Origin of the sequence: uncultured Nisaea sp. (genome assembly GCF_963974195.1) — a bacterium.
Classification (GTDB): Bacteria; Pseudomonadota; Alphaproteobacteria; order Thalassobaculales; family Thalassobaculaceae; genus Nisaea.
This window is the reverse complement of sequence record NZ_CAXBDC010000016.1, coordinates 1-54,248: the sequence shown is the minus strand read 5'-3', so window position 1 is coordinate 54,248 and position 54,248 is coordinate 1. Positions and strand designations below refer to the sequence as shown.

49 protein-coding genes and 1 riboswitch are annotated in these 54,248 nt (G+C 60.5%); of the genes, 31 read left to right on the top strand and 18 right to left on the bottom strand.

Translation table 11 applies throughout. From position 1 onward, the window contains the following. Nucleotides 1-170 precede the first annotated feature (170 nt). Nucleotides 171-1,808: a GMC family oxidoreductase N-terminal domain-containing protein gene (locus tag AAC126_RS05785; protein WP_339850940.1), complete on the bottom strand. Its 1,638-nt coding sequence runs from the start codon at nt 1,806-1,808 to the stop codon at nt 171-173. Nucleotides 1,809-1,988: 180 nt separating this feature from the next. Between AAC126_RS05785 and AAC126_RS05780 the strand changes: the two genes are divergently transcribed. Genes AAC126_RS05780 through AAC126_RS05770 form a run of 3 tightly spaced genes read left to right on the top strand, consistent with a single transcriptional unit; the run spans nt 1,989 to nt 4,625 of the window. Next, nucleotides 1,989-3,011, top strand: a complete 1,023-nt coding sequence (locus AAC126_RS05780; protein WP_339850937.1) for an ABC transporter substrate-binding protein — start codon at nt 1,989-1,991, stop codon at nt 3,009-3,011. Nucleotides 3,012-3,064: 53 nt separating this feature from the next. Continuing rightward, the gene (locus AAC126_RS05775; RefSeq protein ID WP_339850935.1) at nt 3,065-3,832 is read left to right on the top strand and encodes an ABC transporter ATP-binding protein; all 768 of its coding nucleotides are present in this window, start codon (nt 3,065-3,067) and stop codon (nt 3,830-3,832) included. After that, on the top strand, nt 3,825-4,625 hold the full coding sequence (locus AAC126_RS05770) for an ABC transporter permease (RefSeq protein ID WP_339850932.1): 801 nt from the start codon (nt 3,825-3,827) through the stop codon (nt 4,623-4,625). The genes AAC126_RS05775 and AAC126_RS05770 overlap by 8 nt, the downstream gene beginning before the upstream one ends. Nucleotides 4,626-4,629: 4 nt before the next feature. Here AAC126_RS05770 and AAC126_RS05765 read toward each other — a convergent pair whose 3' ends face one another. After that, nucleotides 4,630-5,463, bottom strand: coding sequence for a DUF547 domain-containing protein (locus AAC126_RS05765; RefSeq protein WP_339850930.1), 834 nt, complete (start codon nt 5,461-5,463; stop codon nt 4,630-4,632). A gap of 166 nt (nt 5,464-5,629) precedes the next feature. On the opposite strand from AAC126_RS05765, the gene AAC126_RS05760 reads away from it, so the two are divergent. The 4 genes from AAC126_RS05760 to chrA all read left to right on the top strand — a co-directional run bounded on the left by AAC126_RS05760 (nt 5,630) and on the right by chrA (nt 9,727). Next, a complete protein-coding gene (locus AAC126_RS05760; RefSeq protein WP_339850928.1) occupies nt 5,630-6,646 on the top strand; it encodes a C45 family peptidase in 1,017 nt (338 codons plus the stop codon). A gap of 35 nt (nt 6,647-6,681) precedes the next feature. Next, nucleotides 6,682-7,884 carry an MFS transporter gene (locus AAC126_RS05755; RefSeq protein WP_339850926.1) on the top strand — a complete coding sequence of 401 codons (1,203 nt, stop codon included), beginning with the start codon at nt 6,682-6,684 and terminating at the stop codon, nt 7,882-7,884. 126 nt (nt 7,885-8,010) lie between these two features. Then, nucleotides 8,011-8,502 (top strand): disulfide bond formation protein B, encoded by a 492-nt coding sequence (locus AAC126_RS05750; protein ID WP_339850924.1) that lies wholly within the window; start codon nt 8,011-8,013, stop codon nt 8,500-8,502. Between the two features lie 4 nt (nt 8,503-8,506). Then, nucleotides 8,507-9,727: a chromate efflux transporter gene (gene chrA, locus AAC126_RS05745; RefSeq protein WP_339850922.1), complete on the top strand. Its 1,221-nt coding sequence runs from the start codon at nt 8,507-8,509 to the stop codon at nt 9,725-9,727. An 86-nt stretch (nt 9,728-9,813) separates the two neighbouring features. Here the strand turns inward: chrA and AAC126_RS05740 are convergent, their stop codons facing one another. From AAC126_RS05740 to AAC126_RS05730, 3 genes are all read right to left on the bottom strand, one after another. Beyond that, entirely contained in the window at nt 9,814-11,424 is a 1,611-nt protein-coding gene (locus tag AAC126_RS05740) for a methyl-accepting chemotaxis protein (protein WP_339850920.1), read from the bottom strand. 204 nt (nt 11,425-11,628) lie between these two features. Then, entirely contained in the window at nt 11,629-12,222 is a 594-nt protein-coding gene (locus AAC126_RS05735) for an HNH endonuclease (RefSeq protein ID WP_339850918.1), read from the bottom strand. 239 nt (nt 12,223-12,461) lie between these two features. Continuing rightward, nucleotides 12,462-13,115: an alpha/beta fold hydrolase gene (locus tag AAC126_RS05730; protein WP_339850917.1), complete on the bottom strand. Its 654-nt coding sequence runs from the start codon at nt 13,113-13,115 to the stop codon at nt 12,462-12,464. A gap of 88 nt (nt 13,116-13,203) precedes the next feature. Here AAC126_RS05730 and gluQRS point away from each other — a divergent pair, with 88 nt between their 5' ends. From gluQRS to AAC126_RS05710, 4 genes are all read left to right on the top strand, one after another. Continuing rightward, entirely contained in the window at nt 13,204-14,082 is an 879-nt protein-coding gene (gene gluQRS / locus AAC126_RS05725) for a tRNA glutamyl-Q(34) synthetase GluQRS (RefSeq protein ID WP_339850915.1), read from the top strand. 103 nt (nt 14,083-14,185) lie between these two features. Continuing rightward, nucleotides 14,186-15,043, top strand: a complete 858-nt coding sequence (locus AAC126_RS05720; RefSeq protein WP_339850912.1) for a TauD/TfdA family dioxygenase — start codon at nt 14,186-14,188, stop codon at nt 15,041-15,043. Nucleotides 15,044-15,270: 227 nt separating this feature from the next. Continuing rightward, nucleotides 15,271-16,440: a PAS domain-containing sensor histidine kinase gene (locus AAC126_RS05715; protein ID WP_339850911.1), complete on the top strand. Its 1,170-nt coding sequence runs from the start codon at nt 15,271-15,273 to the stop codon at nt 16,438-16,440. A 7-nt stretch (nt 16,441-16,447) separates the two neighbouring features. Continuing rightward, the gene (locus tag AAC126_RS05710; RefSeq protein WP_339850910.1) at nt 16,448-17,575 is read left to right on the top strand and encodes a PrpF domain-containing protein; all 1,128 of its coding nucleotides are present in this window, start codon (nt 16,448-16,450) and stop codon (nt 17,573-17,575) included. A 9-nt stretch (nt 17,576-17,584) separates the two neighbouring features. Here the strand turns inward: AAC126_RS05710 and AAC126_RS05705 are convergent, their stop codons facing one another. From AAC126_RS05705 to AAC126_RS05685, 5 genes are all read right to left on the bottom strand, one after another. After that, nucleotides 17,585-18,457 carry an EamA family transporter gene (locus tag AAC126_RS05705; protein ID WP_339850908.1) on the bottom strand — a complete coding sequence of 291 codons (873 nt, stop codon included), beginning with the start codon at nt 18,455-18,457 and terminating at the stop codon, nt 17,585-17,587. A gap of 106 nt (nt 18,458-18,563) precedes the next feature. Next, nucleotides 18,564-19,493, bottom strand: coding sequence for a helix-turn-helix domain-containing GNAT family N-acetyltransferase (locus AAC126_RS05700; protein WP_339850907.1), 930 nt, complete (start codon nt 19,491-19,493; stop codon nt 18,564-18,566). Nucleotides 19,494-19,568: 75 nt separating this feature from the next. Beyond that, entirely contained in the window at nt 19,569-20,726 is a 1,158-nt protein-coding gene (locus tag AAC126_RS05695) for an acyl-CoA dehydrogenase (protein WP_339850904.1), read from the bottom strand. Between the two features lie 22 nt (nt 20,727-20,748). Continuing rightward, nucleotides 20,749-22,125 carry an MmgE/PrpD family protein gene (locus AAC126_RS05690; RefSeq protein WP_339850901.1) on the bottom strand — a complete coding sequence of 459 codons (1,377 nt, stop codon included), beginning with the start codon at nt 22,123-22,125 and terminating at the stop codon, nt 20,749-20,751. Between the two features lie 24 nt (nt 22,126-22,149). After that, the gene (locus AAC126_RS05685; protein WP_339850900.1) at nt 22,150-22,857 is read right to left on the bottom strand and encodes a haloacid dehalogenase type II; all 708 of its coding nucleotides are present in this window, start codon (nt 22,855-22,857) and stop codon (nt 22,150-22,152) included. Between the two features lie 302 nt (nt 22,858-23,159). Between AAC126_RS05685 and AAC126_RS05680 the strand changes: the two genes are divergently transcribed. The 3 genes from AAC126_RS05680 (at nt 23,160) to AAC126_RS05670 (ending at nt 26,758) form a co-directional block, all read left to right on the top strand. Continuing rightward, entirely contained in the window at nt 23,160-24,803 is a 1,644-nt protein-coding gene (locus tag AAC126_RS05680; protein WP_339850898.1) for an ABC transporter substrate-binding protein, read from the top strand. Between the two features lie 75 nt (nt 24,804-24,878). Then, on the top strand, nt 24,879-25,850 hold the full coding sequence (locus tag AAC126_RS05675) for an ABC transporter permease (protein ID WP_339850896.1): 972 nt from the start codon (nt 24,879-24,881) through the stop codon (nt 25,848-25,850). Between the two features lie 14 nt (nt 25,851-25,864). Then, nucleotides 25,865-26,758: an ABC transporter permease gene (locus tag AAC126_RS05670; RefSeq protein ID WP_339850894.1), complete on the top strand. Its 894-nt coding sequence runs from the start codon at nt 25,865-25,867 to the stop codon at nt 26,756-26,758. A gap of 158 nt (nt 26,759-26,916) precedes the next feature. Here AAC126_RS05670 and AAC126_RS05665 read toward each other — a convergent pair whose 3' ends face one another. Continuing rightward, nucleotides 26,917-28,773: a dipeptide ABC transporter ATP-binding protein gene (locus AAC126_RS05665; protein WP_339850892.1), complete on the bottom strand. Its 1,857-nt coding sequence runs from the start codon at nt 28,771-28,773 to the stop codon at nt 26,917-26,919. A gap of 159 nt (nt 28,774-28,932) precedes the next feature. Here AAC126_RS05665 and AAC126_RS05660 point away from each other — a divergent pair, with 159 nt between their 5' ends. Both AAC126_RS05660 and AAC126_RS05655 read left to right on the top strand, forming a co-directional pair. Then, nucleotides 28,933-29,658, top strand: a complete 726-nt coding sequence (locus tag AAC126_RS05660) for an AzlC family ABC transporter permease (protein WP_339850889.1) — start codon at nt 28,933-28,935, stop codon at nt 29,656-29,658. Next, nucleotides 29,655-29,993, top strand: a complete 339-nt coding sequence (locus tag AAC126_RS05655; RefSeq protein WP_339850886.1) for an AzlD domain-containing protein — start codon at nt 29,655-29,657, stop codon at nt 29,991-29,993. Before AAC126_RS05660 ends, AAC126_RS05655 begins: the two co-directional genes overlap by 4 nt. A gap of 17 nt (nt 29,994-30,010) precedes the next feature. On the opposite strand, the gene AAC126_RS05650 is transcribed toward AAC126_RS05655, so the two are convergent. Further along, nucleotides 30,011-31,948 (bottom strand): tetratricopeptide repeat protein, encoded by a 1,938-nt coding sequence (locus AAC126_RS05650; protein WP_339850884.1) that lies wholly within the window; start codon nt 31,946-31,948, stop codon nt 30,011-30,013. 358 nt (nt 31,949-32,306) lie between these two features. Between AAC126_RS05650 and AAC126_RS05645 the strand changes: the two genes are divergently transcribed. From AAC126_RS05645 to AAC126_RS05620, 6 genes are all read left to right on the top strand, one after another. Further along, on the top strand, nt 32,307-32,813 hold the full coding sequence (locus tag AAC126_RS05645; protein ID WP_339850882.1) for a hypothetical protein: 507 nt from the start codon (nt 32,307-32,309) through the stop codon (nt 32,811-32,813). Nucleotides 32,814-33,024: 211 nt separating this feature from the next. Further along, complete coding sequence (locus AAC126_RS05640; protein ID WP_339850880.1) at nt 33,025-34,683, top strand: methyl-accepting chemotaxis protein; 1,659 nt, start codon at nt 33,025-33,027, stop codon at nt 34,681-34,683. A gap of 102 nt (nt 34,684-34,785) precedes the next feature. Continuing rightward, the gene (locus tag AAC126_RS05635; RefSeq protein WP_339850877.1) at nt 34,786-35,007 is read left to right on the top strand and encodes a hypothetical protein; all 222 of its coding nucleotides are present in this window, start codon (nt 34,786-34,788) and stop codon (nt 35,005-35,007) included. A 59-nt stretch (nt 35,008-35,066) separates the two neighbouring features. Next, complete coding sequence (locus AAC126_RS05630) at nt 35,067-35,378, top strand: hypothetical protein (RefSeq protein ID WP_339850875.1); 312 nt, start codon at nt 35,067-35,069, stop codon at nt 35,376-35,378. Nucleotides 35,379-35,525: 147 nt separating this feature from the next. After that, entirely contained in the window at nt 35,526-38,015 is a 2,490-nt protein-coding gene (locus AAC126_RS05625) for a response regulator (protein WP_339850872.1), read from the top strand. Nucleotides 38,016-38,083: 68 nt separating this feature from the next. Next, nucleotides 38,084-38,743: a 5-formyltetrahydrofolate cyclo-ligase gene (locus tag AAC126_RS05620; protein ID WP_339850870.1), complete on the top strand. Its 660-nt coding sequence runs from the start codon at nt 38,084-38,086 to the stop codon at nt 38,741-38,743. Between the two features lies 1 nt (nt 38,744). Here the strand turns inward: AAC126_RS05620 and AAC126_RS05615 are convergent, their stop codons facing one another. Continuing rightward, nucleotides 38,745-39,626, bottom strand: a complete 882-nt coding sequence (locus AAC126_RS05615) for an AraC family transcriptional regulator (RefSeq protein WP_339850867.1) — start codon at nt 39,624-39,626, stop codon at nt 38,745-38,747. 141 nt (nt 39,627-39,767) lie between these two features. On the opposite strand from AAC126_RS05615, the gene AAC126_RS05610 reads away from it, so the two are divergent. Together AAC126_RS05610 and AAC126_RS05605 are read left to right on the top strand one after the other, a co-directional pair. Continuing rightward, nucleotides 39,768-41,843 (top strand): TonB-dependent receptor, encoded by a 2,076-nt coding sequence (locus AAC126_RS05610; RefSeq protein WP_339850865.1) that lies wholly within the window; start codon nt 39,768-39,770, stop codon nt 41,841-41,843. Nucleotides 41,844-41,864: 21 nt separating this feature from the next. Then, entirely contained in the window at nt 41,865-42,308 is a 444-nt protein-coding gene (locus tag AAC126_RS05605) for a hypothetical protein (protein WP_339850863.1), read from the top strand. Nucleotides 42,309-42,349: 41 nt separating this feature from the next. On the opposite strand, the gene AAC126_RS05600 is transcribed toward AAC126_RS05605, so the two are convergent. The 3 genes from AAC126_RS05600 to AAC126_RS05590 all read right to left on the bottom strand — a co-directional run bounded on the left by AAC126_RS05600 (nt 42,350) and on the right by AAC126_RS05590 (nt 45,655). Next, on the bottom strand, nt 42,350-44,095 hold the full coding sequence (locus tag AAC126_RS05600; protein ID WP_339850860.1) for an alpha/beta fold hydrolase: 1,746 nt from the start codon (nt 44,093-44,095) through the stop codon (nt 42,350-42,352). A 642-nt stretch (nt 44,096-44,737) separates the two neighbouring features. Further along, nucleotides 44,738-45,034, bottom strand: a complete 297-nt coding sequence (locus tag AAC126_RS05595; RefSeq protein ID WP_339850857.1) for a hypothetical protein — start codon at nt 45,032-45,034, stop codon at nt 44,738-44,740. 207 nt (nt 45,035-45,241) lie between these two features. After that, nucleotides 45,242-45,655, bottom strand: coding sequence for a MarR family winged helix-turn-helix transcriptional regulator (locus AAC126_RS05590; protein WP_339850853.1), 414 nt, complete (start codon nt 45,653-45,655; stop codon nt 45,242-45,244). Nucleotides 45,656-45,826: 171 nt separating this feature from the next. On the opposite strand from AAC126_RS05590, the gene AAC126_RS05585 reads away from it, so the two are divergent. After that, on the top strand, nt 45,827-46,342 hold the full coding sequence (locus AAC126_RS05585) for a DUF4405 domain-containing protein (RefSeq protein ID WP_339850850.1): 516 nt from the start codon (nt 45,827-45,829) through the stop codon (nt 46,340-46,342). Between the two features lie 77 nt (nt 46,343-46,419). On the opposite strand, the gene AAC126_RS05580 is transcribed toward AAC126_RS05585, so the two are convergent. Further along, complete coding sequence (locus AAC126_RS05580; RefSeq protein WP_339850942.1) at nt 46,420-47,772, bottom strand: AarF/ABC1/UbiB kinase family protein; 1,353 nt, start codon at nt 47,770-47,772, stop codon at nt 46,420-46,422. Nucleotides 47,773-47,889: 117 nt separating this feature from the next. After that, nucleotides 47,890-48,050: riboswitch (FMN riboswitch) on the top strand. A gap of 88 nt (nt 48,051-48,138) precedes the next feature. On the opposite strand from AAC126_RS05580, the gene AAC126_RS05575 reads away from it, so the two are divergent. From AAC126_RS05575 to AAC126_RS05565, 3 genes are all read left to right on the top strand, one after another. Next, nucleotides 48,139-48,618: a 6,7-dimethyl-8-ribityllumazine synthase gene (locus tag AAC126_RS05575; protein WP_339850847.1), complete on the top strand. Its 480-nt coding sequence runs from the start codon at nt 48,139-48,141 to the stop codon at nt 48,616-48,618. A gap of 118 nt (nt 48,619-48,736) precedes the next feature. After that, nucleotides 48,737-49,753, top strand: a complete 1,017-nt coding sequence (msrP, locus tag AAC126_RS05570; RefSeq protein WP_339850845.1) for a protein-methionine-sulfoxide reductase catalytic subunit MsrP — start codon at nt 48,737-48,739, stop codon at nt 49,751-49,753. Nucleotides 49,754-49,924: 171 nt separating this feature from the next. Then, nucleotides 49,925-50,494 (top strand): PAS domain-containing protein, encoded by a 570-nt coding sequence (locus AAC126_RS05565; RefSeq protein WP_339850843.1) that lies wholly within the window; start codon nt 49,925-49,927, stop codon nt 50,492-50,494. Here AAC126_RS05565 and AAC126_RS05560 read toward each other — a convergent pair. Continuing rightward, complete coding sequence (locus tag AAC126_RS05560; RefSeq protein ID WP_339850840.1) at nt 50,491-51,303, bottom strand: class I SAM-dependent methyltransferase; 813 nt, start codon at nt 51,301-51,303, stop codon at nt 50,491-50,493. The genes AAC126_RS05565 and AAC126_RS05560 overlap by 4 nt on opposite strands. Before the next feature lie 119 nt (nt 51,304-51,422). Here AAC126_RS05560 and AAC126_RS05555 point away from each other — a divergent pair, with 119 nt between their 5' ends. From AAC126_RS05555 to AAC126_RS05545, 3 genes are all read left to right on the top strand, one after another. Continuing rightward, complete coding sequence (locus AAC126_RS05555; protein ID WP_339850837.1) at nt 51,423-51,836, top strand: GFA family protein; 414 nt, start codon at nt 51,423-51,425, stop codon at nt 51,834-51,836. A 99-nt stretch (nt 51,837-51,935) separates the two neighbouring features. Beyond that, nucleotides 51,936-52,904 (top strand): thioredoxin-disulfide reductase, encoded by a 969-nt coding sequence (trxB, locus tag AAC126_RS05550; RefSeq protein WP_339850835.1) that lies wholly within the window; start codon nt 51,936-51,938, stop codon nt 52,902-52,904. A 142-nt stretch (nt 52,905-53,046) separates the two neighbouring features. Continuing rightward, entirely contained in the window at nt 53,047-53,940 is an 894-nt protein-coding gene (locus AAC126_RS05545) for a LysR family transcriptional regulator (RefSeq protein ID WP_339850833.1), read from the top strand. The last annotated feature ends 308 nt before the right edge of the window (nt 53,941-54,248 follow it).

Here is a 54,248-nt window from a genome sequence, read left to right as displayed (position 1 = left end):
CGCCATGGTTAATTCCCGTGAATACTAAGACAAGTTGTATGCGTTCAACAATCCGAATGATTATCGAACCCAGAAAAACACGGAACTTGTTAATTCTTGTTTAACGACCAATGCTCCGAAAACGTTTAAAACCCGCAAATGCAACTAACCGCATGAAATTTCTGTTTATTTCAATCCTGAAGGGCAATCGGTTCTGCGGATGGCTTGCCAAGGATCATATCCGCGGCCTTCTCACCGATCATCATGGTCGATGCGTTCAGGTTAGCCGAGGGCATGGTGGGCATGATCGAGGCGTCGACAACCCTGAGGCCTTCCAGTCCCCTAACCTTTAGCTGATCGTCAACCACCGCTGTCTTATCGCTGTCCGGCCCCATCCGGCACGTGCCCATAAGATGGAACGTCGTGGTGCCGCGCTCACGGGCCGCTGCCAGCAGCTCGTCATCGCTCTGCACGCCCGGGCCGGGATAAAGCTCGCCGTCGAAATAAGGCTTCAGCGGTTCGGTCTGCAACAGGCGCCGGGCGAGTTTCATGCCCGAAAGCAACACCTGCCGATCCGTCTCGTCCGCCAGGTAATTCGGCTGGATCGCCGGTGCCTCGAATGGGTCGGCATTGCGGGCGCGGATATAGCCGATACTCTCCGGCCGTTGCTGCCAGGAAGCGATGGTCATGCCCGGCAGGTCGTCCAGCTTGGACTGTACGCCCTGCTTGTAGCTGGCCGGCGTGAAGGTGAATTGCAGATCACTGTTCCGGGCCGTCTCGTTGGAGTGCCAGAAGCAATAGACCAGTGTCGGGCTGAGGCCGAGGATGCTTTTCTGTCCGGTGAAATATTTGAAAATTTCGCCCCAGAGCCGCGGCCCGCGCGCCAGCTCGTTGATGCTGTTCGAGTTCTTGACCCGGGCGGTGAAACGCGGCGCGTAATGGTCCCGCAAATTCTCTCCGACCCCCGGCAGTGCATGCTGGACATCGATGCCCAGTCCGCGCAGCAGCTCCGGATCGCCAACACCGGAGAGCTGCAGCAGCTGCGGCGAGTTCACCGCGCCGCCGCAAAGGATCACCTCCCGCCGGGCGAAGACATCCGTCACGATCCCGTGCCGGCCGCCTTCGGAATAGCGGATGCCTGTGGCTTTCTTGCCCTCGAACAGGATTTTCGTCGCATGCGCATGGGTCCGCACGGTCAGGTTCTTGCGTTTCATCGCCGGACGCAGATAGCCGCGTGCCGTGCTCATCCGGCGGCGGCCGTAGATCGTCCGCTGGGCGTAGGAAACACCTTCCTGAATCTTGCCGTTGTAATCCTTGTTGTGCGGAATGCCGAGGCTTTCGGCTCCCTTGATGAAGGCATCGCAGAGCGGATGCTGCCAGTCGATATCGGTGACTGCCATGTTCCCCTCGCGGCCCCGGAACGTATCCTCGCCCTCGCCGATGCGATGTTCGGTCCGCTTGAAATAGGGCAGCACGTCGGCATAGCCCCATCCCCGGTTGCCGCGCTGGGCCCAACCGTCGAAATCGAGGCGCTGGCCGCGATTGTAGATATGTCCGTTGATGGAGCTGGAGCCGCCCAGGGTCTTGCCGCGCGGCGCTGCGATGGAGCGGCCGCCGGTCCAGTAGCTTGGTTCGCTCTCGTACAGCCAGTTCACGGACGGGTCGACCAGTGTCTTCATGAAGCCGGCCGGGATATGGATCATCGGATGATAGTCCGGCGGGCCCGCCTCAAGCAGGCACACGGTCACGGACGGGTCCGCACTGAGCCGGTTCGCGAGGATACAACCGGCCGAGCCGGCGCCGACGATCACATAATCAAAGCTGGTCATTGAAGGCGTTTCCAAGGGTGGGGATAGCGTTTCTGAGATTTTGTTTATTAACCCCATCATTGCGCAAGCATGGCCGGTTGCGCAATTTGGTTTCCTCATGGAGCCGAACCGATTAAGAGAAGGCCCGTGTCATCTGGCGGTTTTATGCTGCTCTTCATAAGAAACTCTGGAGGATCAGAGATGAAGCATCTCTTCACGCGCCGCGCCGTGATGGCGGGCCTTACGGCACTCGGCGTCATCGCCGGGACCATCGGAACGGCCGCTGCTGCTGACAAGATCACCGTCGGCGCGCTCCGTTTCACCTCGCATGCAGGCGGCTTCGTCGCCTTCGAGAAGGGGTATTTCGCCGAGCAGGGTCTTGAGGTCGAGTTCAAGTTCTTCCAGGCCGCCCAGCCCATGGCCGTGGCGATCGCCTCCGGCGACGTCGATTTCGGCGTCACCTCGATCACCGGCGGTCTCGTCAACCTCGCCGACAAGGGCGCGGTCAAGGTGATCGGCGGCGTGCTGCAGGAAGAAAAGGGCATCGATGGTTCCGCCATCCTGGTCAGCACCGCTGCTTACGAGGCCGGCCTGACCAGCCCGGACAAGCTCGCGGGCCACAGCCTCGGCATCACCCAGACCGGCTCCTCCTTCCACTACATGGCCTCCCAGGTCGCGGCGAAGGAAGGCTTCGACATCTCGAAGATTTCCCTGAAGCCGCTGCAGAAGGTCGGTGCCATCATCGGCGCCCTGAAATCCAGCCAGATCGATGCCATGATCATCGTCCCGCACATCGCCAAACCGCTGTCGAAAAGCGGCGCCGCGAAGATCATCGGCTGGATCGGCGACTATGACGACTATCAGGTGACCACCGCCTTCACCTCCGCCAAAAACGCCGCCGCGCGTCCGGAGCTGGTGAAGAAATTCGTCGCCGCCTACGCCAGGGGCGCGGCCGATTTCAACGCCGTCATGGTCGACAAGGCCAAGGGCGATCCGGCCATCGAAGAGATGACCAGGCTGATCCACAAATATGTCTATACCAGCCGTCCTTTCGAGAAGGCCGCGCCGTCGATCAAGAATGGCGCCATGCGGCTGCAGCCGGGCCTCAAGCTGAACCTGACCAACGTGAAGAAGCAGCTTGCCTGGTTCCAGAGCGAAGGACTGGTCGGCAAGGACATCTCGATCGACACGCTGGTCGACACGCAATTCGTCGAAACCTACTGATCCGACGCGCCCGGCTCTCCGGAGCCGGGCGCGAACGGGCGCCGCGAGCAGCCATGCAACTGACACTGAACGGCATCAGCCACCGCTATGGCGGCATGCCGGTTCTGAGCGATATCACCCTCGACATCCCCGCCGGCGAGATCGTCTGTATCGTCGGCCCGTCAGGCTGCGGGAAATCGACCCTGCTGCGCCTGATCGGCGGGCTGGAACGCCCGGATGAAGGTGCCGTTCTCGAGCATGGCGCCCCACCGGACGACAGCCTCAATCCACTGACCTATATCTTTCAGGATTTCGCCCTGCTGCCCTGGCGCAGCGTTGCCGGGAACGTCTCTCTGGTGCTGGAAGATCACGGACTCGGCAAGGCGGAGACCGATGCCATCATCGATGATGTGCTGGCCCGCACCAAACTTTCCGATTTCAAGACTGCTCTGCCGCGCCAGCTTTCCGGCGGCATGAAGCAGCGGGTGGCCATCGCCCGCGCCCTCGCCGTCCGCCCCGCCGTCCTGCTGATGGACGAGCCGCTCTCGGCACTGGACAGCCAGACCCGCGAGCTGCTGATGGACGATCTTGTCGGCCTCTGGTCGAAAACGCCCTTCACCGCCGTCTATGTGACCCATAACCTGAACGAGGCCGTCCGCCTCGGGCACAGGATCGTCGTGCTGTCCCGCCGTCCGGGACGTATTCGGGAGGTCGTCTCCATCGACATGCCACTGGCCGAGCGCGCCGCCCGCGTGGGCGAGCTTGCCGCAAAGCAGGAACAGCTCTGGTCCTTGATCCGCGATGAAGCGGCCGCCGCCGACATGGAGCTGATCGATGCCTGAAGCTCCCATGTCGCAACCCGTTCCCTTCCGTGGCGGCGGCTTCAACCCGCGCCCGCGCGCCCTGTTCGGCCTTGCTCTGATGGTGGTCTTGGTTGCCATCTGGGAGATCGGCTGCCGGACCGGGATTATTCATCCGCTGGTTCTGCCCGCACCGAGCGAAGCGGCCACGGCCTTCATGGATCTGCTGGACAGCGGCATGCTGTGGAAGCATCTCGGCGCCTCGCTCTCGCGACTGGTGATCGGCTGGACGGCCGGAACCATTCTCGGCATCGCCGTGGGCTTTGCGATCGGGCTGTTCTCCCTCGCCCGGGCCGGGCTGGTACCGCTGGTCGCCGCGATCTTTCCTATTCCGAAGATCGCGCTACTGCCGCTGTTCATCATCTGGTTCGGCATCGGCGAAGGCTCGAAGGTTGCCACCATCCTGTTCGGCACCTTCTTCCCGACCGTGGTGGCGACCTATGGCGGGGTGGATAACGTAGACCGGGGCCTAATCCGCATGGGCCAGTCCTTCGGCATGTCCTGGTTCTCCATCGTCCGCAAGATCATCCTGCCGGGCGCCCTGCCCGCGATCCTGCCGGGCTTCCGGATCTCCGCCGCCATCGCCATCGTGCTGCTGGTCGCCGCCGAAATGATTGGTGCGGAGTTCGGCGTTGGCGCTTATATCCTGATGGCCGGCAGCCTGATGGCAATGGACCAGCTCATTGCCGGTGTCGCCATCCTTTCGACGATAGGTCTCACCGTCTCCTGGATCATCGGCCGGGCGGAAAAAGCGCTGCTGCGCTGGCGGGTCTAACGTCCTACGGCAATGCTGTTCCGTTCAGACGCCAATCGTAGCTGTCTCCCTCGATCTGCTTGACCTCTGGTAAGGAGGCCGCGAGTTCCCCTTTCGCATAGTCCCGCAGATGCGCGATCACACCTGCATCAGTGCCGCCGAAATCAGCTTCGAACCAGTCGTAGATGCTGGAGACGTAAAGCTTTCCCTCCTCGATCCGGACACCACGCGGATGGTTGATGAAGGCAATCGCCGCTTCTTCCAGAAATGCTTCCGCATTCCCGGCCGTCATCGCATATGGCTGCAGGTTTGGGCACCCGATGGAGGCGCAGTTCACGACGTAGTGGATACGTGGATCGCGCCAGACCGGACGCAGAATGCGGTGCTCTATATCGTCCAGCGAGAGCGCTTTGCCTTCCACCGTGACCAGCGTCTTTCCCCACGGCCCGTCGGCGAAGAAGCCGGGCGATATGTCGATATCCCGGATAGAGGCGACCGGATAATGCTCCAGCACCACGCGGACAGTCAGTGCGTTGTAGAGATTGACCCAGAACGGAAGCTGCTCTGCTCGGGACAGGGAATGCACGGGGACGGACGCGAGCATATCGATATAGCCATCGAGATTAGCCTTGCCCTCCGGCGTTACGGCCCCATAGGCAACCCGGTTTATGCCGTCGCTTCCCGGCCGGACATATTGCCCGAGGAACCGGTCCCAGGCCGCGTGATCCACGATGATGCCGCTGGCCGGGTCATGCGCCGCCCAGATATCCCAAAGCGCGGCTTTCGGCGCCGCACCAGCCGGCATGCTCCAGGCAACCACAACGACAAGCAGCGCAACAGCCCGCCTCAGAAAACTCATCCCTGCATACTCCGCTCAGCAATTCGGGTCAGCACCGCTGGATTCAGATGCCAATGTGCGTATGGTATTGCCTCGCGGCAATCTCCCGCACCCTCACCTTCCTTCACGTCGCCGTAAGGCGCCCAGCGCGAAGCACGAAAAACGCCAGAACGAGAAGACCATCGCAATGGACCTGATTACCCTTGAAGGCTCCGCTTACGACCTCGGTTACGGGCTTGGACGAAAAGCCGCCAAAGCAATCGCCGAAGCCTCCTTCGCAACACCGCAGTTCCGTGCTCTGGAGCAATGGCTCAGCTCGGAGCGCCTGAAGGGGCTGGAAGCCGCCGCCCGCCATGCCTTCCCCGACTATGTCCGGGAAATCGAAGGCATCGCGGACGGCGCAGGACAGCCTTTCGAGAAGGTTTTCCTCTGGAATTGCCGGGGCGATCTCCGGGATCTGGTGCGCAGTGACGAGGATGCCTGCACCAGCCTGATGCTGCCGGCTGAAGGTGATCGTCCAGCAATGCTCGCCCATAACGAGGACGGCGCACCGGAGCTGGCGGGGCAGGGCTTCATCGCCCACTTCAAGCCAGAAACCGGTCCAGCTTTCTCCGCCTATTGCTACCCCGGCATGCTGCCGGGCCACGCCTTTGGCTGGAACGCGGCAGGCATCGTCCAGACCATCAACAATATCCGCCCGCATGACCTGACAATCGGCATTCCCCGGCATGTCATCACCCGCGCCGTGCTCTCCGCCACGACACTGGAGCAGGTGCTGGAAATCGTCGGGCGCACCGACCGGGCTTCCGGCTTCCATCACAATTTCGCCGACGGCACCGGACGGATGATTTCGGTCGAAGCGCCTGCAAGCGGGATGATCGCACTCGAAGTAACGGCGCCGCACGCTCATACAAATCACCTGATCCGGCCCGCATTCTCCGGCATCGCGCAGACCGTCTCGGACTCCTCCCGCGAACGGCAGGCACGGGCGGACGCAATGCTGCGCACAGGAGAGCGCGATGTTCTGACAATCCTGTTCGACCGCACAGTCCAGGAATTCCCCATTCTGTGCCGGGCTGAACATGATGCGAGCGACAGCTATACGCTGGCGACCTTCTCATGCAGCTTCGGCGCGGACGGCATGGAATGGGCGGTACATCACGGCCCGGACCGGACAGCCGTCGTCACGGGAGCCTCGGCATGACCGGCATACGTCACCTGGGCGAGGATTGATCCGATATGCGCCTCGATAAACCCATCGCTCTGCTCGCCGTCGCGGAAACCATTGTCTGGGCCGGTCTCTATTACATCTTCCCGGCCCTGCTGGTGCATTGGGAAGCCGATCTCGGCTGGTCGAAGACAGAGCTGACCGGCGCCTTCACCGCCTCCATCGCCATGAGCGCGCTCTGCTCTCCCATCGTCGGCAATCTGGTCGACCGGGGGCATGGGGCGGCGGTTCTCAGCGGCGGGACACTGATCGGCGGCATCCTGATCGCCCTGCTCTCCCTGGTGGACAGCCTGCCTGTCTTCTACGCCGTCTGGTGCGGGCTCGGCATGGCCATGTCCGCCTGCCTTTACGAGCCCTGTTTCATGCTGGTCACCCGGACCCGAGGCGTCTCCGCGAAGCGCGGGATTACGCTTATCACGCTGGCGGCCGGGTTTGCCGGCACCGTCTCCTTCCCGAGCGCGCATGCGCTGGTCGCTTATGCTGACTGGCACCTCGCGGTTCAGGTTGCGGGCGCCGCCGTCTGCCTTGTCGCACTGCCGCTGATGATCGCGGGAACACGTGAGCTGGAACGCACCAGAACGACCCATGTGCCCCCGCCAGCAGCGAGCTCCGGCGCACATGCTGCCGTGCAGCCGAAGAAATCGGCGTTCCTCGCCAACCCGACATTCTGGCTGCTCGCCATCGGCTTTTCCCTGATGGCGATTTCCCATGGCGTGGTCATCAACCACCTGCTGCCCTTGCTGAAGGAACGGGGTGTCGACGCCGCCATCGCCGTCGCGGCCGCGTCGATGATCGGCCCGATGCAGGTGCTCGGCCGGGTGGTGATGATGGCGGTCGAGCGCTACATCTCGAACTTCGTTGCCATGTGCTACTGCTTCATCGCCGTCGCCATTGCCTGCGTCCTGCTGATCGGCGCCGGCGCATGGCCGATCCTGCTTGTCGGGTTCGTCTTCCTGCAGGGCAGCGGCTACGGCCTGACCAGCATCATGAAGCCGGTGGTCACCCGCGAGATCATGGGCGAGACGAATTTCGGCTCGATCGCCGGGGCCATGGCCCTGCCCTATCTCGCCTGCTTCGCCGCCGCTCCGTTCCTCGGCTCCCTGTTCTGGGAAATTGGCGGTTACGACTTCGCGCTCGAAGTGGTCGTCGGCACCTCGATCATCGGATTTTTCTGCTACCTGCGGGCGGCCACGCGAGCCGGGAAAACCGCTTGAGTCCCGGTATCGGCAACAGGGGTAACGGCAACGGGACTTGACCTCTCCCGCAGGGGCGATAGAACCGGCGGGACCATCCGCCGAACCGTCTGGAACATGGCCATGGAGACCGGGATTGTGAGACCTATGATCGGAGCCCTTCCGGCCTGGTTCATTCCAGCCGGCCTCGTGGCCTTCGCCTCATCCATGCTCGGCGGCGCGTTTGCCTTCCAGTATATCGGTGGCCTCGCCCCCTGCGTCCTGTGCCTCTACCAGCGCTATCCACATGCGGCGGCAATTGTTCTTGGCCTGCTTGGCCTCGCCCTTGTCCGCCGTGCGCCCGGGGCCACGCGCTGGCTCTGCGTACTGGGCGGGCTGGCCCTGCTCACGAGCGCCGGGATCGGGTTTTTCCATGTCGGCGTCGAGCATCTCTGGTGGGAAGGCACCGCCGAATGCGGTGCGACCTCGATGCCGGACAGTCTGGAAGCGCTGAAGGCGCAGCTCATGAACCAGCCGATCGTCCGCTGTACGGACATCGCCTGGGAAATGTTCGGCATCTCGATGGCCGGATATAATTTCCTGCTCTCCGCCGCCGCGGGCTGCCTTGCCATCCTCCTCAGCCTGCCGCGCCGGGTCTGACAGCATGAACGCGCAGCCTGGGGAACACGCGTCCGACCGCACCTCCTGGCTTGATATCCTGCTGATTTTCCTGAAGCTCGGCTGCACCAGCTTCGGCGGCCCGGTCGCCCATATCGGCTATTTCCGCACCGAATTTGTTGAGCGCCGGAAATGGTTTGACGACGGGACCTATTCGGAACTGGTGGCGCTTTGCCAGTTTCTGCCCGGCCCGGCCAGCAGCCAGGTCGGCTTCGCCATCGGCCTGCTGCGCGGCGGCATTCCCGGCGCACTGGCCGCCTGGATCGGCTTCACCCTGCCATCGGCTGCTTTGCTGGTTGCCTTCGCCTATGGCGTCACTGTCGCAGGCGGAGCGGAAGGACAAGGCTGGCTGCACGGACTGAAACTGGTCGCTGTCGCCGTTGTCGCGCAGGCCGCATTGCAGATGGGGCGCTCCCTCTGCCCTGACGCACCACGTGCAAGCCTCGCCGTCTGTGCCGCTGCCTTCATGCTCATGGCGACACCAGCCTATGGCCAGCTGCTTGTGATCCTTGCCGGGGCCATTGCCGGACTGTTGTTGCCGAAGTCTGGTGACACTCCCCCGACCGGCACGGCCATGAAGCCGGGGATCGGCACCAGGACAGCGCTGGCGCTTTTCGCCCTGTTCGCCGGGCTGCTGGCTGGCCTGCCCTTGCTGGCCGCACAATCCGGCCAACCGCTTCTCCAGCTTGCCGATATTTTCTACCGGGTCGGCGCGCTTGTTTTCGGCGGCGGGCATATTGTTCTGCCCATGCTGCAGGCGGAGATCGTGCCGCCGGGCATTATCGGCAACGACGCGTTTCTCGCGGGCTACGGCATGGCCCAGGCCGTACCGGGGCCGCTCTTCACCTTTGCCGCCTATCTCGGTGCCGTCATCGCCCCGTCCGGCAGCGAGATCCCCTATGCCGCAGCAGCGCTGCTCGCAATTTTCTTCTCCAGCTTCCTGCTGGTCCCGGCCGCCCTGCCCTTCTGGGCCAGACTGAGAGGCAACAACAAGGCGCATGCAGCCCTGCGCGGCGTCAATGCGGCGGTCGTCGGCCTCATCCTGGCGGCGCTTTACGACCCGGTTTTCATCGGGGCAGTAACATCACCGGCGGACTTCGCCCTGGTTGCGGCGGCCTATCTCGCGCTGGCGGCCTGGAAGCTGCCGCCCTGGCTGGTCGTGCTGCTCGGCGCGCTGGTGGGATGGGGACTTCAGGCGGCTCTCTGAACGCAGACAAGCAACCCTCCTGCGTCAGCCAGTAAAAAGGGGAGGCAAGACTGCCTCCCCATAAGCCCAGATATGAATGACGATTATCAGGATCGCACACCGGCGAGGAACGCGCCTGCCCGCTGGCGCAGATCCGTCGCCACATCGCCCAGCTTGTCCGCGAACTCATTGACCTTGGCCGCATAGGTCTCGGTCTGGGCTGCAGACTCGTTCAGATTGTTCACCTCGGCGGCGACACTTGCAGATCCGTTGGCGGCAGCCTGAACATTCTGCACGATCTCCTGCGTCGCGGCGCTTTGCTCCTCAACAGCGGAGGCAAGGGAGCCGCCGACCTCATTGATTTGGGAAATCACCTGCTTGATCTGTCCGATGGCCTCGACGGCGCTGGCCGTTTCGGACTGCACGCTGCCGATTTTCGTGCGGATGTCGTCCGTCGCCTTCGCGGTCTGGCTCGCCAGGTTCTTCACCTCAGAGGCGACAACGGCAAAGCCCTTGCCCGCCTCACCGGCCCGCGCCGCCTCGATAGTGGCATTGAGGGCAAGAAGATTGGTCTGTTCGGCGATCTCGCTGATCAGCGCAACCACTTCACCGATCTCGTTCGCCGACACTTCAAGCGAAGCAACAATCTTGTTGGTCGTCTCCGCCCGGTCCACGGCATCGCCGGAGATCGTCGTCGCCTCACTGGTCTGCCGGCTGATCTCCGAGATCGAGGCCGTCAGTTGTTCAGCCGCCGTGGCGACGGAATTGACATAGTCTGACGCCTGTTCCGTCAGGCGTGCCGCGTTCTGGGCCTGTGCGGTGGTCCGGTTCGCGACTTCCTGCATGTCGGCAGCGTTTTTCGACATGTCCTGCACGGTCGCCGACAGGCTCTCCGTCGCTCCGCCGATATCCCGCTCGAACCCGTCAGCCAGGGCATCCTGGGTGCGTTTGCGTTCCTCAAGATTGCCGCGCTCGGCTTCCGCCTGCTGAGCCCGCAGAGCCTCGTTTTCGGCAACCCGGTCGCGCAGCACCAGAAGAGCCTGCCGCATCTGCTCGATTTCACCAACCGATGCCCGTGCCGGTTCCTTGAACTTCGTATTGCCGGACGCAACCGCGTTCAGGCCGGAATTGATCCGGTCGATATCCCGGCGCAGGCGGGAGATGAAGTAGAACAGAACCAGACCGATGACCGCGCAGAGCGCTATGGCAATCAGGGTTTGCTGGATCAGCTCCTGGCTCAGTTTTTCATCGAGATCATCGAGATAGATCCCGCTGGCAAGATAGACCTTCTGGCCGGGAACCGGGCGGGCATAGGAGATCTTCCGGAGCCCTCCCCGGGTCGAATAGCTATAGGCACCGCCACCGGCCTTCGCGAGATCCCACAATCCGTTCCGGCTATCCGACTTCGGATCGCACGAGCCTTCGTCCTGCGGTTTTGAAGGGTACAGAACAAGACAGAACTTATCGTCGACCAGGAAGACGTAATTACCGTTGTTGAAGCGGAAATTACGGATCGCTTCTTTCGCCTCGTCGAGACTCTTGCCCTCATCCAGCTCATTTTTGAGGATTGCCAGAGCCCCTTCCGTGATGTGGGACGCCTGCTCAATCTTGGCCTGGGTCAACGCATCTTTCTGGGACATGAAGTTCAAGCCGATGATCCCGGCGATGATAGCCAGGATCGCGCCAATAAGTATGGCGATCAGGTGATTAAAGCGCATGCCTGCTCACTCTCGGATTGCTGAGAAAAAGAGATTGTCGATCGGGAGGATCCGAACGGCCGGTGGAAGTTAATTTACGCCCAATACCTACACTGAAAATATGACTATTTACAAATGCATATCCGGGAAAAATGCCCTCTCAGACAATAAAATCGAGGTTGGCGTCAGTAGAGTGGAATGAAACGAAGTAAAATAGAATTTGAGCTAAAAACCCGGACGGGTTTCGAATGCGTCCTGCTCAAGTTCGCTATCCCAGTAGAGATAGTCGCGCCAGCTTTCATGCAGGTAGTTGGGCGGGAAGGCCCGGCCGTTTTCCTGTAGCAGATATGTCGACGGCTGCACCGGCTTGACGATCGGCATGAAGCCGCGTGGCGTCGGCATCTTGTTGCCCTTGTGCAGATTGCAGTACCCGCAGGCGGTCACGACATTCTCCCAACTGGTCCTGCCGCCGCGTGAGCGCGGTATGACGTGATCGAAAGTCAGTTCCTGTGTCGGGAACCTTGTGTCGCAATACTGGCAGCTGAACCGGTCCCGCAGGAACACGTTGAACCGGGTGAAGGCCGGGCGCCGGGATTGCGGCACGAATTCCTTCAGCGCGATCACGCTCGGCAGCTTCATCTCGAAACTCGGCGAGCGCACCACATGATCATATTCGGAGAGAATATTGACCCGGTCCAGGAACACCGCCTTGACGACATCCTGCCAGGACCAGAGGGACAGGGGAAAGTAGCTGAGCGGTCTGAAATCAGCGTTCAAAACAAGGGCCGGAGAAGGATGAGCTGCTGATAGGGCGTTCACGCGTTTCTCTCCGACCTGCCGAGGAATTACCGACTAGGAAACTGGCGGGGGCGCGTCACGCCCGGCCACAATATGTTGTGGGGTATAACGATGTTCATGTCTCGTCGACCTCAGTTTCCAACGTCTTGTGCTCCAGGAGCACCCGCTTGATATCAATATATTGTTACGGTTTTTCGAACTTGTCACCGGAGAAATTGCGGGTCTTCTCCCGGATCGCGGGAAAGCCTTGCTGCTTGCCGCTATTGAGGTAGCACGCGCCGCAAAAAGGCAAGCCCCCGGCCCAGCCCTTCCTCGTCAATGCCATGCCCTAATCCGGGGCGGGACAACGATTCGACCTCGATCCCCACGGCCTGCAACGCCGCCTCGGCGGCCGGCATCGCCGCGTGCGGCACGACCTCGTCCGCCAGCCCGTGGATCAGCGAGACAGGTGGCTTTCCGGCCACTTCCTCCGCCAGCAATCCACCGGCGACAAGCGCGCCGGAATAGCCGAGCACACCGGCGGGAGCCTGTTTCAGGCGCGGCGCCAGATGCAACGACATCATGGTGCCCTGGGAGAACCCGACCAGCGCCAGACGGTCCCAGCCAAGACCGGTGCGCTTCAATTCGGCTTCAAGGAAATTTTCCAGGATCGGAGCAGCCTGCCGCACGCCGTCAAGCATGACCTCCTCGGTCCGGACCTGCAGGCTGAACCATTGCCGGCCATATGGTGCCATGTCGCAGGGATAGGGGGCGTTGGGGGAGACAAACTCGACATGCGGCAGATGCGGCGCCCAGACCGGCGCGAGGCCGATCAGGTCATTGCCGTCCGCCCCGAGCCCGTGCAGTAGCACCACCAGCGCCGTCGGCGCCTCACCGCTCGCGGCCGCCATGCGCGGCCCTTCAAGTTCGATCATCTCCGTCTCCCATACTGTGTCGCGGGAGACCGGTTTCGCTCCCTTACCTGCTACGCTACCTATATCAGGAACGGCTCTTCGCCAAGTTTTGGAGGCACCTCTGTCCGCTTCATCCCTTCCGCCATCGCCGGCCGGCACCGTCACACGCTTCGCTCCATCTCCGACCGGCGACCTGCATCTGGGCCACGCCTATTCGGCCCTGTTCGCGGCGGAGCAGGCAAGGCGTGATGGTGGCACCTTCCTGCTGCGGATAGAGGATATCGACATCACCCGCTGCAAGCCGGAGCATGAAGCGGCCAATCTTGAGGATCTCCGCTGGCTTGGTCTGTCCTGGCCGGAACCCGTCCGCCGCCAGTCGGAACATTTCGGGTTTTACCAAACCGCTCTCGACCGGCTGGAAGAGATGGGATTGCTCTATCGCTGTTTCCTGTCACGGCGAGAGCTGAATGACGCCCTCTCGGCCCCCCATGGCGCGCCCCCAAAAGCGCCGGTGGATACTGACATGCTGTTATCCGATGCGGAGCGCCAGCGAAGGCTGGATTCCGGCAAGCCTTTCGCGCTCCGTCTGCGCATGGCCCGCGCCATAGAGCGCGTCGGCCCGTTGACCTGGGCGGACAGGCACCGTGGCGAGCATCAGGCACGCCCGGAGATTTTCGGCGACGTTGTCCTTGCCCGGCGGGACATTCCGACGAGCTACCATCTCGCTGTGACGCTCGACGACGCGCTGCAGGGCATCACTCTGGTCACCCGGGGTGAGGACCTGCTGGATGCGACCCATATCCATCGGCTGCTGCAGGCCCTGCTCGCCCTCCCCACCCCCGACTACCTGCATCACGGGTTATTGCGGGGCGAGGATGGCAGGCGATTGGCCAAGCGGGAGCAGTCCACCGCCATCCGTGACTTGCGCGCGGCCGGTCACAGTCCCGGGGATGTCCGCGCCATGGTCCGGGCCCAGAATCCCGACTGACGCCAAACCGGAACCGCCAAATGATTGAATAGGTCACTTGTCGGCAACCTCCGCCGGGGGATTAAATTGCAATAACAAAAAAAACAAACCAGAGGAGGAACAGATGGCCCAGTCCAGAATGGCCGAGCATGCGCTCGACATCAGACCGATAGCCGGCGCCATGGGCGCGGAAATTCACGGCGTCGATGCATCCCGGGAACTTGATGACACGACCGTCGCAGCGCTCCGCAAGGCTCTGCTCGACCATCTCGTTGTCTTCCTGCCCGACCAGACATTGACCCCGGAACAGCAGCTCCGCTTCGCCCGCCGGTTCGGCGAGCCGATGATCTATCCCTTCGTAAAGGGCCTCGACGGTTTTCCCGAAGTGACACCGATCCTGAAAAAGGAAGAGGACCGCAACAATTTCGGCGGTATCTGGCATTCCGATACAGTTTATCAGGACGAGCCGCCCATGGGGACAATGCTCTATGCACTGGAATTGCCCCCGTTTGGCGGAGACACGCTCTTCGCCAACCAGTATCTCGCCTATGACAGCCTGTCCGACGGCATGAAGGCGCTCCTCGCGCCCCTTAAAGCCATCAATATTTCAGGCAAGGGCCGGGTCCAGCAGACCAGGACCGACATGATGAAACATGCCTCGGCCGGACTGAAGGGCGATGAGCTCGAATCCTGTCACCCCGTGATCCGCACCCACCCTGAAACCGGCCGGAAAGCACTCTACGTGAATGTCGCGCATACGGTCCGGTTCGACGGCATGACAGAAGAGGAAAGCACCCCCATTCTGGAGTATCTGTTCGAGCACCAGATTCAGCCCGAATTCACCTGCCGGTTCCGCTGGTCACAGGGCGCCGTCGCCTTCTGGGACAACCGTGCGGCGATGCATTATCCGATCAATGATTATCATGGATATAGGCGCCTGATGCACCGGATCACACTCATTGGTGACCGGCCATTCCAATAAAGCAACAGCTTAGGGAAACGGCCCCTCAAACTAGATACAATTTCACTAAACACACCACTAAATCATGTGGCGCCTGTTCTCGATTGCACTTAGTCTTGTGAAGTGGCGGCGAAGAATATAGCCGTCGGCACCATGCTCAAAAGGGGGAGGGCATGGCCGACTTTGTTCAGATAGATCAAACGGGAACGACCACATTGCCTCATCCAACCCTCCGGGGCCTAGGGGATTTGGAAAAGGATTCCGAGCAGCCGTTCGCGACCTCCGCGAGCGGCATCAGCCAGACTGACTTGCCGATTCCGATCGATGCAGTGCCGGATCCGCTTGTCGTTTTCGATGCCGAGGGCATCATTCGCGGGGCGAACAGGCTGCTGACCCAACTGCTCGGCTACAATGACAGCGCCCTTATCGGGCAACCGGTGGAAACGCTTTATCCGGACGCCGACCGGGCCGCACACAGGTCGGTCCGTCAAACCTTCCTTTCCCGCGCCTCGGACCCGATGCCAACCATGCATCGCGAGGTCTTTGCCCGGCGGCGCAACGGCACCCTGATCCCCATTGAGCTGTCGATGATGCTGGTCCCGACGGCTGTCGGCGTGATGTTCACCGCAAGCATGCGGGACAGCTCACGCCATGTCGAAATCGAGAAAGCCCTGACCGAAGCCGCGGACGAGGCAGATGCAGCCAATGTCGCCAAGAGCCGCTTCCTCGGCACCATGAGCCACGAGTTGCGCACACCGCTGAACGCGATCATCGGGTTTTCCGAGATGATCCAGCACGAGACACTCGGCCCCCTGCCGCACGAAAAATATGCGGATTATGTCCGGACCATTGGCGTTTCCGCACGCCATCTGCTCGACCTGATCAACGAGCTGATCGACCTGTCGCTGATCGAGGATAACAGCCTCCGGCTCAAGCTGGAACCTTCGGACATCAAGGAAATCCTGGAAGAGTGCCGGTCCGTCATCGAGCCCAAAGCGCACTCGCAGAGCCTTAAACTGCGTCTTTTGCTGCCCACCGGACAGACGGCTTACCCGGTCGACCCCCAGAGATTGCGGCAAGTGGTTCTCAACCTGCTCAGCAATGCGATCAAGTTCACGGATACCGGCGGCACCATCACCCTTGCACTGAGCAAGGACGCCACCGGCATGAAGGTCCAGGTTTCCGATACCGGCACCGGCATCGCTCCGGCGGTTCTGGAAAATATATTCGAGCTCTATGTGCGGTCGGAAACAGACCGCAACGTCACCGCCGGCGGGCTCGGTATCGGGCTGCATGTCTCCAAGCGCCTGACCGAAGCCATGGGCGGGAACATCACGATCACAAGCACGCTCGGCGAAGGCACGACAGTGACCCTGGCCTTCCCGCCGAGCACCGCGATCCCGGCGAACGAGCGCTAGCCGGATTATGGGCAGCCTTCGCATCCCGGCCTGTTTCATGCGCGGCGGCTCCAGCAAGGGTGTGTTCTTCGCCCGCTCCGATCTACCGCCGAACCAGACCGTCTGGGACCGCTTTTTCCTTTCGGTAATCGGCAGCCCCGATCCCTATGGCCGTCAGCTCAACGGTATGGGTGGCGGCGTTTCCTCGCTCTCGAAAGTGGCCGTCATTTCACCGAGCGAGCGCGACGATGCCGACCTCGATTTCATCTTCGGACAGGTTGCCGTCGGCGATGCCCTGGTGGACTACAGCTCGAACTGCGGAAACCTCTCCTCCGCCGTCGGGCCGTTCGCCCTGGAGCGCGGCCTGATCCGGCTGGCCGACGGCGAGCGGTCGGTCCGGATCTACAACACCAACACAAAAAAGATCCTGATTGCCCATTTCACCGTGGAAGATGGACTGGCGGTCGAGACCGGAAGTTTCGCCATTCCGGGTGTTGCCGGTACGGGAGCACCGGTCAGGCTGGAGTTCCTCGATCCCGCCGGTGCCGGAACAGGCCACCTGCTTCCGACCGGGAACCTCACGGACGAGATCGGGACAGATGACGGCCGCAGCTTCGATGCAACCCTGATGGATGTCGGCAACCCGTGTGTTTTTATCGACGCGGCGGCCGTTGGCCGGACCGCGAACGAAACCATCACCGAGCTTGAAAATGACCGGCCGCTGATGGCCCTGCTCGATCAGGTACGGCGCAAGGCAGCCGTCATGATGGGGCTGGCCGAAGATGAGGCATCGGCGCCTGCCGCCGTCCCCAAGATCGCCATCGTCGGCGCGCCGCACGTGGCCCATGACCTTGCCGGCAACAGGATCGATCCTGATATGGCGGACCTCTCCGTCCGCATGCTCTCCATGGAGAATGTGCACCGGGTTCTACCCCTGACCGGCGCCATGTGCACCGGCGTCGCCTGCCGTCTGCCCGGAACCGTTCCGGCTGCGTTGACGAAAACACCGGACGGAGATGTGCGCCTTGCCAATCCGTCGGGCATTCTGCCGGTCGGCGCGGACGTGACGGTGGGTGACGCCCCCGAGGTCCGCTCCGTGACGGTTATCCGGACAGCGCGCCTGCTGATGAATGGCGAGGTCGCGATCCCGGTCTAGCCCCAACCGCTAGCGGTTCAGGGCAATCAGGATCACCGAGCCGCAAACCACCAGAACCGCCACGGCAATCCGCAGCGTCAGCACCTCGCGGCGGAAGATGATCAGGCTCAACATCATGCTGAAGATCGGCGACGCGGCGATGACCGGCACCACGGTCACGACCTGGCCGACCAGCAGCGCCTGATTGAGACAGATAACCGCACTGCCGAAAGTCAGCCCCGCCGCCGCGAACCAGCGCGGCCCCGGCGCATTCCATGTAAAGGGCACATCGGCCTTCTTCACGAACCGCGCCCCGGTCGCGACCACGGCCGAAACGGTAAATCCGACGAGCGTGGCGAAGTAAGGGTCGGGGATGAAGTCCATGCCGATCTTGGACAGCACATGCGCCGCCGACCGGATCGCGGCCGCAGCGACCGGGAACAGCAATGCCCAGACCGGCCAGGAGACTTCAACCATCTTGCCCCGGCGGGACAGCATGATGACCGCCAGAACAATGCCGACCGTGCCGAGCCCCGTCTGCCAGGTCAGCACTTCGCCGAGCACGAGAATGCCCAGAACAAGGCCGAACAGCGGCGAGGTCGAGGACAAAGTGGAAGACAGGGTCGGGCCAAGATAGCGGATCCCGACGACCGAAAAGTTCGCGGAAAGCGCCGGCCGGAAGATACCGACAGCCATGAAGATCAATACCGCCGGATGCGCCCAGGCCGACCAGTCCATGTAGAAGGGTGCCGCGAGCCAGCACAACAAGGCCGAGGTGCTGATCGAAATTGCGGTTCCTGTCCGCGAGTCCACGGTTTTCACGCCGAGATTCTGTAACTGCCCGCCGATGGCAAACAGGAACGCCGCGAACAGCGCGAGAAATAGAGGGGTATATTCAGACATCCGGAAAGCCCGCTGCAAAGGATTGGCAACGGGTCCGTATTCCGTGCCTGAATACTGATTTTGCTAGAAATTCTCCCTCGTCGGTAGCGCTATTCCACGCACTGATCTATGCCAGATCGCGGCGCCAGTGCTGTGCCGTCAGGGACTGACCATAGACTTGCTCGTCTTCTTCGGCATAAAGCGAGAACCCGGCCGCCTGATAAACCCGGCGGGCTGCGGACAACACGCTGTAGGTCGAAAGCACCATGTCCCGGTATCCACGCGAACGGGCAAAATCGAGACAGGCTCCGACGAGTTTGTGCCCGAGGCCCAAGCCGCGCGCATCCGGCTCGACATAAACGATCCTGAGCCGCGCCGTCTCCGCCCCGTCCCGCACCACGGCCGCCGATCCGGCCACCAGGCCATCCACCTCCGCGATCCAGAGACAATCGTCGTCCGGATTGTAGCTTTCGAGAAATTCGCGTCCGATCTTCAGCAGGGTCAGCTCAAAACCGCCATCCCAGCCATATTCCTGCTCATACAGCATGGCCTGCCGGGCGAGCGCCCAGGAAAGCTCGCCAACCCGGTGCGGCCGGATCACCGGCACAGGCTTTCCGGCGGCACTCTCGCCACCGAGCAGATTTTCCGCCTTGCGCAGGGTGGAAACCAGATCCCGGCGCGCCTCCTGCCCCAACGGCTCCAGCACGGCCGAAACCTCGGAACGCGATTTTTCCTGAAGCCCGTCCAGCGCGCTGCGGCCGTCATCCGTCAGCGCAAGAACATGGCGGCGCCGGTCCGCCTCGGACACCGAGCGGGTGACAATACCGCGACGTTTCAGACCGTTCAGCAGGCGGCTGAGATAACCCGGATCCAGCCCCAGCATGTCCGCCAGATCGCGGGCACTCATCCCGTCGCAATGGCCAAGCTCGAAGATCACACGTGCTTCCGGCAGGGAGAAGTCGCTCTCCAGAAGCCGGTCCCCGAGAACATTGATCCTGCCGGTATAAAAGCGGGTGAAGTGGCGGACAGCCTCCACCGGGTCATGCGTATCGGTCACCATGTTCCTCCTTGTTACGGAAGCATGGTGACCGGATTAAATGCCTCAAGCAATCAATTTAATTGCCAAAAGCAACTATTTTGCTCTTGGCGCTCTCTGGGAAAAGCGCTTGCCAAACACGCCCTCGGCAATCCGGTTCTTCATCATCTCGAGACTGCCGCCGGCAATCTGCCAGCCCCGTGTCCGGCGCCAGCAATATTCAACCAGACTTTCCTCCGTGTAACCGAGCGCACCCAACACCTGAAGAGCATCGTTCGCGGCCCGGAACCCGGCCTCGTTGCAGAGGAATTTTGCGATCGCCGTATCATAGGCCGATGGCAACCGGTCGGCTGCTTCCGTCGCCACCTTGTAGAGCATGAGCTGGGCCGCTTCGATCTGGGCCGCAGATTCCGCGAATTTCCACTGTATGCCCTGAAATTCCGCCAGCTCCCGGCCGAACTGTTTGCGCGTCAGGGCATGCTCGCGGGCAATCTCGAAAGCATGCCGGCCAAAGGCGAGTGCCCTCGCGGAATTGCCGATCCGCTCGACATTGAAAGCCGCGATCTGCTTGCGGAACCCGCCCTCGCCGAGCAACACATTTTCCGCCGGAACATAGACATCCTCGAAATAGAGCTGGCACCAATATTCACCACCGACATAGCGCACCGGCTTGCCCATGGTGAAGCCATCCTGCCCGCGCTCAAGGATCACGGATCCGATGCCGTCGAGACCCGGCCCGAAGCGCACATAGATCAGGAATATTCCCGCTTCCGGACTGTGTGTGGAAAACACTTTCGTGCCGTTGACCCGGAAGCCGTCCCCGTCCGGCGTGGCCGTGGTGACGAGATCGGTCGCGGCGGAGCCTGCTTCCGGCTCTGACATGCCGAGAGAGATCGCCATCTCACCCGCCAGAAGCTTGCCCAGCCACTTCTCCTTGTGGGCGGGGCTGGCATATTCGGCAAAGGTACGGATCGGGCCGAAATTCCCCGCCTGGATAACATCCGCGCTACGCGGGCAGATCTCCGCCACGGCCTGAATGGCGAGTACCGCATCCATCACGGAACCGCCCTGCCCGCCATCAGCCTCGGCGAACGTGATCCCCATCAGACCCTGTCCGGCCATCAGCTTCGCCACGTCGAACGGAAAACTCTCTTCATGTGCCCGGGCGAGCGCGCCTTCCTGCAGGTGACGCTCGGCAAAACCGCGCACGGCATCCTGAAAGAGGCGCTGCTCCTCACTCAAATTGAAATCCAAAACTTCCTCCTGTAAAGCGCGGTTATTCCGCTGCTGATTTTGCTTCGATGGTGCCGAATGGCAGTTCGGACAGGGATGCCAGGGTGTCGATCCGCCAGAGCGCGTCCCGCAATGGCCCGGCCGCCGCGCCGAGCACGTCTCCGGTCAGCTCGAAGAATTTTTCGTCCAGTTCGGCGTCGCTCAGCGGGAGATCCGGATCTCCCTTGCGGGTCTGCGCATAATGGCTGAAACGCTGACCATCCCTGGTCTCGACCGTCACCTTTGCCGAGCGCCGTCGCGGGAAGGCCGCATCGCATTCCGGATCGACCATATGCTCTACCTTCGCCGCGATGTCGCGGATCGCCGGGTTCGCAAGCGCCTCCGGAGAGAAGGCCGCGATCCGGACCGCCCCGGTGGCGATAACCGCACCAAGACAATAGGGCAGCGAGAACTTCGCTTCGAAAGCCGTTTTGGGATCGGCATTGCCACAGATCTCAAGAGACTTCTGATAGGAGCCGGCTTCGATCCGCTGGATCGATTCCGCAGCGATATTGTTCGTGGTGACAATTTCCCGCACCGCATCGACCGCCGCATGCACATGCCCGCAAGCGGCATGGTTCTTCTGCGTGGTCCGCTCGATGGTCCAGTCGGAACCAAGCCCCTTAACCGCGGCATTCCAGTCCACATCCCGGCTCATCGCCGCACCTAACCCGGCGGCGCCTTCCAGAATATCGAGCGCACCGGTGATGCCGGCTTTCGCCATCCGCGCCGCCAGCACGCCGCCTTCCGATGCCCGGCCGGCATGCAGTGGCTTGCTCATCGCCTCGGCCCGGAAAGCCTGCTGCAATCCGGCTGCCATGGTCCCCGCGGAGGCAAGCGCATGCGCCGCCTCGGAAGCGGTCAGACCGAGCAGAACGGACGCGGACGCCGTGCCGCCGAAATACCCGATGGTCGCCGTTGTGTGCCAGTAATCGTAATGCGCCGGATTGACCGCTGCCGCGATCCGGTTGGAGACCTCGTATCCGGCAATGACCGCGCGCAGGAAAAGCGCGCCATCCGCTCCCGTTTCCTCGGCAAGTGCAAGCGCGGCGGGAATGACGGCAACGCCCGGGTGATACAATCCATCCCGGTAAATATCGTCGAACTCAACCGTGTGAGAACCGGCGCCGTTGATCAGGGCAGCGGCCCGCGCGGTCGCAAATCTCCCGGACGGGACCAGCCGCGCCCGCCCCCGGTCCAGATCCTCGGGCACCGCGTCCGGCAGCAATGTCGCCGGCGGCAACACGCCGCCCGGAACGGCCGCCGCAAACCAGTCGAGAACGCATCGTTTCGCGTGATGGTGTGCCGCCTCCGGCACGGGCATGCCGCTCATCGCGGCGATGAAGTCTCCGAATGTTTCGGTCGGGCTCTTGTTGGCCATTCCGTTCCTCCCTTTTTGATGGCTTCAGCAGCCGAGTTTGTCGGCAACGCCCTCCATCGTGTCCGCGATGACGTCAAAATCATGCTCGGCCTTGAAATCGACCTTCTGCTCGGGCCCGTACTCCGTCGGCCGGGCAATGAAGGCTGTTTTCAACCCGAGGGCGCGGGCGGCGACCAGATCGCTGTTATGGGCAGCGACCATCATGCACTCCTCCGGGGCCAGCCGCAGCATGCGGCACCCGGCCAGATATGTTTCCGGATCGGGCTTGTAGCTTTGCGCGATCTCAGCTCCGAGGATCATGTCCCAGGGCAACCCGCCATGTTTCGCCATGTCGACCATGAGCTTCACATTGCCGTTGGACATGGTCGCCAGAATGAATTTGGTCTTCAGTCTGGTCAGGCCCGGCACACTGTCCGGCCACGGATTGAGCCGGTGCCAGACCATGTTCAGGAGATCTATTTCCGCATCGGAAAGGCCCGTGACCGAAAGATCCTTCAGCACATCCAGAAGATTTTCCCGATGCAGGGTGTCGAGATCGGTAAAACCGCGCTCCCCGCTCCGTATCTTGGCCATGGCCGGCTGATATCGCCGGCGCCAGGCCAGGGCAAAGGCCTGTCCATCCAGCGCAAGGCCTCTCTCGGCGGAAAAACTGTCTATTTCGGCGGCAATACTGTTCCGCCAATCAACAACGGTGCCAAACACATCAAAAAAAAGCGCTTTTACCATCGCCATTTAATTTTCACTCCCTGGGCATCTTCCCGTACTCCGGAAAAGCACGCCCTATTTTGCACTGTTTCCTTGACCGGAAATCGAAAGCCGGGACAATGATATTCAATTCGCTCAGCTGGAAGACCGGAAAATAACGGTTAGCAGACTGACGAAAGGGTAGGCGAACGGAGGAACGCCGGACAATGGTCCAATTGGTAATGAGTCCATTCTTCACAAAGCGAAGAAATGGTTGTTCTCATTATTGACCGCGCTACTCCCAAAAAAAGCAAAAAAACAAATCCGCTAATAGGGAAGGAAACACGTCTATGAAAAAGTTATGGCGATCTGCGACGACCACTGCGCTTGCGCTTGGTGTTGCAGTCATCTTCGGGCCCAGCCCCGCACAAGCAGCCGACACGCCGCAATATGGCGATGAGCTGCGCATGGTTGTCGGCTCGAAAATCCCGTCTTACGACGCGCATATTGAATCCACCTTCGGCATGATCCACCCGATCCGCCCGTTTTACAGCGTGCTCCTGCGGGTGAATCCGGATAATCCCTCATCGCCGACAGACTTCGTCTGCGACGTCTGTGAAGGCGATGTGCCGAAGCCGACCGAAGACGGCACCAAGTACACCTTCAAGATTCGCAATGACATCAAGTTCCATGACGGCACGCCGTTGACGGCACATGACGTCAAGGCAACCTTCGACAAGATCGTCTTTCCGCCGGAAGGTATCGCCTCGAACCGGCAAGCCTATTTCAAGATGGTCGAGTCCATCAGCACGCCGGATGACTACACGCTCGTCTTCAAGCTGAAGCATCCGTCCGGCACCTTCATGCCGTCCGTCGCCATGCCCTACAACTTCATCTACGCAAAGAAGGACCTGGACGAGCACGGCTACACCTGGCACCAGAAAAACGTCAACGGCTCCGGTGCTTTCAAGTTCGTCGAGCATGTTCCCGGCAGCCATGTGAAGGGCGTCAAATACGAGGGCTACCATCATAAAGGCATGCCCTATCTTGATGGTTTCACGGCGATTTCGGCTCCGAAAATGTCCGTTCGCCTGCAGGCGATCCGCGGCGGGCAGGCCGACATCGAGTTCCGTGGTTTCCCCCCGAAAGCGCGTGACGATCTCGTCAAGGCTCTCGGTGACGACATCACGGTTCAGGAAAGCGACTGGAACTGTGTTCTGATCGTCACGCCGAACCATCAGGTCAAGCCGATGGACGACGCACGGGTGCGCAGAGCGCTGTCTCTCGCGATTGATCGCGAAGGCGGCTCCAAGTACCTGTCCCGTATCGCCATCGTGAAAACCGTCGGCGGCATTGTCTTCCCGGGTCACCCGCTTGCGGCCACCCAGGAAGAGTTGAAGCAGCTCGCCGGTTATGGTGACGACATCGAGGCGAATCGCGCCGAGGCAAAGCGTCTTCTCAAGGAAGCCGGTCACGAAAACCTGAAGATCACCCTGCACAACCGTGGTGTTGACCAGCCCTACAAGGTTGTCGGCACCTGGCTGATCGACCAGTGGAAGAAGATCGGCGTCGAGGCGGACCAGTGGGTTCAGCCGACCACCCCGTTCTATGCCACGCTGCAGAAGAAGAAAGACTTCACCATCTCGCTCGACTTCAACTGTCAGTCGATCGTGAACCCGATCGCCGATATCTCTAAATTCCTGCCCGGCGCCGGTAACAACTACTCCTACTTCGAGGATGAGCAGCTTCTCAAATGGTATGACGAACTGCTTGCCACCGGAGATGAAGCGAAGCAGCGCGAAATCATGCGCAAATACGAAAAGCGGGTGCTGGACGAGCTGGCTTCCCAGTTCATCACGCTCTGGTGGTACAAGATCAATCCATACCGTTCCTATGTGAAGGGCTGGAAGATCGCGCCTAGCCACTACCTGAACCAGGCACTGGACAACATCTGGATCGATCAGGCCGAGAAAAAGAGACAGCTCGGCGGATAATCGACCGCAAACGACGTCGGCCGCCCCGTTTACCGGGGCGGTCGCCCTTTTCCAGCAAAGGTTTTACGGCAAGGCATGTACGGATATATCGTCAAACGCTTGCTCATGCTGCTCCCGACCCTGATCGGAGCGGCGGTTCTCGTCTTTCTTCTCCTGCGGCTTGTTCCGGGCGACATCTGCCTGATCAAGTTCGGTGGCGAGGGCGCGTACGCGGATCCAGAGCAAATCAAGCAATGTCAAATCAGCCTCGGACTCGAAAACCCGATCTATGTCCAGTTCTGGGACTATCTGAAAGGGCTCTTCGTTCTCGATCTCGGCACGTCAATGTGGACCGGCAAGGCCGTCACATACGAGATCGGCGTGCGCTTCCAGCTGTCGCTGCAGGTCGCGCTGATGGCCACCCTGACATCAATCGTAATTGCCATCCCGCTCGGAGTGATATCCGCCGCGAAGCAAAACACCATGACGGACTATTTCATCCGCGGCTTCAGCATCGCCGGCATCGCAATGCCCTCCTTCTGGCTCGGCATTCTGATGATTCTTGGTCTGTTGATCGGGACGCAGGAGTTGATGGGACGTCCCTGGATGCCTCCGATCACTTACAAACCGATCTGGGAAGACCCGGCACATAACATCTCGCAACTGATCTGGCCGGCGCTGGCGACCGGTTACCGCTATTCAGCGGTTGCCACCCGGATGACCCGCTCTGCCATGCTTGAGGTACTGGGGGAGGATTACGTCCGCACCGCCAGGGCCAAGGGTCTCATAGAGAAGGTGATCATCAACAAGCACGCGCTGAAAAACGCGATGCTGCCGGTGGTGACCATCATCGGGATCGAGTTCGCGTTTCTGATGGGCGGACTTGTTGTTACCGAGCAGGTGTTCAACCTGAACGGTCTCGGCAAGCTCTTCGTCGAATCCGTGACCCAGTCCGATTACACACTGACACAGGCATTGGTGATGCTCGTGGTGACGATCTTCGTCTTCATGAACTTCGTCGTCGATGTGCTCTATGCGTGGCTCGACCCGCGCATTCGATACAGCTAGGGGAGATGCAGGACATGACCACCATGGATGCAAATCCCGAAACAAACACCGGCTTCAAACGGGTCCGGATCACCGACCATATCGGCCGGATGATTCGGCGTCAGCCGCTGGGCACGGGCGGTGCCGTCGTCATTATTCTGATGGTCTTCATGGCCCTCTTCGCCGACATCATCGCGCCCTATGACCCTGAAGCGAACAGCTTTGAACACATGCTGGTCGCGCCGAGCCTCGACTTTCTGCTCGGCACCGATCAGTTCGGGCGGGATCTGTTCTCTCGCATTGTCTATGGCGCCAGAACAGCCCTCTTCGTCGGCTTTGCCTGCGCGCTCGTCGGTGCCTTCGGGGGCCTCGTTCTCGGGGTGGCCAGTGCCTATTTCGGCGGCTGGTTCGACCTCATCATGCAGCGCATCATCGATGTCTTCATGGCCTTTCCGCTGATCATCATGGCTCTTGCCATCGTCTCGATCTTCGGCACAGGCACGGACAAGGTGATCATCGCCATCACCATCCCCTTCGTGCCGCGTTGCGCCCGTGTCGTGCGGTCCAGCGCATTGGCAATCAGGGAAATGCCTTATGTGGATGCGGCCCGGTCCATCGGATACGGGCACATGCGCATCATCATGAAGCATATCGCCCCGAACGTGGTGGCGCCCTTCCTGATCATGCTGACGGCTTTCCTGGGTGAAGCAATCCTGCTTGAAGCGTCCCTGTCCTATCTCGGGCTGGGCGTGCAGGAGCCGACACCAGCCTGGGGCCTGATGCTGCAGGGCGGGGCCGAGGAATATGCCGAAAGCGCCCCCTGGGTTCCGATCTGGCCGGGCCTCGCCATCACCATCGCGGTGTTCGGCTTCAATCTCTTCGGCGACGCGGTCCGTGACATTCTGGATCCGAAACTCAGAACCCGCTGAGCCAGCTCATATATCACTGAAAGCCCCGCCCTTATCGGCGGGGCTTTTTGTTTGCCCCTGGCCAGCAACCGGCAAAGCATTCCGCCCTCTCATGACGCAATAAAAAACGGCGCCCAAAGAAGGCGCCGTTTCAAATGTCAGGTCCAGTCTCTGCCGGATCAGTTCTCCAGCACGAAGTGCCCCTCGCCAACCTGGCGATACTCTCGCGGCGGCGGCTCGTAGCCCATCGGCTTCAGCGGGCTCGGGATCTCGTCCGTCATCAGGTTGAGTTCCCGTTTGCGGCGCGACGGATCGGCCACGGGAACCGCGGACATCAGCTTCTTGGTGTAGGAATGCTGGGCATTCTCGAACACCGCCGCGCGCGGGCCGATCTCGACGATCTCGCCGAGATACATCACCGCAACCCGGTGACTGACCCGCTCAACCACCGCCATGTCGTGGCTGATGAAGAGATAAGCCAGACCGAATTCCTCCTGCAGATCCATCATCAGGTTCACGACCTGCGCCTGGATCGACACGTCCAGTGCCGAGACCGCCTCATCCGCGATGATCAGTTTCGGGCCAAGGCCGAGCGCCCGCGCGATGCAAAGCCGCTGCCGCTGACCGCCGGAGAATTCATGCGGATAGCGCTCCGCATGCTCGGCATCGAGACCGACGCGGCGCAGCAGGGAAACCACCCGCTCGTCCGCATCTTTTCCGGAGGCGATATTATGCACGATCATCGGCTCCGCGATTGCAGAGCCCGCCGTCATGCGAGGGTTCAGGGATGCGAACGGATCCTGGAAGATCATCTGCATGTCACGGCGCAACGGACGCATGTCCTTGGCGTCGAGCCCCATCAGCTCCGTGCCTTCGAACTTGATGCTGCCGCTATTCGGCTCCACCAGTTTGATGATGGAACGGCCGGTGGTCGATTTTCCGCAACCGGACTCGCCAACAAGTGCCAGCGTTTCCCCGGGCTGCAAACCAAAGGACACACCCTCGACCGCATGAACCCGCGCCGAGGCCGATCCGAACATGCCTTTGCGAATATCAAATCGCGTGGTCAGCCCTTCAACCGTCAGCAGCGGCGCTTCGGTGTGGCGGACCGTATCCTTCATTTCCTGCAGCTCATGCGCGGCCGACGCGTCCTTGACCACATCGCCTTCCGACCGGTTCACATCGACATTGGCGAACTTGGCCGGGAAGGTCATCCCCTGCATCGAGCCCAGTTTCGGCACGGCTGCGAGCAGGGCCTTGGTGTAAGGGTGCTGCGGCGAATGGAAAATCTGCTCCGCCGGCCCTTCCTCGACCTTCTTGCCTTTCAGCATGACGACGACACGATCCGCGACCTCGGCCACCACCCCCATATCGTGGGTAATGAACATGACGGACATGCCGATTTCCTGCTGCAGCATCTTGATCAGATCAAGGATCTGCGCCTGGATCGTCACGTCGAGCGCGGTGGTCGGCTCGTCGGCGATCAGCAGGCTCGGACGGCAGCTCAGCGCCATCGCGATCATCACCCGCTGACGCATACCGCCGGACAACTGGTGCGGATACTGGGTCAGCTGCTTTTCCGGTTCCGGAATACGCACCAGCTTCAGCATCTCCAGAGCCATGTCGAGCGCTTCCTGCTCGCTCTTGCCCTGGTGCAGCATGATGGTCTCGGCGATCTGGAACCCGATAGTGAAGACCGGGTTGAGCGAGGTCATCGGCTCCTGGAAGATCATCGAAATATCGTTGCCGCGAATATTTCGCATCGTGCCCTGATCGGCACCGGCGATATCGATCACCTCACCGTTCTTGCGCCGGAAATCGACCTTGCCGGACGCGATATGCCCACCGGCATAATCGGTCAGTCGCATCAGCGACATCGCCGTCACAGACTTACCGGACCCCGATTCACCGACAACAGCCAGCGTCTCGCCCCGGTCAATATGCCAGGAGACCCCATCAACCGCCTTGACCGTCTGGTCATCAAGCGGAAAGTGAACCCGAAGATCGTCGACTTCGATCAGTCGGTCATCATGCATTTACACGGCCTCCCATGGCTCGCTCGGATCTGACGGTGATTTGTTTTTTATGCTTTTTCACCGGTTTCAGGTCGGCAGTCTGTCTGCTTTTTATAGCCAAATCCAGACGCAATCTGTCAAATTTCGCTCCCTGGAAGAGTTAAAGCGTATGAGGCGGTTGTGAGCGAGCAAAAATCCGGAACCGAACACGACCCCAATCGCGGAGAGGCTTTCCGTGAAGGCGTGAGGCACGGCCTTGCGGTTCCGTCGATTGTCGTCTTCGCAACCATGCTCGGATACGGCTCGCTTGCACATGCCAACGGCTTTTCCGCTTTCGAGGCAGTACTCTCAACGGCACTCGTCTGGGCCATGCCCGGCCAGGTGGCAATGGCGGACCTCAAGGCCTCGGGCGCGGATCTGTTCGTAACCCTGCTGGCTGTATCCATGGCAAGCATCCGGTTCTTCCCGATGGCAACCATCATGGTCGGCACCTTTCGGTCGGTCGCCCCTCACCCCTTAAAACGGATATTGCTTGCCCAGTTGATGTCCGCCTCTACCTGGCCAATGGGCATGGCGGCAGCGCAACGCATGAGCTTGCCTTCCGCGCTGGCCTATTACTGGCCGGTCGGAGGGCTCTGTATCATTATGGGCTGCATCGGCACGCTGGCCGGTTACTGGCTGTCGGCGGACATGCCGGCAACCGTCAGACTGACGCTGGTCTTTCTCAACGTCGTCTTTCTCTCGCTGCTGTTCGCGCTCAACCGGGACCGCCTGGTGATCCTCGCAGTCTGCGCCGGTGCGGTTCTGGGCCCGCCTCTACACAGTCTCGAGCCAAATTACGGGGTTATCCTGACAGGCCTGATCGGCGGCACCATCGCCTATCTTATTCTGGGGAGACGCCGATGAGCACCGCCGCGATCCCACCGCTTGCGCTGGTTCTGCTGGCTGCCTCGGTCACCTTTCTCTGGCGCGTGCTCGGCGCCATGCTGGCTTCCAGAATCGACACGGAAGGTGCTCTCTTCCGTTGGATCGGCTGCGTGTCCTACGCCACTGTCGCCGGTCTGATATCCCGCATGGCCGTGCTGCCAACGGGCGATCTGGCCGAGACATCCCTCGCTCTCAGGCTCGGCGCGGTAGCCATCGGCTTTGCCATCTTCTTTCTGGCAAGGCGTAACCTGCTGGTGGGAGCCGCGGCTGGCGCGGGGAGTTTTGCGGCGGGGCTCCTCTTGCTGGATCTCTGACCTGGCATCCAGCGTTTTCAGCGCCCTAACAGCGTCGGCAGGAACGCAGCCGCACGAGGCACGGCAATTCTCATGTCAAATCTGTCACGGCGCTTGAGCATCGGATGGCAATTTCCGAAAACAACATCATGCTCATCTGCACAATGAAACCGGCACCACCCCAGATGGATAACGTTCACTCCTACCGCGGACCCAAGGAGAATAGGAGCGGCCCCCATACCAACAATACAATCAAGCGCTGAAAGCATCGCAGCAACACGATCCAGCTCGTTGCGCTGATCTATCCCTTCCGGAACATAAACCCGGCGGCCGTACAGCCTCTCGACCTCATCCAATTCTTCGTCCCGCGCATCATAAACGAGGCTCACAAAATCCACGTCATCCGGTCCGAGAGCGCCCACCATATTGGCGGCGCTCGTGAAATAGGCTGCGCGAATCTTTGTCACAAGGCCACTGCGCCAACAGATGCCAACCTTCGGCTTGTCGCTTAGCTGGTCGAATTTCGCTTTCCATGCGGCCCGCTCCATCTCATCGACCTTGAGATAGCCACCATATGGACCGGGAAGCTCCGCATTCCTGACAAAGAGCCCCGGCAGGGAACCAGCAAAAATCGCATGATCCACATCCTGGCGGCCCGGCCAGTTGCTATAGTCAAAGACAGCACGACCTTGCTCATCCGCACGAATATGGCGCGCGACAAATTTGTGATCCGGGAAACTCCGGGTAAAGAGCGGAAGGTTCCGTTCGTCACATTCGATCGTAAGCTGCTTCACCTTCTCGGCAAATAATGGAAGAAAGCTCAGGAATACATATTCATCGCCAATACCTTGTTCTGCAGCGATAAAAAGATGCCCTGGATCTTCCTCCCAGTTCTCCCACAAGGGCGGCAGCGCAATCCGCTTCGGTGACATTCTCGGATCGAGACGCTCCTCGAACAAAGCCCAGCCTTTTTCAAAATTGCCGTGGCACAGCTCCGTTTCAGCCGCAATCAGCTTCAGCTCCGCAATGTATGGATAAGCGATTATTCCGCGATAGCATGCCCGCCGCGCATCATCGATATATCGACTTCGGTAGAGATCCGCAGCTAACCCGTTATGGGACGCTTCATTCAAGGGGTCGAGCAGCTGAGCCCTCTTCCCTGCACGGATCGCGGCATCACTGAAATATTCCTGCGAAAACTCCACAGCCAGATTTGCCCAGAGATCCGCATTACCAGGACGCAAGGTAACCGCATACCGGGCCCAGGCCACATAATCCAGCCGATGCTCCGGGTCAGCCTTTGAGCCGGAAAGCTGTAGATAAAGCTCGAACGTGCCTGGTGCGATGACAATTCCACGGCGCGCAGCCTTACTGGCCGCCGCCCTATCACCGACGGCTTTCCACGCCAGAGCCGTATGCAGATAAGCCTCAAGAGCCAGTGGATTCGCCCGATGCACCTCTGCCAAAACAGACAACGCGGCTTCTGCCTGTCTTGCTTTCAGAAGAAGAGCACCCAGTCGTCCAAGTGTGACGGCATGTGTCGGCAGAATATCCACAGCCCTGCGAGCAGCGGCGATCGCTTCTTCCAGCCGATTGAGCCGGTCGAGCACCTGCGCCTGCCCCAACCATCCTTCCGCATTGCCTGTATCTGCCGCGCAAACTGCCTGAAACTCTTCCAGTGCGTGCTCGGGATCATTGATAGCCAGCCGCACGCCCCCCAAATGGAGCCGTGCGGAAACCAGCTCCGGCGCCGTGGCCACAGCACGCTCCAGAAGCTCTAGCGCCTTTCCGACGTCACCCCTCTGATGCAGCAACGTGCCATAGAGATCCAGCGTCACCGCATGGTTAGGAAACCGGTCAAGGATTGCCTGGTACCCTGTCGCGGCGACCTCCAAATCCCCTTTCTGGTGTGCGCCGAGCGACGTCTCGAGCAATTCTGAAAACTGTCGCGCACTCTGCTCCGGGGTCATTGACATCAGATGGCTACCATCTCGCCACACGCTCCGAAGCAACTCTCACGGAACGGTGTTTCAGACTGCTGTCGGTCGTAAAACCGGTCAAAGCGCCTCTCTGCATGCATGCTGACCGAAGCCGTCCCTTGTTGCTTGTAAGCGGCGCCCGAAAACCGCGACGCGACGGGCATCGTCTCCGATCAACCTAGCATGACAAATTTCGGCGTGACCATCCGGTTCTCCGGCGGCACGGCAATCAGGCACACTCAGATTCCATTAAATAATAAAGACGTTTAGCGTTAGTATGTAAGGAATTCCGATCCCTGTTTCCGATGACGCCGATACCCCTGAGAAAGGGAGACACGACGGAAAGGATCCGATCATGGCGAAGCCGCTCAATCCGATCGACACAGACGAAGACCGCGCCGATCCGTTAAATCCGGCGGAAGACACTCCGAGCGAACTTGAGGAAACGACGCACGCGGAGTTCCTTGCGATCTATGCCGACGCCTCCGAGAATCTCCGCTTCTCGAAACATCAGCAATGGCGGGCCGTGCTCTATTTTTCTCTCGGTGCAGCGGTTGCAACGGCCTATGGAGAATGGACCCATTGGGAGGACCCGACATTGTCGCAGCTCCTTATGGTCATGGTCTGGATTTTCAGCCTTGCGAGCGCCGGTGTCGTCCTCAGCCTGCAATGGTGGCAGGCGGCGGAATCGCGGAAGATCGATTACGTCACCTCGAAATGGGGCAGTTTCAGCACTGCCGCCCGTAAGCGTAAATCGAAATTGATCAGCGACCTGCAGCGTTACGGCATGATGATCGCGATGATGCTTTATCTGGAACTGGTCACGATCGCGGTAACCCGGATTTTCCTGCTGAATATTTAGCCGAGTGAATAAATGGCGCGGGCAACATCAGTACCCACACCAACACCTGAAGCCTGCCCGCCATACGGCAAATACAATTCCCTACAAAAAATAAACCAGGGATATCTCTCGTTAATTATTTACTAACGCTTAACGAGATAGAAAACCCAGACGATTAACTCTTGGGAAAATGGCAATGCTTAAGCGTCTGTCCATCGGCGGAAAACTAGCCTTGATAATATGTGTTATTTCGGCTGTCGCAGTCGGAATAACGGCGGTCCTGCTTTTCGAGCTGAAAGGGACGATGCTTGAGGGGCGAAAGTTAAAGCTTCGGGCACTTGTCGAATCTGCCGTCAACATTATCGATTCTTATTCCCAACAGGCTGAAGATGGCACCCTGAATGAGGAAGACGCCAAACAGCAGGCGTTGGCAGCTATCGCCGCCATGAATTTCGATGGCAAGAATTACTTCTTTATAGCCAATACCGAGGGCGTTCTGGTCTGGCACCCTTCCCGGCAGGAACAGATCGGCCTCAACCTTCTTGAGGCTAAGAGCGCTCAGACGCGGGCTAATTATAGCGGCTTCTTGTCAGCAGCAAAAAACGCCGACTACCTTGAGGGATACTCCAATTCTCTCGGCCGTCGCCCCGGCTCGAAAGAACTCAATGCAGCGAAGATGTATCTGTCAGTGACGGACAAGCACTGGAACTGGGTTATTACGACCGGTCTGTTTATCGATGATATCGAGGCCACATTTTATAAACGTGCCGCCCTCTTCCTCGGCCTCGCGGCCGCCGGCCTGCTTTTCGGTCTCGGCCTCAGTTACGTGGTCGGCCGCAGTATTACGAGGCCGGTAAACCGGACCGTCGGCGCGCTGGAGGATCTCAGTGAAGGGCGTACCGACACCGAGGTTGAAATCGACAACAGCGCGACCGAAGTCGGCCGGTTGACCCGGGCATTCAGCCATTTCCGCGAGAAGATGCTGGAATCCGAGGAGCTGCGCCGGCAACAGGCCATCGCCGAACAGCTAGCGGAAAGAGAACGCCACGAGGCCCTCCTGGGATTTGCCGACGAATTCGAACGGTCCGTCGGCTCTGCCGTCACCTTTATGAACGAGGAAGTCCGCAAGGTCTCCGATGCCTCAGCAGAGATGTCGAAGAGCGCACAGGCGTCCGCCAGCGGCACACAACAGGTCAATGCAGCGGCGGAATCCACGGCCCGGAACGTACAGACCGTCGCGTCGGCGGCTCAGGAGCTGACCGCGTCGATCAGCGAGATCCAGCGTCAGGTGAGCACGGTGCAAAATGTGGTGGAGAATACCCGCACCCGCTCCGATCAGACCGAAGACCAGATGTCCGCGCTTGCCGGCACGGTGGAGAAAATTGGCTCGGTCGTCGAACTGATCAATTCCATCGCGGAGCAAACCAATCTTCTTGCTCTCAACGCCACCATCGAAGCGGCGCGGGCGGGTGATGCGGGCAAGGGCTTTGCCGTTGTCGCCGGCGAAGTAAAGGTGCTCGCGACCCAGACCAAACAGGCCACCGAGGATATCCGCGAGCAGATCACGGTACTGAACGAAGCGACAGGTCAATGTGTCGGCAGCATCAAGGACGTGGCCTCCTCGGTCGACGAGTTGCTGAACACCACGACCGCCATCGCCGCCGCGATCGAGGAACAGAATGCCGCGACCGCGGAGATCGGCCGGAATACCGACATCACCGCGGAGGAGACCCACTCCATCACGCAAGCAATTGGCGATGTCAGCGCCTCGGTACAGATCACTGAGACGACGGCACAATCCGTCAGCCAGACATCCGCCCTGATGCAGGAGAAGGCGGATACGGTCAGCCGCGAAGTGCAAAACTTCCTGCAACGTGTGCGCACGGGTTAGACGCAATCACCACAGAGTAAAAACACCTGGAAACGTGTCGCTGTAAACTCCCGCACCCGGGGAGGAATCACAGCGATACGAGGCCTTGCTCTGGCACGTGAAATGGCGAAAGCATCCGCCCCCTCCCCACCGAAAACGCCATGCAGTCAGACAAGCATCCATCCGGGTGCAGCTTTGCACGATGCGATAATCCGAATTTTCCTGCTGTATGTTGATCTGCCGGGGGAGCTTCTGGCACTTGCTTCCGCAGCCACACATATTACGCGCAATAAAAGAAATATTTTATATATTGTTTTCAACAAGCAATTGAAGACATTCGATTGACGGCATCGGAATTCTCACATTAGAAATCCGTTATCTCAATCAATCGGGGTGGGGCCACGATGACTGTTCATAATCACGATACGAGTAAGGGCGATGGGGTAGCGATCGGTTCACCCAACGTCAAAGGCCGGCTTGTTGTTTTTCCTGAAAAAGGCGACGCAACCGAATGGCATAAATACGGTGCCGACGAGACCTACACGGTTACCGCGCTGACACGTTTTCTGTTCCGCCGGGAAGTCCGCCGGGCCGACGGCACAACCGATGCCGAGGAATATGATCTTCAGCCCGGCTCGACGATCAAGCGCTCCGGTCCCTTCGAACACCGCGTCATCAGCCAGTCCGAAGAACCCGCCATGTTCCGGAAAGGTTAAGACCACGGAACCGAGCCTGCACAATCTGGCGGACCCGGATCGGGTCCGCCCTCTATTGCCATGGTCATGCCCCGTATCCAAGCTAAGATGCATCCAAGCATGGCCCTCTCCGGGGCATATTCCGTCGATGCCTGAGAGATGCCGCCCATGACCGGACCAACCTCCGATACGAGCCAGACCGCTCCCGGATTACCATTCGTCGAGCTGGCTGACCTTTTGAGTTCGCTTGTGGCCGTGGACAGCATTCCGGCACTCAGCCAGGTGCTTGATCAGCGCGTTCCGCAGATCCTGTCATGCGACCGTTCCCAGATCGCCCTGATCGACACAACGGGCAAAAGCCTGACAACGTATCCGGCCACTACATACCCGGCGGCGGAGGGTCAGGCCATTTCCCTTGAGGATCCGGACTCGCCGCTGTCCCGCTGCATCCGCATTCGTCAGTCCATATCAATCGGGGAAAAGGCGCCGGCACGATCTCCCCAACAGACAACCCTTGCCGCTCCTCTCATGACGGCCTCGGGTCCGGTCGGAGCCATCGCGGCAATCGCCGACCGTGAGAACGCCTTCTCGGATATTGACCGCGAAATTTTCCGGTCCATTGCCGCTACAACAGCGGCCGTTCTGCTGTCCTTCCTCGACCGGGACACCCATCTGGCCGCCGCTCAGGATGAATCCCGGCAGCTGCATGAAGAACTGAACGCCGCCCTGCAGGCGATCCCGCATCCGGTGATCATTTACGACAAGGATTTCAACTTCCGGGCCTGGAACGACGCCTTCGTCGAGATCCAGGGCTACACCGAAGAGCTCATGCACAAGATGGGCGGCATGTACGGCCTGTTACGCTATGAGGTTGAAGAGCTGGACTCGTTCCCCGGGCAAACGATCGAGGAAATCTGGCAACAATATCTCGATTACTACGAGTTCGAGGACTTCAATCACTCGGTCCAATACTGGCCCATGCGGCAGAAACATATCGACCGGCGCACCCGGAAAACCGAATCCGGCGGCTGGGTCTCGGTGCTGGTCGACATCACCGACTGGATGGAAGATCAGGAAAAGATCCGTCAGGCAAGAGACGAGGCCGAATCAGCTGCCCGCGCCAAATCCGCTTTTCTGGCCAACATGAGCCATGAAATCCGGACGCCGCTCAACGCAATCATCGGCTTCACCCAGCTCGTCCTTCGCGGAAATCTGACACAGAAGCAGAACGAGCATCTGACACAGGTTGAAAGCTCCAGCCATCTGCTCCTCAGAATTCTCGACGACATTCTCGATTTCTCGCGCATTGACGCCGGTATGCTGGAGCTTGAGCATCTGCTGTTTCATCGAGATGACATGCTTGGAAACGTCATCGCGCTCACCGGCAACAGCATCAGCGCGCCAGACGTCGATCTGCTCCTCTCGGTCGGGGCCGATGTCCCCGAGCAGCTCATTGGGGACCCGTACCGGCTCGCCCAGATTTTGCTCAACCTCACCAGCAACGCGGCCAAATTCACACATAAAGGCTCGATTATCCTGCGCGTTGATCTGGTGGAGCAGGATGCGGCAAGTGCAACGCTTCGCTTTGTGGTCAGCGACAGCGGTATCGGCATGGCGCCGGAGCAGTTCAAGAGCCTGTTCCAGGCTTTCAGCCAGGCCGACACCTCGACAACGCGGCGTTATGGCGGCAGCGGCCTTGGCCTGGCGATTTCCAAAGCCCTGACCACACTGATGGGGGGGGCAATCGGTGTGGAAAGCGTGAAGGACGAAGGCAGCAGCTTCCATATTACAGTGAGATTTGAAACACCGGCCGAAGTCCTGCCCGCCAGGACGCACGCTGGCCTGACTGACTTGCGTGTCCTTGCCGTCGACGCCTCCGGCAAGGCGAGGGAATGCATAGCCCGTTCCGTTGAGCGGCTCGGTGTCACCGTTACAGCGGTGGCCGACTGCAGCGCAGCGGAGGAAGCCCTGCGCCTGGCCGAACTTCCCTATGACATCCTGATGCTGGATAACGGCCTCGCCACACCGGACACGGTAACCCGCCTGCGCACGGCACTGCATGACCGTCCGGCCATCGCAGGCAGCGAGGTCAAGCGCCTGCTGATCACGACATTTGGCGGGAACGAGATTCGTGAGAAAGCGTCTGCCGCCGAGACGGATGGCATGATTCCGAAGGCTGCGACACCATCGCGGCTGCGGGATATCTTTCTGATGGCCTTTGGGCAGACAACTCCGAAGGAGTATTCCCGCCCCGAGATCAACCAAGATCACCGGGACGCGCTCTCGGGCCTGCGTGTGCTGCTGGCCGAGGATAATGCGGCGAACCAGCGCGTCGCCCGGGAACTGCTGGAACAAGTCGGCATGGATGTGACGATTGCCGAAACCGGGAAACATGCTGTCGAGAGCGTGCTGGCAGAGCCGCCGGGAACCTTCTCCGCCATCCTCATGGACCTGCAGATGCCGGAAATGGACGGCCTCAGCGCGGCCCGGATGATCCTCGGAGATCTGAAGCACAGCACCCTGCCGATCATCGCCATGACGGCCAATGCCTTCGATGACGACCGCCGGAACAGCCGCGACGCCGGAATGGTCGACCACATCGCCAAGCCGGTCGACCCGAACATACTCTACGCTGTACTGGCCAAACATACGGGGTAAGGTTGTTTTCAAAGCTTGGTAAACACCAGGCACGCGATAACAATACTATCCCCGGGAGGTCACTTCAGATGTCGAATGGGACCGATTGTGGAGAAGCCCCTTGCTTCGCTCATTTGCTGGTCGGAGGACATCCGGTCGACCCGGATACCCTGCGTGACGTCAACCGGTTCAGGCGGGCCGAACGGCAACGGCTGTACGAGGTCAGAAAATCCTTTTCGCCGGAACAGCGCGGCGCGGCCACGGAAGCAATCATCAGGGACCTGAAACAGGTCACGGGACCGCTTGAGGGACGGCGCATCGCGGTCTACTGGCCGATGCTGGGGGAGCCCGACATGCGCCCCTGGATGAAGGAAGCGCACAGCCAGGGGGCGCAAATCCTGCTGCCCGAAGTCGTGGTGAAAAAACAGCCCCTGCAATTCAGGGAATGGCAGCCGGGCGCCCGCATGGCCCGTGGCATCTGGAACATTCCGGTGCCCGCCGAAGGGGCCATCGGCATTCCCGACCTCGTCATCTCGCCGCTTGTCGGCGTCGACGATGAATGCTTCAGGCTCGGCAATGGCGGCGGCTATTACGACATGACCCTGGCCGGCCTCTCACCCCGCCCGCATATCATCGGGATCGGCCTGCCCGGATGCGCAATCCCGACGATCTTCCCGATGCCGTGGGACATTCCCATGGATATGGTCGTTCTTGGCGACGGCGTCCCGCGCGAACGGATGGCGCGGTAGCCTATCGGCGCCCCCGCCATTCGGAGGGCGAACAGCCACAGAACCGCCGGAACGCGGCCGCGAACTTCGCCGGGTTCGAATAGCCGACCTGCAAGGCGATCTCCATGACCGTTTCCGCTGTCCCGAGCAGCTCCTTCGCGCGCTCCATACGCCGGAAAGTAAGATATTCATACGGGGCATAGCCGGTCGCGGCGCGGAATGCCCGTGTCAGGCTTCGAACATCGCGATCCAGCTCTCCCGCGATATCCATGACCTTGAGATCCAGGCCGATCCGGCTGTCGATCAACTCCACCGCCCTCTGCAACTCCCGTGCGGACAAGGGCTTTACCCGCCTGCCGGAAGCAGACGGCAACGGGCGGTCAATCTCGACAAACCGGCGCAGGATCAGGTCCAGACCGTGATCCAGAAACGCGGTGGAAAGACCATGCACCTGCGCATCGCGCCAGAGCGCGGTCATCACCGAGCCAATCAACGGATCGTCACCCAGACATCCGGCTGCGGGCACCATCGCCTCCAGCCCCCCGACATCCGCCAGCGCGGCTTGGGCCCGTTCCGGACTTATATTGATACCCAGTAGCCGCGCCTTGGGAGAGAAACCCACTGCCCTCGTGCCCGGCAGTGCCAGGGCCTGGGTCCCGGAGCGGAAAGTACCACCGACCTTTCCCCAGTCGCCCGACCGCAGAAAGCGGCCGGCCTTGCCCAGACACAGGGTCAGCATCAGGTAAGGTGCGACTTCGTATTCACCCTCGAACGCGTTCAGCGTGGCGACGGTCAGCAACGTGCTCCCGTCCCTGTCCGAGAAATGTTCAGAAGGACCAAAGGCACGCTTGGCGACACGCTGCTCGAACTGATAGCTCTCATTTGTCCAGTCAGTGTGAATCATGGCGTCAAAACCCTTATTTGAGCCCGCTTTCGGATCACTTGCCCGCAGACGGAGTAGACAGAGCCTTGGTAATCCGGTGATTTCAATTCCGCAATTAGGAATGATTATCAGTACTATTATCGGAATTTGGGGGTTCTGGCGATGCTCAATGGAATGCGGGATTATCTTTCGGATGCACTGGCGGGCACGCTGGTTGTGCTGGTCTCTGCCGTACCTGCCATCGCGCAGGACACGGAGGGCAACAGCGTCCGGCTGGAAACCATCACCGTCTCCGGCGAATTGATCGAGCGCTCGCAACAGCGCACCGGGACAAGCGTCGAAATCCTCGACGCGGAGGAGCTGGAGAAGCGCCCGGCCATCACCAACATGCGCGACGTGCTGGAAAACACGGTAAACGTCACGATGCCGACCGGCGCCGCGAAAGCGCCAACCATTCGCGGTGTGGACGGCACCGGCCCGGCCGAGAACGCCAACGCCTTCTTCGCCGGCAGCCGCGCCCGCATGGGCCTGCGGATTGACGGCCGGCCCGCCAGTTACAACGAAATCGTTTTCGGAAACTCCTCCCTGTGGGACGTGGAAAAGGTCGAGATTCTGCGCGGCGCGCAAAGCACGCCGGTCGGGCGTAACGCCATCGCGGGCAATGTCGTCATCACCACGAAAAACCCGACGTTCGAGCAATCCGGCGCAGTCCAGACCTCTGTCGGGAATTACGAGGGGCGCCGCTTCTCGGGCATGGTCAACACCCCGCTCGTCGAGGATCTTCTGGCCGCCCGTTTCGCGGCAGACTGGCAGGCGGGGGAGTCCTCCGTGAATTACCAACCGTTCCCCGGCACCGACAATCCGGGGGAAATCAGGGCGCTCTCCCTGCGCGGCAAGCTGCTTGCCCGCCCCAATCTCGGGCTTGATTCAACGCTGCTTCTTACCGCATCGCACAGCAGCTACAAGGCGCCGCAGGGCGAGATCATCGTGCGCCCGTTCGAGGAGCGGAACTCCAACTTCCCGGCGCAACCGGTCCACAAGCCCTCGACAACCAGCCTCGGCGGAGAGTTCGAGGTCGACCTGGACGAGAACTGGCGTCTGGAGCTGGATGCCTCCGTTACCGATTTCAGGTTTACCCGGACAGTCACACCGGACAGCTCGAACGCGCGGATCGACACGACCGAACTCGCCATGGACCCGCGTGTCCGCTATTCCGGGGATAATGGCTTCGAAGCCCTGCTTGGCACCCACCTCTACCGGGCCCGGCAGGATGAATTCATCGAGTTCGTCTCGCACCAGAATTTCGACGACGAGACCGACACCTATGCCCTCTATGGCGAGACGATCATCCCGCTCGCGGATGCATGGGAGCTGACTGTCGGTGCCCGGTACGAGCAGGAACAGCACCGGCGCAGCGGTGGCGACGCAACGGGCACCGTTGCCAGCATCGACAGCGACCGGACCTTCAATGCCTTCCTGCCGAGGGTCGGACTGAACTGGGAAGCGGCCTATAACCAGAATTACGGCGTCCAGATTTCCAAGGGATATAACGCGGGCGGCGGCGGCATCGCTTTCGGCTCTCCCAGCCCCTTCCCCATCGTGCATTACGAATATGATTCCGAAACGGTCTGGAACTACGAGATCTATGGGCGCCAGACCCTGATGGGCGGACGGCTTGGCCTGACGCAGAACCTGTTCTATGCCCGCTATACCGACATGCAGCTGCCCTTCGACCTGACGCCGCTCGACACCCGGGACGAGTCCTTCGTCGTCCGTAACGCCGATCAGGTCGTGACCTACGGCGCGGAACTGGGCGCGACGTTCGCACTTTTCGAGAATGTCGACCTGTTCGGCAATGTCGGTCTGCTGAAAACCGAGGTCGAGGAATATCCGGGCTCGGGGATTGAGGGGAACAGCCTCTTCGGCGCTCCGAACATCACAGGATCCGCCGGCATCTCCTGGCAACAGGACGGCTGGAACGCCAGTCTGGCCGCGCGCTATTCGGACAGCTACTTCACGGACATCAACAACCGGCCGCGCGGCAAGACCGACGCCTATATCGTGACGGATGCCGAAATGGGCTACGCCTTCGGCAGCTTCCGCATATTCGGCGAGATCAGGAACATTTTCGATACGGACACCGCCGTCGCCTACTATCCGGGCACCACAGAGGCGGCGGACACCGCCGTCCTGCTCCAGCCGCGCACTTTCCGGCTCGGCATCAGTGCCCGGTTCTGAGCGCCCCGGCCTGTGAACGGCATGTCCCGCATCGCATCGGACGACTCCCTCTGGCCGCTCGGCATCTTGATGCTGGAGGGAGCCCAGTCCCTGCAACAGCACGAACAGATGCTGTCCATATGGGATGACTGGTTCGCCCGTGGCGAGCGCTTCGTCCCGCTGCGGGTCCATCTCGACGAAAGCGCCCTCGATCAGGCGCCCGGCGTTGCCCGCGTCACGAAACAATGGCTCAAGGCCGGCGCCGCCGAAAACATGCGCCGGCTCGTGTCCGCGATGGTTATTGTGGTGCCGCCGTCCCGCTTCGAGGCCATGCGCCAGCTCAGCGTCGAGACGGTTTTCGGCGTCCCGGGCGGTATATTCGCCACCGTTGACGATGCGCTTGAATGGGCAGAGGCGGCGGATCATCTCACGGCCGAGACCGTGACCGCAGCACAGAATATCGTAAACCCGTTTCACACAATCTGAGTCTGGCAGGCGCGGGAAAACCCGCCGGCGATACCCGCTTGCTACTGCTCCAGAACGTAGAAACCTGGCGCGTCGCAGAGCGGAGCATACCCCTTACCCGGCGCGCCCATAGCCGGTAGCGCGGCGCCAGCCGTCGACTGCCCGGCCAGCCAGGCCTGCCATTCGGGCCACCAGGAGCCGTCCTTGTGTGGCGTTTCTGCCATCCAGGTGTCCGGATCGATGTAGGTTTCGCCCGCTTTTTTGGTCGCAACCTGATAATTCCGGCGCGGGTGACCCGGCTCGCTGACGATCCCCGCATTGTGCCCACCACTTGTCAGCAGGAACGTCACATCCGTCGCGGGATGGAAGGTGATCTTGTGCACCGATCTCCAGGGCGCGACATGATCCTTCACCGTACCGACGGCGAATATCGGCGCCCGGATATCCGCCAGATTGATCGGCCGCTCCCCGACCGTAAACTGTCCTGAAGCGAGGTCGTTGTTCAGGAACAGGCTGCGCAGATATTCGGAATGCATCCGGTATGGCATCCGTGTCAGATCCGCGTTCCAGGCCATCAGGTCGTTCATTTCCTGACGCTCGCCCAGCATGTAGTCGTGGACCATGCGCGACCAGATCAGATCGTTCGTGCGCAACATCTGGAAGGCTCCGGCCATCTGATAGCCGTCGAGCACGCCCTGGTCCCACATCATGTTTTCCAGGTAGGCGACTTCGCTTTCCCGGATGAACAGCATCAGCTCGCCGGCCTCTGTGAAATCCACCTGCGTGGCGAAAGTGGTGATGGTTTTCAGACGGTCATCGCCGTCCCGGGCCATGGCCGCCGCCGCGATCGACAGCAGTGTCCCGCCGAGACAATAGCCGACCGCATGAATTTTTGTGTCCGGAACGATTGTTGAGACCGCGTCGAGAGCATCCATGACGCCGCGTTGACGGTAATCCTCCATACCGAGGTCGCGATCCTCCGATGTCGGGTTGCGCCAGGAGATCATGAAAACCGTATGACCCTGCTCGACCAGGTATTTTACCAGGGAATTGTGCGGTGAGAGATCGAGGATGTAGTACTTCATGATCCAGGCAGGCGTGATCAGGACCGGCTCGCGGTAGACCTGCGTCGTGGTCGACTCGTACTGGATCAGCTCGATCAGGTGATTGCGGTAGACGACCTTGCCCGGCGTCACCCCGACATCCCGTCCGACCTGGAATACATCGGCACCGGACGGCTTCTTCCCGGCAATCGCGCGCTGCCAGTCATCCGCCATATGCATGGCCCCGCGCATCAGGTTCGCCCCGCCCTGTTCCGCCGTGGCCTTCAGGGCCTCGGGATTAGTCCAGAGCATGTTCGACGGCGCATAACGGTCAAGCATCTGCCGGGCCATGAACGACACGGCATGCTCATCCTCTTTCGAAAGCCCGTCGACCTCCGTCGTGGCGTTGTGCCACCATTGCTGGGTCAGCAGGAACGACTGGGAAATCATGTTGAAGGGCCACTGACGCCAGGCCTCGCCCGAGAAGCGGCGATCCTGGGCAAGCGGTTCGATACAGGGCTGTGCCTTCGCATTTACCCCGACCATTCCGGCATGGATCGCCAGCCGAGCGGCCTTGCGGGCCGCCTTCTCCACAAGCTCCATATGCTTGCCCGGGGACAGCGCAAGATGGCTGAGCCAATTGAAAGAGGAAGTCGCAAGACCGGCGGGGGAAACGCCGAGAGTCGAGCGCGCCAGATTGGCCTTGAAGGCATGATCTATGGCCTGCGCCGTATAGTGCCCCGGTGTCGGCCGATCACATGCCACGGTAGCCGGCGCGTTGGTGGGAACCAGTGGGACGTTGGCAGAGGCGACAGGTGCTCTTGCGGGCGGGCTGGATGTCCGGAGCGTCTGTTTGCCGGCATCCACGCTCCGGCGGGATTTCCGTGTCCGTGATTTTACTGTATCGGCCTGCATGTCACTGAGCTCCATTCGAGAAACGCGCCCACCAGGAGGGGAATTGCTGCGAGTGGACCTGCCGGCAAAACCGGTTGGCGCCAGCCCGCATCTGTCATCGTGCCCGATCCAGTAACCCAACTTGTGCAGCGCAACATTGATGCAGGTCAAAAGCCAGGCCAATACACCGCTACCCGATAGTCATGCGCAGTTCTTCTATGATCAGCGTCATACCTCCGCTCAAGCCCTCCCCAGTAAACAACTCGTCACACGCATTCGTCTCAGCACCGCCGCCCAGTTCCTCAAGCCGCCCCCTAATCTGTAACCGCCATCGTCACCCTGCATGCGCGGGGGTGACGATAATAATTCAGTGGGAGGAAAATATATTCCGCAAAGTTTCCGCCCCGCCATCACAGCCGGCTCCCCGCCGGGAAGCCGGTCTCGGTCGAGGCCAAGCCGCCAGTGATACAGGGGGTACCACGGGAAAGCGCCAATCGATCTCCCGAAGCGGATCTAGGTACAACGGTCAATGTCGATGACCTTGCATGGAGTGTTGGTCTGAACATAGGGCACACAGCTTTGCTGAATGCGGGCGATAAGCTTTTGTCGCGCGTCTGCCTTCGCAGCGGTGCACCCTTGGTGAGTCAGCGGCCCGGCCGAAGAATTGCTGTAGCCCTTCTCCGTACTGGTGCAGTTGCTGCCGGAATTCTGCTGATTGATGGTCGCTGTTCCTTCGTAACACTGAACCGCGTCCGCGTTTGAAAGAGGAGCCGCAGCCAGCAGCAGCCCCAGGAAGAGAATACGTATCATTTTAGTGCGCCTTTCATGTTTGGAGAAAATTTGCATTTAGAAATACACCTATAGCACGAAAATAACATATTACTCAATTTTCTTGGATAAGGATGCGCATTCGAAATCAGCGCACTTCAATCGCACCCTCACCACCAGCCCCCCATACGGGGCTGATTTGTACTGCTCCCAATCATAGGTCCAGCACCTGATAAACCAGAATTGCGGCTATGCATCTTGTCCGCCGTCGGCGGAGGGTGCGTCCTTGATCGCATCCGCGAATTTCTGCATCAGCCGGACGAATTCATCCATCTCCCCCTCTTCCCAGGAAGCGAAGATCGCACGGCCAATTCTCTCGCGGGCAGCATCAAGCCGGTCGGTCATTGCCTTACCTTTCGGGCTAATGATTGCCTCGCGGACCCGCCTATCCGCCGGGCTGCCCCGACGCTCGATCAGCCCGGAGTCTTCAAGCTTGGCAAGCTGACGACTGACAGTCGTGTAATCCCGCCCCGCCCGGTCGGCCAGATCCACCACACCGATGGGACCGAACCGCCCGATCCCGACAAGAAGCGGGAACAGCGCGCGATCAAGCTGGATGCCCGCTTCCGTGATCAACACCTCGTCCCGCTGAGGGCGGTTCATGACACTGACGATATCAAGCAACGCGCCGTGAAGATTACGAAGCTGATTGCTTATATGTGTATTTTGCACATTTTTCATTGACGTCACACCTGCCTCTATATATGTGCATATTACACATATACATCCACCCGTAACAACAGCGGCTCGGGCGGCTTCGAGGAGAAATACGCCATGGGAACGACGCTTTCCCTGCGCAAATGGGCAACGCCCCTTACCATCGGATCATTCGTCCTGATGTCGGCAACAGGCGTCATCATGTTTTTCGACTGGGAGCCGGGTCAGACCACCATTGTCCACCAGTGGTTCTCCTGGATCTTTCTGGCCGGGACCGGCAGCCACATTCTGATCCATCTGCGTCCGTTCAAACAGCATGTGAAATCGCGATGGGGGCTGGCCTGCCTGGCAGCCATCGCCATCATCCTCACAGCCTCGTTCTTTTCCTGGGGACTGATCAGCGGCCCACGCCTGAAAGGCCCCATCGAAGAAGCACTGGTCGACGCGCCGCTCTCTGCCCTGGCGGCGGCAACCCATGCCGACCCGGCGGAGCTGATCGCCCGCCTCGCACTGCTCGGCTACGAAACAACTGAACAGGCGTCCATTCGCGAGCTTGTCACCGCATATGGCGTAGATGAGAACGAGATCCTGGGAATTATCTTTCTGGCTGGATCGAAGGAACACGGCTCGTAACCCAAGCGTATCCCGACACTCGGCGCGTCATCATGAGTTGCGCAGGGAAATTTTAAATTCCAACCAGCTCTTCGGCATCAAACCGCCTCCGGCACCCGCGCCTCTTCCAGCGCCTCCGCCTGCCGCTTCGCCAGTACATCCACATCGAAATCCGCGATCAAATCGTGGAACAACCGGTACCAGTTCACTTCCGCCTTCAGGTGCAGGAAGACCGAGCCGAGGCCGATGGCGGCGCGGTCCATCAGGACGAATTCGCGGGGCGGTTTGACCCCGCGCAGGCGGCGGAGTTCGACATGGACTTTTTCCGCCACCTCGCGGCCATACATGCCGGTATTGGTTTCCTGGATGCGGCGCGCCTTGTCCTCCATCAGCGGGGCATAGATGAAGCGGGCCCACATGTTCAGAACCCCGACGGTTTCCTTATCCAGCCCTTCGAAGCCCCAGCTTTCATAGGCATGGACCGCCAACGCCTCATCATCGGTCGAGAGCGCGTTGTAGAGGTCGATGACGCCCTTGACGAAGCTCGGCGGGAAGACGCGGATGCAGCCGAAATCGAGCAGATTGACGGAGCCGTCCGGGCGGACCGAGTAGTTGCCGAGATGCGGATCGCCATGGATCACGCCGTATTCGTAGAACGGCACGTACCAGGCCCGGAACATGTTGAGGGCGACCCGGTTACGGCTTTCCTGATCGTCATGCGCCGCGATGAAATCGAGCAGCCTGGCACCATCCAGCCAGTTCATGGTCAGCACGCGCGGCGTGGTCAGGGTATCGACGCTCTGCGGTACATGCACGCCCGGCTCGTCCTTCAGCATCAGGCCGTAGAGCGCCATGTGCCGGGCCTCGCGCTGGTAATCCAGCTCCTCGCGCAGGCGGGCGGAGAGTTCCTTGTAGATCTCGTCCGTATGGATCGCCTTGTCGTAACGGGCATAGATCGAGAAAATCAGCCGGAGCTGGCGCAGGTCGGCCTCCACGGCCGACTGCATGTCCGGATATTGCAGCTTTACCGCCAGCGGTTTGCCGTCCGCATCCGTCGCCTTGTGCACCTGTCCGAGGGATGCCGCCGCCGCCGCGTCATGCTCGAAGCTGCCGAATTTCTGCTGCCAGCCGGCGCCCAGCTCCCGGCTCATCCGGCGCTTGACGAACAGCCAGCCCATGCTCGGCGCGTCGGCCTGAAGCTGCACCAGCTCGTTGGTATATTCCTTCGGCAGCGCGTCCGGGATCGTGGCCAGAATTTGCGCCACCTTCATCAGCGGCCCCTTCAGACCGCCCAGAGCCTCGCGCAGCTCCGCCGCGTGCGCGCCCTTGTCCAGCTTCATGCCGAGATAGCGCTCGCCCGCAACCCGCGCCGCGAGGCCGCCGACAGCGCCCGTCACCCGTGCGTAGCGCTTCACGCGGCCGCCGAGGGAATTGCGTTCCTGATCTTTCATCGCCGTGAAGATAGGACGCGGCACCGGCAATGCCAGAGGTAAAACGACACGGCTCTTTCGGGATTGCCCGAAGAGAGTGCCGGCGCTAGGCTCCGCCCGCCGTCTCGCAAGGGACGGCATTGTTCTCGGGGCGGGGCGAAACTCCCCACCGGCGGTAACATGGGCCAACCTGTACGGGAAAGCTCATGAAGCCCGCGAGCGCCCGGCGACCGCCGGGGTCAGCAGATTCGGTGCAACTCCGAAGCCGACGGTCACAGTCCGGATGAAAGAGAACGGCATGGGAGCGGAGACTGCCCTCGCGGGTTCCGTCCCCTGTTTGTACTCGGCCTCGATTCCAGTCATTGATGCATGGAGTTGGAACCGAAAATGAATACCTCACCAAAAGATACCGGTAGCCCGTCCGGCGGCAGGATCGCCTTCATCCAGGCGAGCTGGCACAGCGACATGACCGACCGCGCGCGGGACGGCTTCACCGACGAGATGAAGCAGCGCGGCTTCGATACGTCGAAGATCGATTGCTTCCGCGTCCCCGGCGCCTTCGAAATCCCGCTGACCGCCATGAAGCTGATTGCCAGCGACCGCTATGCCGCGGTCATCGCCTGCGGCTTCGTCGTCGATGGCGGCATCTACCGGCACGATTTCGTCGCCTCCGCCGTGGTGGACGGATTGATGCGGGTGCAGCTCGATACCGGCGTGCCTGTCTTCTCCGTCGTGCTGACGCCGCACCACTTCCACGAGACGGAGGACCATACGGCTTTCTTCCGGGAGCATATGGTGGGCAAGGGCCGGGAGGCCGCCGGGGCCTGCCTCGACGTGCTCGCGCTGGAAGAAACACTGGCTGCCTAGCCGCCCGGCACCTCCCGGACACGGCCCTCTCACCGGCACGTGAGTGGCCGTGCCCGGCTCCCTGCCCTATGTCTGTTCCTGAGCTTGGTCCCGAGTTTGGTATCGCCGGAGGAACATCATGCTGCTGAAGCGACTGAAGGGCTGGGAATTGCCGGAACGGGCGGTCACGTCCGAATCCGTCTTTCACAACAGGCGCGCCCTGCTGAAAGGCCTCGCGGCCGGACCGATGATCCTGTCAGCGGCCGCATTGGCCGGATGCAGCGACGAGGCGAGCGCCGAAGCGGATGCGGCGAAACAGCTCGCCGCCGTGCCGCCAGATCCCTCCTCCCATCTCTACCCGGTGAAGCGGAACCCGGCCTATGCCGACGGCGGGCCAAACCGGCCGATCACCGATCCGGATTACGCCACCAGCTACAACAATTTCTACGAGTTCGGCAGCCACAAGGATATCAACCGCGCCGCCCAGGCCCTGAAGATCCGGCCCTGGACCGTGACCCTCGACGGTGACGTGGCCAAGCCGAAGACCATCGATATCGACGACCTGCTGGACCAGATGCCGCTCGAGGAGCGGGTCTACCGGCACCGCTGCGTCGAGGCCTGGTCCATGGTCGTGCCGTGGAGCGGCTTCCCGCTGTCCGCGCTGGTGAAACTGGCGGAACCACTGTCCTCGGCGAAATATATCCGCATGGAAACCTTCATGGACCCGGAGACAGCCAAGGGCCAGAAGCAGCATTGGTATCCGTGGCCCTATATCGAGGGGCTGACCATCGAGGAGGCGATGAACGACCTCGCCTTCATCGCCACCGGCATTTACGGCAAGCCCATGCCGCGTCAGAACGGCGCCCCGCTGCGGCTGGCCGTGCCGTGGAAATACGGTTTCAAATCGACCAAATCCATCGTCCGCTTCACCTTCACGTCCGAGCGCCCGGTGTCTTTCTGGGAAGAGCTGCAGGACAGCGAATACGGCTTCTGGGCGAATGTGAACCCCGAGGTTCCGCATGCCCGCTGGAGCCAGGCCTCCGAACGCCCGCTCGGCGGCGGAAACGACCGGATTCCGACCCTGCTCTATAACGGTTATGCCGAGCAGGTGGCGGGTCTCTACAAGGGCATGGAGGGCGAGCGGCTCTTCACCTGAGGCCCTGAACAGACGGCCGGTCTCGGTGGCGGACATAACCGGCTCGCCATGTCCGGACACTCATCTGGACTTTATCTGAAATTAGTGTGGGTATAGGCCCGCGGGGAAACGGCAAATTAACGTTTTCCCGCGTATCTTCGTGCGCCTTGCACTCTCACAGTCTCCGAACAGATGACCGCTTCCGATAAAGACATGGCTCTGGCCAAGCTCCGCGCTCACCTCCCGAATGCGGATGAAAGGCTATTCGCCTTCTTCGCCGCCTGGGTCGATGCTCGCGGAGACGCGCTTGTACCGGCTCGAAAAGCCTTTTCACCGGTCACCATTCCGGAGCTTTTGAGCTTTATCTGGATCTACAAATTTGACCCGGAGCAGGATGATTTCATATGTCAGCTCGCCGGTGAGACTGTGAATGACGCATGGGGAAAGAGCATTCGCGGCCGGCGCTTGCGAGAGATTGTCGGAGAGAAGGATTTTCCGACGGTCAGAACACGCTGGGCCACCATCGTGGGACGCCCGGCCGCTCTCTATGGCACGGTAGAAGAAAAACTGGCGTTCCAGGCAACCTGGCAGGCCGAGCGTTTGCTTCTGCCCATGTCGTCCGAGGACGGGACGATCGATGTCATTATCGGCCTCAGCCTCTATACCCTTCAGCGCAGAGCCACCGACGAAAAGCTGGGCGTATCCGGACGGACGATGCATTTTCCCTGCACCGATTTCAGGCCCTGTAGCGTTTCCTGTTAGGCCGGACTCAGCTGTTTGCGGACCCGCCTGTACATCACCAGATCCGTATCCGCGATATGCACCAGCGGCAGGGTCCGGGAAAGCTCATTCAGGAACGCGAACACACCCGGCACCCCAGGCTTGTAGTCATGCCACAGGATGACCCCTTCATCCGCCAGCATGTTCAGCGCCTTGCGGGTATCGTTCTCCACATAGGAGCGGGTATGCGCGCCATCCACGAAGACCAGATCCACGGAGCCGCGCAAGGGGGCCTCATTGTATGATTTGCTGTCGGAAAAAATCTGCCTGATATGCCGTTCCGAGGAGCGGCCGTTATAATAGAATGTCTCGAATGAGGATTCTGACAGCGCGATATCCCTGTGCTCCCTGTCATCTCCAAACCCGAACTCCGTCGCCGCCAGATCGTCCGGATGCAGTGTCAGGGTGAAGATTTCCGAATCCGGCGCTGCGTTCAACGCCAGGACGTGCGTGGTCTTGCCGGAGCAGGTGCCAAACTCAAAGACCCGCTTCACGCCCTTCGCCAAAGCCGCCATGACCCAGGATTCCCGGTCGGAGAGAGACGAGACCACACCTTCTCCGCCAATAAACCTGACTTCCGAATCCGGGCTCGGTCCATAGCCGCTCATCGCGAAGCAGGGAGCGATTTCCTCCAGCTTCGCCTTACGCACCGGATAATCCGAAAAGGCGAAGGCCCGCTTTTTCTGCCGCCGGAGCTTCAGCATCCGCCGGGTGACAAAAAACAGGGCGGCAAGCGACAGCAGATTGGTCACGAGAAGAAGGATTGTCAGCCAAGCGGGCCAGGCGAGCATGGATACCATTCCAGTGCGGGAGCAATTTCCGGATCGCCCCGAGACATGACGATGCGTCGAATAGCTGTCAAGAATCCGCTTTTCGGTGTTTTGGAAACGGCAGGAACGGGGGCAGACCCATGACAAATACGGCATCCGAACAGCGGGGGCACTGCCTCTGCGGCGCCACGGGTTTCAGTTTTACGGGCCCGGTGAACTGGGCCGGGCATTGCCATTGCGAAAGCTGCCGGCGACAGACAGGCTCCGCCTACACCACCTATATCGGCGTTCCCCGTGACGCGGTGCGTTTCACCGGCAAACCTCCCGCGATCTTCACATCCTCTCCCGGTGTGGAGCGCCTGTTCTGCGGGCAATGCGGAACCCCGATAGCCTTCCGTTCAAATCGGTTTCCGGATGAAATCCATCTGTTCGCGGCCACGCTGGAGGAGCCGGATTCGGTCTCTCCGGAATTCCATGTGTTCTGGCGCGAACGTCTCTCCTGGACAGTCTGCGATGACGAACTGCCTAAACATGCAGGATCTTCTTATGAATAACCCTCGCACGGCTTGTTCCGCTCCGACCGGTTGCTTATGTTCGGAGAAACCTTCAGAGACCGGCTGCGACGCCCCCAGATAGCAGGACTGCCCGCCCCCATGACCGAACACCGCGAGAAAATTGTCATCATCGGATCCGGCGCCGCCGGACTGACCGCCGCCATCTACACGGCCCGCGCCAACCTGAAACCGGTCGTGCTTGCGGGCTTGCAGCCGGGCGGACAGATGACGATCACCTCCGAGGTGGAAAACTATCCGGGCTTTGCGGACGTCATCCAGGGTCCCTGGCTGATGGAGCAGATGCAGAAGCAGGCCGAACATGTCGGCGCGCGGATCGTCTACGATCTCGTCACCTCGGTCGATTTCTCCAAACGGCCCTACACATTGTCCATGGATAGCGGCGACACGTTCGTTGCCGATGCGGTGATCATCGCCACCGGCGCACAGGCACGCTGGCTCGGTCTGGAGAGCGAGCAGACCTACAGCGGAAAAGGCGTCTCGGCCTGCGCAACCTGCGACGGGTTCTTCTTCCGCAATCAAGACGTCATCGTGGTCGGTGGCGGCAACACCGCTGTCGAGGAGGCCCTTTATCTCGCCAATATCGCCTCCAAGGTCACACTGGTGCATCGACGCGATACGCTGCGCGCCGAGAAGATCATGCAGGAGCGGCTGTTCCGGCATGAGAAGATCGACATGGTCTGGGACAGTGTTGTCGAAGAAGTGCTCGGCGGCGACGGTCCGATGGCCGGTGTCGAAGGCGCACGCATCAAGAACATCAAGACCGGTGAAGTCTCAGAGATTGCCGCGACCGGATTCTTTGTCGCCATCGGACACGATCCGGCGACGAAACCCTTCGTCGAAGCGCTGGAAGCGGATGCGGAAGGTTATCTGATCACCGAAACAGGCAGCCCTCGCACGTCCATTCCCGGCATATACGCGGCCGGCGATTGTGTCGACAAGGTCTACCGGCAGGCCGTGACCGCTGCCGGAATGGGCTGCATGGCCGCGCTGGAAGCAGAAAAATACCTGGCAGCCCTTGAGGACTCCGCGGCCGAAGCCGCGGAATAATTCCGCCGCTCCCGGTAACGATCCGATAACCCTTTTGCCTTAAAGTGCTTTTTACATCGTGTTCCTCTGGCCCATGGGACTCCTCTGGCTTAGACTGATGCACGGAACATTGAGCTAAAAGGCAGATCGGTTCATCATGGCCATGGACTGGGATAAACTTCGGGTATTTCATGCCGTTGCCGAAGCGGGGAGCTTCACGCACGCTGGCGAGACGCTTAACCTCAGCCAGTCCGCTGTCAGCCGGCAAATCAGCCAATTGGAAGATTCCCTCAAGGTTGCGCTGTTTCACCGGCACGCGCGCGGCCTGATCCTGACCGAGCAGGGCGAGACCCTGTACCGGACGGCGCGGGACGTCTTCGCCAAACTCGCGGCAGCGGAAGCGAGCCTGTCCGAAGGCAAGGAATTGCCGCGCGGCCCGCTGAAGATCACCACCCCCGTCGCTTTCGGCTCAACCTGGCTCGCCTCGCGCATCGGCAAGTTTCTCGAGCTCTATCCGGAAATCACGGTCAATCTGATCATCGATGACGGCGAGCTGGATCTCGGCATGCGGCAGGCGGACGTCGCCATCCGGCTGACACCGCCGCGCCAGCCGGATCTGATCCAGCGTCACCTGAAGAACATCAAGCTGCATCTCTACGCCGCCCCGTCCTATCTGAAACATGCGGGCATGCCGCAAAGCGCTGAAGAGCTGCAGGACCACCGCCTGGTGCTTTACGGGGATACGCCGCACCCGCCCTTCCCCAACGTGAACTGGCTGCGCGATGTCGCGACCGGCGGTAACCGGCGCACGCATATGAACACTTTCTCGGTGAATAATTATTACGCGATCCTGCGCGCGGTGCAGGGTGGTGTCGGCATTGCCGCCATACCGGATTATCTGGCCCAGGAAGACAGCAGCCTGGTGCGCATCATGCCGGATATCGAAGGCCCGCAGGTTCCGGCCTATTTCGTCTACCCGGAAGAGCTCAGGCATTCGAAAAGAATTACCGTATTACGCGATTTTCTTATTCAGGAAGTCGCCCTGACGCAATTCTGAGTCTGACGGGAAAAAGGCCAATTTCGCTACCCGCATAACGAATTTAAAGTCGAATGGATTTTCGGGCTTTGATTCGTTTTTATTTCCGTTTCACTAATTTGACATCTTAAGGGCAAAGGCCATGCAATTTTTGCATATCGGAACTGAACAAAAATGCATGGTCGTTAACGTCTTATAGACATATCTAACTCATTATCACGGTGCTGCTTTGCAGCATCTGTCCTTCAGGCCCCCGCCTGAAGTAGAGGGCCCTTCGGGGTCCTACGTCTCCCAGACGTGAAGCCTCCCTGTTCAACTTGCCGGGAACC

Coding starts and splice junctions, on each gene's coding strand:
- AAC126_RS05650 (WP_339850884.1), bottom strand. CDS start 31,948: ATGTCAATGACCCCGGAGCAGAGTGCGCGACAGTTTTCAGAATTGCTC.
- AAC126_RS05580 (WP_339850942.1), bottom strand. CDS start 47,772: ATGAAAGATCAGGAACGCAATTCCCTCGGCGGCCGCGTGAAGCGCTAC.
- AAC126_RS05685 (WP_339850900.1), bottom strand. CDS start 22,857: ATGGCGATGGTAAAAGCGCTTTTTTTTGATGTGTTTGGCACCGTTGTT.
- AAC126_RS05690 (WP_339850901.1), bottom strand. CDS start 22,125: ATGGCCAACAAGAGCCCGACCGAAACATTCGGAGACTTCATCGCCGCG.
- AAC126_RS05615 (WP_339850867.1), bottom strand. CDS start 39,626: ATGATTCACACTGACTGGACAAATGAGAGCTATCAGTTCGAGCAGCGT.
- AAC126_RS05595 (WP_339850857.1), bottom strand. CDS start 45,034: ATGATACGTATTCTCTTCCTGGGGCTGCTGCTGGCTGCGGCTCCTCTT.
- AAC126_RS05710 (WP_339850910.1), top strand. CDS start 16,448: ATGGGCAGCCTTCGCATCCCGGCCTGTTTCATGCGCGGCGGCTCCAGC.
- AAC126_RS05565 (WP_339850843.1), top strand. CDS start 49,925: ATGACCGCTTCCGATAAAGACATGGCTCTGGCCAAGCTCCGCGCTCAC.
- msrP (WP_339850845.1), top strand. CDS start 48,737: ATGCTGCTGAAGCGACTGAAGGGCTGGGAATTGCCGGAACGGGCGGTC.
- AAC126_RS05670 (WP_339850894.1), top strand. CDS start 25,865: ATGACCACCATGGATGCAAATCCCGAAACAAACACCGGCTTCAAACGG.
- AAC126_RS05630 (WP_339850875.1), top strand. CDS start 35,067: ATGACTGTTCATAATCACGATACGAGTAAGGGCGATGGGGTAGCGATC.
- AAC126_RS05705 (WP_339850908.1), bottom strand. CDS start 18,457: ATGTCTGAATATACCCCTCTATTTCTCGCGCTGTTCGCGGCGTTCCTG.
- AAC126_RS05740 (WP_339850920.1), bottom strand. CDS start 11,424: ATGCGCTTTAATCACCTGATCGCCATACTTATTGGCGCGATCCTGGCT.
- AAC126_RS05620 (WP_339850870.1), top strand. CDS start 38,084: ATGTCGAATGGGACCGATTGTGGAGAAGCCCCTTGCTTCGCTCATTTG.
- AAC126_RS05555 (WP_339850837.1), top strand. CDS start 51,423: ATGACAAATACGGCATCCGAACAGCGGGGGCACTGCCTCTGCGGCGCC.
- AAC126_RS05775 (WP_339850935.1), top strand. CDS start 3,065: ATGCAACTGACACTGAACGGCATCAGCCACCGCTATGGCGGCATGCCG.
- AAC126_RS05560 (WP_339850840.1), bottom strand. CDS start 51,303: ATGCTCGCCTGGCCCGCTTGGCTGACAATCCTTCTTCTCGTGACCAAT.
- AAC126_RS05785 (WP_339850940.1), bottom strand. CDS start 1,808: ATGACCAGCTTTGATTATGTGATCGTCGGCGCCGGCTCGGCCGGTTGT.
- AAC126_RS05720 (WP_339850912.1), top strand. CDS start 14,186: ATGGCCCAGTCCAGAATGGCCGAGCATGCGCTCGACATCAGACCGATA.
- trxB (WP_339850835.1), top strand. CDS start 51,936: ATGACCGAACACCGCGAGAAAATTGTCATCATCGGATCCGGCGCCGCC.
- AAC126_RS05655 (WP_339850886.1), top strand. CDS start 29,655: ATGAGCACCGCCGCGATCCCACCGCTTGCGCTGGTTCTGCTGGCTGCC.
- AAC126_RS05590 (WP_339850853.1), bottom strand. CDS start 45,655: ATGAACCGCCCTCAGCGGGACGAGGTGTTGATCACGGAAGCGGGCATC.
- AAC126_RS05625 (WP_339850872.1), top strand. CDS start 35,526: ATGACCGGACCAACCTCCGATACGAGCCAGACCGCTCCCGGATTACCA.
- chrA (WP_339850922.1), top strand. CDS start 8,507: ATGAACGCGCAGCCTGGGGAACACGCGTCCGACCGCACCTCCTGGCTT.
- AAC126_RS05610 (WP_339850865.1), top strand. CDS start 39,768: ATGCTCAATGGAATGCGGGATTATCTTTCGGATGCACTGGCGGGCACG.
- AAC126_RS05750 (WP_339850924.1), top strand. CDS start 8,011: ATGATCGGAGCCCTTCCGGCCTGGTTCATTCCAGCCGGCCTCGTGGCC.
- AAC126_RS05765 (WP_339850930.1), bottom strand. CDS start 5,463: ATGAGTTTTCTGAGGCGGGCTGTTGCGCTGCTTGTCGTTGTGGTTGCC.
- AAC126_RS05680 (WP_339850898.1), top strand. CDS start 23,160: ATGAAAAAGTTATGGCGATCTGCGACGACCACTGCGCTTGCGCTTGGT.
- AAC126_RS05730 (WP_339850917.1), bottom strand. CDS start 13,115: ATGATCGAACTTGAAGGGCCGCGCATGGCGGCCGCGAGCGGTGAGGCG.
- AAC126_RS05755 (WP_339850926.1), top strand. CDS start 6,682: ATGCGCCTCGATAAACCCATCGCTCTGCTCGCCGTCGCGGAAACCATT.
- AAC126_RS05780 (WP_339850937.1), top strand. CDS start 1,989: ATGAAGCATCTCTTCACGCGCCGCGCCGTGATGGCGGGCCTTACGGCA.
- AAC126_RS05545 (WP_339850833.1), top strand. CDS start 53,047: ATGGACTGGGATAAACTTCGGGTATTTCATGCCGTTGCCGAAGCGGGG.
- AAC126_RS05760 (WP_339850928.1), top strand. CDS start 5,630: ATGGACCTGATTACCCTTGAAGGCTCCGCTTACGACCTCGGTTACGGG.
- AAC126_RS05770 (WP_339850932.1), top strand. CDS start 3,825: ATGCCTGAAGCTCCCATGTCGCAACCCGTTCCCTTCCGTGGCGGCGGC.
- AAC126_RS05645 (WP_339850882.1), top strand. CDS start 32,307: ATGGCGAAGCCGCTCAATCCGATCGACACAGACGAAGACCGCGCCGAT.
- AAC126_RS05575 (WP_339850847.1), top strand. CDS start 48,139: ATGAATACCTCACCAAAAGATACCGGTAGCCCGTCCGGCGGCAGGATC.
- AAC126_RS05635 (WP_339850877.1), top strand. CDS start 34,786: ATGGCGAAAGCATCCGCCCCCTCCCCACCGAAAACGCCATGCAGTCAG.
- AAC126_RS05665 (WP_339850892.1), bottom strand. CDS start 28,773: ATGCATGATGACCGACTGATCGAAGTCGACGATCTTCGGGTTCACTTT.
- AAC126_RS05675 (WP_339850896.1), top strand. CDS start 24,879: ATGTACGGATATATCGTCAAACGCTTGCTCATGCTGCTCCCGACCCTG.
- AAC126_RS05585 (WP_339850850.1), top strand. CDS start 45,827: ATGGGAACGACGCTTTCCCTGCGCAAATGGGCAACGCCCCTTACCATC.
- AAC126_RS05605 (WP_339850863.1), top strand. CDS start 41,865: ATGTCCCGCATCGCATCGGACGACTCCCTCTGGCCGCTCGGCATCTTG.